The organism is Trabulsiella guamensis ATCC 49490 (assembly GCF_000734965.1).
Taxonomy (GTDB): Bacteria; Pseudomonadota; Gammaproteobacteria; order Enterobacterales; family Enterobacteriaceae; genus Trabulsiella; species Trabulsiella guamensis.
This window is the reverse complement of the sequence record NZ_JMTB01000031.1, coordinates 1-40943: the sequence shown is the minus strand read 5'-3', so window position 1 is coordinate 40943 and position 40943 is coordinate 1. Positions and strand designations below refer to the sequence as shown.

The window sequence follows — 40943 nt, the reverse complement described above, 5'->3', positions numbered from 1 at the left end:
CCAATATTGTGGCGCGCTCCCTGCGTGCGGCGGGTGGCAGTGCAAAAGATAAAATTCATGTCGCCTATGGTTACGGCCTGTTTACCGGTGGTCTGGGGGCGCACTATGGTGCGGAACGCCTGGGCGCGACGGTGATCCCGATGTCCGGCGGCCAGACCGAGAAACAGGCGCAACTGATCCGTGATTTTCAGCCTGACATGATCATGGTGACGCCATCCTATTGCCTGAACCTGATTGAAGAGCTGGAGCGGCAGATGGGCGGTGACGCCAGCCAGTGCTCCCTGCGCGTTGGCGTGTTCGGTGCGGAACCGTGGACCTGCGCAATGCGTAGCGAAATTGAGCGCCGTCTCGGCATTACCGCGCTGGATATTTATGGCCTGTCGGAAGTCATGGGGCCGGGGGTGGCGATGGAGTGCATCGAAACCACGGATGGCCCGACTATCTGGGAAGATCATTTCTATCCGGAAATCGTTAACCCGGACGACGGTACGCCGCTGGATGATGGCGAGCAGGGCGAACTGCTGTTTACCACCCTCACTAAAGAAGCGCTGCCGGTGATTCGTTACCGAACCCGCGATCTCACCCGTCTGTTACCCGCCACCGCACGTTCAATGCGGCGTATGGACCGTATCAGCGGTCGCAGTGATGACATGCTGATCATTCGTGGAGTCAATGTCTTCCCGTCACAACTGGAAGAGGAGATCGTTAAGTTCGAGCATCTGTCGCCGCATTACCAGCTGGAGGTGCATCGTCGCGGGCATCTTGATTCACTTTCGGTGCGCGTGGAGCTAAAAGAGAGCAGCCTCAGCCTGTCGCATGAGCAGCGCTGCCAGGTGTGTCATAACTTACGTCATCGCATTAAGTCGATGGTGGGCATTTCGACCGACGTCACCATTGTCAATTGCGGCAGTATTCCGCGCTCTGAAGGCAAGGCCTGCCGGGTCTTCGACCTGCGTAAAGTTGCCGCTAACGGGTAATCACTGTTATGCCCCTCGCCTGACGGTGGGGGCAATATGCTATGATTCATCCAGGATAAAAAAGATAAAAGAATGAATCAGATGAGCAGACTTGACGTGTTTATTCAACAGGCAGTCTCTTCCGTACCCATCAGTGGGACGTCGCTAATTTCGTCGCTGTATGGTGATGCGCTGTCGCACCGCGGCGGCGAAATCTGGCTTGGCAGCCTGGCCGCATTACTGGAAGGGCTTGGTTTTGGCGAGCGCTTCGTGCGCACCGCGCTGTTTCGCCTTAACAAAGAAGGCTGGCTGGATGTCGATCGCGTCGGGCGTCGCAGCTACTACCGGCTGAGCGATAAAGGCTTGCGTCTGACGCGCCGCGCGGAGGGTAAAATTTACCGTGCGGAACAACCGGCCTGGGACGGCACATGGCTGTTGCTGCTGTCAGAAGGGCTGGATAAATCCACGCTCGCGGATGTAAAAAAACAATTGATCTGGCAGGTTTTCGGCACGCTGGCGCCGAGCCTGATGGCGTCGCCATCGCAAAAACTGGCCGATGTGCAGGCGCTGTTGCACGAGGCGGGCGTAGCGGAAAACGTGATCTGTTTTGAGGCGCACTCGCCGCTGGCGATGTCGGTGGCGGCCCTGCGCGCGCGGGTGGAAGAGTGCTGGCAACTCAGCGAACAGAACATCATGTACAATGCGTTTATCGACTCTTTCCGGCCACTGTTGCCGCTGTTGCGGGAGGCTGCGCCAGGCGAGCTTACCCCTGAGCGTTGTTTCCATATCCAGTTACTGCTGATCCATTTTTACCGCCGCGTGGTGCTGAAAGACCCGCTGCTGCCCGAGGTGCTGCTACCCGCGCACTGGACCGGGCAGGCGGCGCGGCAGTTGTGTATTAATATCTATCAACGTGTCGCCGCTGGCGCGCTGGCCTGGGTGAGCGAAAAAGCGGAAACCTCGGTTGGTGAATTACCGCAACCGGGCAGTCTGTTTTATCAGCGCTTTGGTGGCCTGCATTTCAATTAAGGAGGCGTGATGCCTGTCTATCAAATCGATGGTCTGACGCCAGTGGTGCCTGAGGAAAGCTATGTGCATCCCACGGCGGTGCTGATTGGCGATGTGATCTTAGGTAAAGGTGTCTATGTTGGACCGAACGCCAGTCTGCGCGGCGATTTTGGTCGCATCGTGGTAAAAGACGGTGCCAATATTCAGGATAATTGTGTAATGCATGGCTTTCCGGAGCAGGACACAATAGTTGAGGAAGACGGGCATATCGGCCACAGCGCAATCCTGCATGGGTGTATTATCCGCCGTAACGCGCTGGTGGGTATGAACGCGGTCGTGATGGACGGGGCGGTCATCGGCGAGAACAGCATTGTCGGTGCTGCAGCGTTTGTGAAAGCAAAGGCCGAAATGCCGGCCGACCATTTGATTATCGGTAGTCCAGCTAAAGCTACCCGCGCGCTGAGCGAGCAGGAGATAGCCTGGAAAAAGCAGGGCACACGCGAATATCAGGTACTGGTGGAACGTTGCAAGTTAACCCTGCATCAGGTGGAACCGCTGCGCGAAGTCGAAGCTGGTCGTCAGAGACTGGTATTTGATGAGAATTTGCGGCCGAAGTCAGCCTCTTGAATGCGGCGGCTTAATGGTAACGCGGAAACATTGGGGAAATAAAACCCCTCCCACCGGGCGGTGAGAGGGGGAGATCTTAAGCAGCGACGAAGCTGTCAATAGCCAGTTTTGCGTCAGACTGCGCTTTCGCTGCCACTTCCGGACCGTACGCCACGCCTTCGGCGAACACGAAGTTCAGGTCAGTAATACCAATGAAACCAAGGAACAGTTTCAGGTACGGAGCGACCAGGTCGGTCGGGGTATCTTTATGGATCCCGCCACGGCTGGAAAGCACGACAGCGCGTTTACCCGTCACCAGACCTTCCGGACCGTTTTCGGTGTAGCGGAAGGTCACACCGGCGCGGGCAACCAGGTCGAAATAGTTTTTCAGCTGCGTCGGAATATTGAAGTTGTACATCGGTGCGGCGATCACGATAACATCATGCGCTTTCAGTTCAGCAATCAGCTCGTCAGAGAGCGCCAGTGCTTCCTGTTGACGCGGGGTCAGCGGCGCATCGCCCGGACGCATAGCACCCACCAGTTCACCATCCAGAACGGGAATCGGATTGGCAGCCAGGTCGCGAACGGTGATGTGGTCAGCCGGATGCTGCTCACGCCATTGTTCAACAAAATAGTCGGTCAGCTGACCAGATTGTGAGTACCCTGCCAGAATACTGGATTTGAGAACTAATACTTTGCTCATGGGTGATTCCTTAATTATCAGATTGACGGGCCCGTGCCCTGTTGCTTGATGACACTTTATTCACAATCCTGCCACATGGATAGCGCAATATATCGAAGTCATTGTTCGAAATTATTGAACAAGAGACGAAAAGCGCGAATGTGGTACTCTATAACGAACAATGACGTAAGCCTTTTTCCGGCAGTGCGCTGCCCGATAACACTATGACAGAACAGAATAAACTCACCGTCGCTTCCCTCCACCACCAGCTTGATGGTCTGATGCTGCGCGATAAACAGCGCTTTGCCCGCCGTCTGCAGGGCGCGAAGAAGGTTAAAAATCCTGAAGCGCAACAGGCCATTTTCCAGGCGTTGGCCAAAGAGATTGAACAGGCAGCCGGTAAGGTCCTGCTGCGTACCGCCGCGCGTCCGGATATTACGTATCCGGACAACTTGCCGGTCAGCCAGAAGAAAGAAGACATCCTCAGGGCTATTCGCGACCACCAGGTGGTGATTGTGGCAGGGGAGACCGGCTCCGGTAAAACCACACAGCTACCAAAAATCTGCATGGAGCTGGGGCGCGGCATTAAAGGTTTGATTGGTCATACTCAGCCGCGTCGTCTGGCAGCGCGGACGGTGGCTAACCGTATTGCCGAAGAGCTGCAGAGCGAGCCGGGCGAGTGCATCGGCTACAAAGTCCGTTTCAGCGATCGCCTCAGCGATAACACCATGGTCAAGCTGATGACCGACGGTATTCTGCTGGCGGAAATCCAGCAGGATCGGCTGTTGATGCAGTACGACACCATTATTATTGATGAAGCGCACGAGCGCAGCCTGAACATCGATTTTCTGCTTGGCTACCTGAAAGAACTCCTGCCGCGTCGCCCGGATCTGAAAGTAATCATCACCTCCGCGACTATTGATCCGGAGCGTTTCTCACGTCACTTTGACCATGCGCCAGTGATTGAAGTCTCCGGGCGCACCTATCCGGTGGAAGTGCGCTATCGGCCTATCGTGGAAGAGGCGGACGACACCGAGCGGGATCAGTTACAGGCAATTTTTGACGCAGTGGACGAACTGAGTCACGAAAGCGCTGGCGACATTCTGATTTTCATGAGCGGCGAGCGTGAAATTCGTGACACCGCGGATGCCCTGGCTAAGCTGGAACTGCGCCATACGGAGATCCTGCCGTTGTACGCACGGCTGTCGAACAGTGAGCAAAACCGCGTGTTCCAGCCCCACAGCGGGCGGCGGATCGTACTGGCGACCAACGTTGCTGAAGCGTCGCTGACGGTCCCGGGCATTAAATATGTGATCGATCCCGGAACGGCGCGCATCAGTCGCTACAGTTACCGTACCAAAGTTCAGCGGCTGCCGATCGAGCCGGTCTCTCAGGCATCGGCAAACCAGCGTAAGGGCCGCTGCGGACGTGTTTCGGAAGGGATCTGTATTCGTCTCTATTCGGAAGACGATTTCCTGTCACGCCCGGAATTTACCGATCCGGAGATCCTGCGTACCAACCTTGCATCCGTCATTCTGCAAATGACAGCATTGGGTCTGGGTGATATCGCGGCATTCCCCTTTGTCGAGGCGCCGGACAACCGCAACATTCAGGATGGCGTACGGTTGCTGGAAGAGCTGGGGGCGATCACCACGGATGAACAGCAAACGGCGTATAAACTGACTGCCATGGGGCGTCAGCTCAGCCAGTTGCCGGTGGACCCGCGTCTGGCGCGCATGGTGCTGGAGGCGCAAAAGCATGGATGTGTGCGTGAGGCGATGATCATCACCGCGGCGCTATCGATTCAGGATCCGCGCGAGCGCCCGATGGATAAACAGCAGGCTTCTGATGAAAAACATCGTCGTTTTCACGATAAAGAGTCCGATTTTCTGGCCTTCGTCAATCTATGGAACTACCTCGGCGAACAGCAGAAAGCGCTGTCGTCGAATCAGTTCCGCCGCCTGTGCCGCACCGATTTTCTCAACTATCTGCGTGTACGCGAATGGCAGGATGTTTATACCCAGCTGCGGCAGGTGGTGAAAGAGCTGGGCATTCCGGTGAATAGTGAACCCGCAGAATACCGCGAGATCCACCTGGCGCTGTTAACCGGCTTGCTGTCGCACATCGGCATGAAAGATGCCGACAAGCAGGAATTTACCGGCGCGCGCAACGCCCGCTTCGCCATCTTCCCAGGTTCCGGTTTATTCAAAAAGCCGCCGAAATGGACGATGGTCGCCGAGCTGGTGGAAACCAGCCGTTTGTGGGGCCGCGTGGCTGCGCGGATTGAGCCGGAATGGGTTGAGCCACTGGCGCAGCACCTCATCAAGCGCTCCTGGAGCGAAGCGCACTGGGAGCGGGCGCAAGGGGCGGTGATGGCGACAGAAAAAGTCACCCTGTACGGTTTGCCGATCGTCGCGGCGCGTAAAGTGAATTACAGCCGGATCGATCCCGCGCTGTGCCGCGAGTTATTCATCCGCCATGCACTAGTGGAAGGCGACTGGCAGACCCGCCACGCCTTCTTCCGCGACAATCTGAAACTGCGTGCGGAGGTCGAAGAACTGGAGCATAAGTCACGCCGTCGCGACATTCTGGTGGATGACGAGTCGTTATTTGAGTTTTACGACCAGCGTATCAGCCACGACGTCATCACCGCGCGCCACTTTGACAGCTGGTGGAAAAAGGTCAGCCGCGAAACGCCCGATCTGCTCAATTTTGAGAAGAGCATGCTGATCAAAGAGGGCGCGGAAAAGGTCAGCAAGCTGGATTACCCCAATTTCTGGCATCAGGGCAATCTGAAGCTGCGTCTGAGCTACCAGTTTGAACCCGGTACTGACGCTGACGGCGTTACGGTACATATCCCGCTGCCGCTGCTCAATCAGGTCGAGGAAGGCGGTTTTGAGTGGCAGATCCCGGGACTGCGTCGGGAGCTTATCATCGCATTGATTAAATCATTGCCGAAACCGGTACGCCGCAATTTTGTTCCGGCACCGAACTACGCAGAGGCATTTTTAGGCCGTGTTACGCCGCTGGAGCTGCCATTACTGGATGCGCTGGAGCGTGAACTACGCCGCATGACAGGGGTTACTGTTGACCGGGAGGACTGGCACTGGGAGCAGGTGCCCGATCATCTGAAAATGACTTTCCGCGTGGTGGATGAGAACAATAAGAAACTTCAGGAAGGCAGTAGCCTGACGACGCTGAAAGACGAGTTAAAAGGGAAAGTTCAGGAAACCCTGTCTGCGGTAGCGGATGACGGTATAGAACAAAGCGGGCTGCACATCTGGAGTTTCGGCACGCTCGCAGAAAGTTTCGAGCAAAAACGGGGCAATTATAAGGTCAAAGCCTGGCCTGCGCTGGTTGATGAACGCGACAGCGTGGCGATTAAGCTGTTCGATAACCCCCAGGAACAGCAGCAGGCAATGTGGCGTGGTTTACGCCGTTTATTGCTGCTGAACATCCCGTCACCAATCAAGTATCTGCACGAAAAATTGCCCAATAAAGCCAAGCTGGGGCTCTATTTCAACCCTTATGGTAAAGTGCTGGATCTGATTGATGACTGTATCTCCTGTGGCGTTGATAAGCTCATTGAGCGAGCAGGCGGCCCTGTCTGGACGGAAGAGGGCTTTACCGCGCTGCATGAGAAAGTTCGCGCCGAGCTGAACGACACAGTTGTGGAGATTGCTAAGCAGGTGGAGCAGATCCTCACCACGGTCTTCAACATTAACAAACGACTGAAAGGGCGCGTGGACATGACTATGGCGCTCGGAATGTCGGATATCAAAGCGCAGATGGGCGGTCTGGTTTACCGCGGGTTTGTTACCGGCAACGGTTTCAAAAAACTGGGTGATACATTGCGTTATTTGCAGGCGATTGAGCGTCGTCTGGAAAAACTGGCGATTGATCCGCACCGTGATCGCGCGCAAATGCTGAAAGTGGAAAGCGTACAGCAGGCCTGGCAGCAGTGGCTTAACAAACTGCCGCCAGCGCGCCGTGATGATGACGACGTGAAAGAGATCCGCTGGATGATTGAAGAGCTGCGCGTCAGCTATTTTGCGCAGCAACTGGGTACGCCGTACCCGATTTCCGACAAGCGTATTCTGCAGGCGATGGAGCAGATAAGTTAAGTATCCGGGCGCGGTTGTGGCTTTCGGAGTGATCCCCTGTGCTGAGAGGATGCATGCGTTACCCTGTGGTTTCAATGTGGGAAGAAGGAAAAATTATGTTGACGAACTTTCCGGAATTACCCGAATCAACGCTGAATGCTGCGAATACCGTTGGCGCGTGGCTGGCGCAGAATGACTATCATCCTCGTCCGCGACCGGGCGAGGCGGATCTGGTGGTGCTGAACGGCAACGCGGTGATCCCAACGATTGATGCCGCCTGTCAGTTGGTTGCCAGTGGCGAACAAACGCTGCTGATAAGCGGCGGTATTGGTCATTCGACGACATTTTTGTATGCAGCGATAGCCCGCCACCCGCGTTACAACAGCATCCGCACGACCGGGCGCACGGAAGCAGCGATCCTTGCCGATATTGCTCATCAGTTCTGGAACATTCCCCGCGAACGTATGCTGGTGGAAAGTAAATCGACGAACTGCGGGGAAAACGCGAAATTCACCCGCGCGATGATGGAAGAGACCGGTATTCATTGTCAGGAAGGCATCGTGGTGCAGGATCCGACCATGCAGCGGCGTACGATGGCGACTTTTGCCCGTGTCTGGCACGACAGCGCCAGTGCGCCGGTGTGGAAAAGCTATCCGGGCCTGACACCGGTATTGCGCAATAGCGAGCAGGGAGTGTGTTTCAGCGGCGACAGCACCGGGTTATGGCCGGTAGAACGCTTTCTGTCGCTGATCCTCGGTGAACTCCCCCGTCTGCGTGACAATGCACAAGGGTATGGCCCACGCGGCAAAGGGTTTATCAGCCATGTGGATATTCCTGCTGAAGTGGAGGACGCCTGGCAGCGTTTGCATCATGATGCATTGCTGGTGGAGGCATTGAAAAGCCGTGCGCTGATGTGATCCTGCGGAAAAAATGCGGATGGCGCAGGCCATCCGCAGGGGGCTTACAGTTTCGCGAATTTATCCAGCACGCGAATCAGTTGTGTCACAAAGCCATATTCGTTGTCGTACCAGGAGACCGTTTTCACCAGTTGCAAATCACCGGCCTCGGTGATCTCGGTTTGTGTGGCATCGAAGATCGAACCGAAATGTGAGCCAATCACATCAGAGGAGACGATCTCTTCCTCGGTATAACCGAACGATTCGTTATTTTCCGTCGCTTTTTTCAACGCCTGGTGGATCTCATCTACGGTTACTTTTTTATCCAGAATAGACACCAGTTCGGTGACAGACCCTGTTTTCACCGGAACGCGTTGCGCATGGCCTTTCAGTTTGCCACTCAGTGCCGGGATCACCAGACCAATGGCTTTCGCTGCGCCAGTGGTGTGTGGAATGACGTTTTCTGCTGCCGCGCGCGAGGCCCGGAGATCTTTACCACGCGGGCCATCAACCAGTGCCTGGGTGCCGGTATACGCGTGAATGGTGGTCATGGTACCGATTTTAATACCAAACGCATCGTGCAGGGCTTTCGCCATCGGCGCCAGGCAGTTAGTGGTACAGGACGCAACCGAGATAATCGTGTCGCTGGCGTCCAGAGTATCGTCGTTAACGTTGTAGACGATGGTTTTCATTTCACCCGCCGGGGCGGAAATCAGTACTTTTTTCGCGCCTGCATCAAGGTGTGCTTTGGCTTTGTCTGCTGAGGTGTAGAAGCCGGTACATTCGACGATAATCTCAGCGCCCACCGCTTTCCACGGAATGTTTTTCGCCTCTTTTTCGGCATAGACGGTGATTTTTTTTCCATCGACAATCAGCGCATCTTCAGTGAAATCGACGCTCCACGGGAAGGGGCCGTAGTTGCTGTCGTGTTTGAGCAGATAGGCTAACACTTTCGGGGAGGTTAAATCGTTGATGGCAACGATGTCCGCCGTGCTTTTGACTTCAAGAATACGGCGCAGGACCAGACGTCCAATGCGACCAAAACCGTTAATACCAATTTTACTCATGGATCTTCTCCTTCATAACTCAACGAGTCGATAATAGTGCACTTCACCAGGCTTAGTTCACGAAATGGAAATGAGCAACCAGTAAGTGGCAACAGACTGAAACTGTTTGAAAATTGGTACAGAAAAGTTAATGAATTATTAAGAAAAGGCCGTTATGTTAGTCCGGCAACTTCATTCAGCGAGATAACGTTATGCGTGACAAATATTCAGGCTTACAGATTGGCCTTCACTGGGTAGTTTTTTTACTGGTCATCGTGACTTATTGCGCGATGGAACTGAGGGGATTTTTCCCACGCGAGTATCGGCCGGCGTTTAATATGGTTCATGTTTCCGGCGGAATTTCAATTCTCGTGTTGACGGTAGCGCGTCTGTTGATACGCCTTAAGCGTCCGGCGCCGCCGATTGTGCCAAAACCCAAACCGATGATGACCGGGCTGGCGCATCTCGGGCATCTGGTGATTTATCTGCTGTTCCTCGTGCTGCCGGTGATTGGCTTCGTAATGATGTACAACCGCGGTAATCCTTGGATCGCCTTCGGTATTTCGATGCCCCACGCCGCAGCGTCGAACTTTGACCTTGCCGATACGCTGAAGGAGTATCACGAATTTCTGGCGAACCTCGGCTACTGGGTGATCGGCCTGCACGCCGTGGCGGCACTGGCGCACCACTACTACTGGCGTGATAACACGCTGCTGCGAATGATGCCGCGCAAGCGTTCGTGAATGTTTTAATGAGGGGGCGGATATTTAACTTTCTCCGAACCCTCATATCCATTCAACATATCTAATAAAAACTTATCGTTCCGAAAACGCAACGCTGCGTCCTCCATTTACGGTCTACCGATTTCCGGCAACTCAACTATGATTTTAATGACTCCAGCAGAACCGCGCAGAATTATGTGCATTGCTGGCAGAAATAACACCGTAATTTTGAAGAGGAAAGGATAATGTCTTCTAAACCGTATGTTCGCCTGGATAAAAACGACGTCGCCGTATTGTTAGTGGATCACCAGGCGGGATTGCTTTCCCTGGTTCGTGATATTGATCCTGACAAATTTAAAAATAACGTACTGGCACTGGCAGATATGGCGAAGTATTTCAATTTGCCGACCATTCTGACCACCAGTTTTGAAACCGGTCCAAATGGTCCGTTGGTACCGGAATTAAAAGAGATGTTTCCAGACGCGCCGTTTATTGCGCGCCCGGGCAACATTAATGCCTGGGATAATGAAGATTTTGTCAAAGCAGTCAAAGCAACCGGTAAAAAACAGTTGCTGATTGCCGGCGTAGTGACCGAAGTGTGCGTGGCTTTCCCGGCGCTGTCAGCGATTGAAGAAGGGTTCGACGTATTCGTGGTAACCGACGCGTCAGGCACCTTTAACGAAATTACTCGTCATTCCGCATGGGATCGTATGTCGCAGGCTGGCGTTCAGTTAATGACCTGGTTTGGCGCGGCATGCGAACTGCATCGCGACTGGCGTAATGATATTGAAGGTCTGGCAACGCTGTTCTCAAATCATATTCCTGATTATCGTAACCTGATGACCAGCTATGATAAACTTGCCAACAAATAACCCATGAATTAATCAGGCTTTCCGCTCAATGGCGGGGAGCCTGTCTTCTTTTTATTCCTCCGCTCTTCCTTAAACCTCAATTATTTAATAAATTCTTACATACAGGCAGAATCCGCCTAAACTGAACAAAAGAATCATTTCACTCAGTGACAAGTACTGGCGATGTCGGCATTCCGAAGCGAGAGAGACCCTCTGCTTCAGATAACGCTGTCCGGGGAGTGGTAAAACATTTAATACCCTGCGGGGGAGAAAGTGATGAGATCCTTCAGTCTGCGCTACACAGGCGACAACATTCTTTTTCCTGCACTGGAACAAAGTATGATGGCTGTGGTGCTGATTAATGAAAAGGATGAGGTTCTTTTTTTTAATCGGTCGGCGGAAAAACTATGGGGATATCAACGCCAGGAGGTACTTGGAAAAGATGTCTCCGGGCTGGTGCCGTCTTATTTAAAAGGGATCCATTCCGGTTTTATTAGCCACAACCGCGAGGGGGGCGAAGCGCGGGTCGAAGGCATGAGTCGCGAACTGCTGCTGGAACGTAAGGACGGCAGCACCGTCTGGACGCGTTTTTCGCTGTCGAAAGTGGATGTTGGTGGCCGTCTGCATTATCTGGCACTGGTTCGGGATGCCAGTATTGATATGGAACGTCAGGAACAACAGCGCCTGCTGATCCTGGCGGTAGACCACGTTGACAGGCCAGTCATTGTGCTGGATACCGGACGGCGCATCGTGCAGATGAATCGCGCTTTTACCGATATGTTCGGTTATAGCATGAAAGAAGCCGCCTCCCAGACCCTGGATAGCCTGCTCAGGCTGGATGAACTTTCATCGACCGATAACCGCGAGCGTTTTCATCGTCTTATCTGGCAGGATTCTCACGATTATGACGAAATCCTGCTGTCAGGCAAAAACGATCAGCAAATCTGGATCAAAGCCTCCACCAGTCCGGTTTACGGGGCGGACAAGCAACTGCAAAACATCGTAATGACCTTTTCGGACATTACAGAGGATTTACGCTTGCGAGAGCTGGAAAAGGACACGCTGGCGGCGATGAGCGGCCATCAATCCTTCCAGGAGACTGGTGAGATAATCTGCCATCACATTGAAAGTATTTTGCCGGGAACGGAAGTCTCCCTGCAGTATCTGCACAATGGCGTCATGTCTCCCTGGGCCTCGTCTCCGACGCTCGATCCGACAACGGAAAACCTTGCCGAGCGCCAGATGTCTATTCGTCGACGTGACGGCATGACCACCGGTTTACTGACGTTCCGATCTCACGGCAGGAAAGAAACGCTCGATTTTATCGACCGTGTTGCTGACATCAGTATTCATCTCTGTGCGCTGGCTATCGAGCAAGAGTACAACCGACTGCAGATAGAACAGCTGGTGCAATTTGATTCACTGACCGGACTTCCTAACCGCAACTACCTGAATCAGCATATCGACGCCATTTTTGATGATCGCGAAGAGCATCGCCCGGCAGTGTTCGCTATCTCCGTGGACAACATTCGCGACGTTATTGATGCGACAGGCTATTCAGCTACCGAACAGGTGGTGATTTTTTTTAGCCAATCGCCTGCTGACGCTTATCGGCACCGAAGCGTTTCTCAGCCGGATAGAAGGGACGCAATTCGTCATTGTTTATACAGACATGGAAATTAGCAACATCACCTGGCTTGCCGAGAAGCTAAAAACCATTGTCGCTGAGCCGGTAGTGATTAACGATCACGCGTTTCATCTGACGCTCAGTATTGGCATTAGCCACGAGCAGACCCGCGATCGCGACTACCTGATTTCCACAGCGCTCAGCGCAATGGATTCCCGTAGTGACGCCGGTGGCACGGGCTGGCGTTTTTTCAATGTCGAAATGAACAAAGTGATCCGCGAACGGGTGCTGATGGGGGCGTCGCTGAAGCATGCCATCGCCGACGGCACGCTGCGGCTGGTCTATCAACCACAGATCTTCGCGGTAACCGGCGAACTGTATGGTTTCGAAGCGCTGGCGCGCTGGCGCGACCCGACCTTTGGCGATGTACCGCCTGACCGTTTTATCGCGCTGGCGGAAGAAAACGGTGAAATCGAAAACATCGGCAACTGGGTGTTGCGCGAAGCCTGTCGGCAGATTGCGCAGTGGCGGGATTTGCAACTCAATGTGCCGACCATCTCCGTCAACCTGTCGGCGCTGCAACTGCGTAACCGTCAACTGGTGGACGTTATCCGTGAAGCGCTCGAAACCTGGTCGGTGCCTGGTGACATGCTGACGATTGAAATCACCGAAAGTGGGATGATGGAGCTGGATAAAGAGATGCTATTGCAGATCCATGAGATCAGAAAAATGGGGGTCGGTCTCTCCATTGATGATTTCGGGACAGGCTTCTCCGGTCTGTCCCGTCTTGCCAGCATGCCGGTCTCAGAAATCAAAATTGATAAAAGTTTTATTGCCAAATGCCTCACCGAAAAACGTCAGAAAGCGCTGCTGGAGGCCATGACCGGAATAGGCAACAGCCTTGATCTCACTGTAGTGGCGGAAGGAGTGGAAAACCACGAACAACTCTCTTTTATGCGCTCCATTCATTGCCCGGTCATTCAGGGGTACTATTTTTCCCGACCACTCCCCGCAGACAGCATTCCCCTGTGGATGCAGGAATCGCTGCCGGAAATCAAAAATAAGCTTTAACGCATTGCCCTACCGAAATGACAGACGGGCATTGCGGTTTGCATGCCCTGGCTGTTCACACTACCATACCCCCGGCACCCTCCAACACTCTATACAGAAAGGGAAGAGACAATATGAAATCACGTGCAGCCGTCGCTTTTGGCCCGGGCCAGCCACTTAAAATCGTTGAAATAGATGTTGCGCCGCCAAAGAAAGGTGAAGTGCTGGTGAAAATTACCCACACCGGCGTTTGCCATACCGATGCGTTCACCCTGTCGGGCGATGATCCGGAAGGCGTATTCCCGGCAGTGCTGGGACATGAAGGCGGCGGAATTGTGGTGGAAGTCGGTGAAGGTGTGACCAGCCTGAAGCCAGGTGACCACGTAATCCCGCTGTACACCGCAGAATGTGGTGAATGCAAATTCTGTAAATCTGGAAAAACCAACCTCTGTCAGGCGGTTCGCGCCACGCAGGGCAAAGGCTTAATGCCAGATGGCACCACGCGTTTTTCCTATAACGGTGAGCCGGTTTATCATTACATGGGCACCAGCACCTTCAGTGAATATACGGTGTGCGCAGAAATTTCGCTGGCGAAAGTGAACCCGCAGGCACCGCTGGATAAAGTCTGTCTGCTGGGCTGCGGTGTGACCACCGGCATTGGCGCGGTACACAACACAGCAAAAGTGAAAGCCGGTGATACCGTGGCGGTGTTTGGTCTTGGAGGCATTGGTCTTGCTGTGATTCAGGGGGCAGTGCAGGCGAAAGCCGGTCGCATCATCGCGGTAGATACCAATCCGGAGAAATTTGTCCTCGCCAAAGAAATGGGCGCCACTGATTTTATCAACCCGAAAGATCATGAAAAGCCGATTCAGGATGTGATTGTTGAACTCACTGACGGCGGCGTCGACTTCAGCTTTGAATGCATCGGTAACGTGAACGTCATGCGCGCGGCCCTTGAATGCTGCCACAAAGGCTGGGGCGAAAGCATCATTATTGGGGTGGCAGGCGCGGGTCAGGAGATCCGTACCCGTCCGTTCCAGCTGGTGACCGGCCGCGTCTGGCGTGGCTCAGCGTTTGGCGGGGTGAAAGGGCGCACACAACTGCCGGGCATGGTGGAAGAGGCAATGGCGGGCAAGATTCGTCTCGACCCGTTCATTACGCATCGACTGCCGCTCGACCAGATCAACGAAGCCTTTGATTTGATGCATGAAGGTAAGTCTATCCGCACGGTTATCCATTTCGGCGATAACTGATTTATCGCGCCAGCGGAGCAATTCCGTTGGCGTTTCGTAAATTAAATGTTGAAGTGTGACCTGTGTAGCGATTTTAGCGGTAATCAAACCCGCTAAACAGCCGATGACAATCTTACGGGCGTGTTTGTGCGCATTTTACTATAAGAGAGTCAAGGTCATGGACAAAACAGCAGCGCAGCTCCAGTCGCAAAAGCTGAGTTTTTTGCATAACATTCGGTTAGTTCCGCTTTTCTCCTCCATTCTGGGCGGCATTCTGCTGCTCTTTGCGCTCAGTTCCGGACTTGCAGGTTACTTCCTGCTACAGGCCGACAGCGATCAGCGTGATGTTACCGAAGAAATCCAGGTGCGAATGGGGTTATCCAACAGCTCCAACCATCTGCGGACAGCCCGTATCAACATGATCCATGCCGGGGCGGCCAGCCGCATCGCCGAAATGGAAGACATGAAGCGCAACATCGCACAGGCGGAAACGCGCATCAAACAGTCTCAGGCAGCGTTTAAAGAGTATACGGCGCGGCGGGTGAAAACCGATGCCGACGTCGCGCTCGAGGCCGAGTTGACGAAACGTTATGAAGCTTACATCGCCGGCTTACAACCGATGCTGAAATATGCCAAAAACGGCATGTTTGAAGCGATCATCAACAGCGAAAACGAGCAGGCGCGTCCGCTGGACGATGCCTACAACGAATTGCTACTGAAATCCATCTCTATCCGTACTGATCGCGCAAAGGCGCTGACAGCGCAGGCGCATTCACGTACCACGCTGGGGTTGATTTTCATGGTCGGGGCGTTTGGTCTGGCGCTGGTACTGACAGTGATGACCTTTATGGTGCTGCGCCGTACGGTGATCCGTCCGTTGCAACGTGCCGCGTATCGTATTGAGCATATTGCGCAAGGCGATCTGACGATGGCCGATGAAGCCACCGGCCGTAGTGAAATTGGCAAACTCAGCAGCGACCTGCAGGAAATGCAACGTTCACTGGTGAAAACCGTGGGTACGGTACGGCAGGGAGCGGAGGAGATCTATCGTGGTACCAGTGAAATCTCTGCGGGCAACACTGATCTGTCGTCACGCACCGAACAACAGGCCGCCGCCATCGAAGAAACGGCAGCCAGTATGGAGCAACTGACGGCGACTGTGAAGCAAAACGCCGATAACGCGCATCATGCCAGCAAGCTGGCGGAAGACGCGTCCGGGAAGGCGTCGCGCGGCGGGCAGATCGTCAACGGCGTGGTTAACACGATGGGCAGTATCTCTGCCAGTTCGCGGAAAATCTCTGAAATCACTGCGGTTATCAATAGCATCGCGTTCCAGACCAACATCCTGGCGCTCAACGCGGCGGTGGAAGCGGCACGTGCCGGGGAACAAGGGCGCGGATTTGCGGTCGTCGCCAGCGAAGTCCGTACGCTTGCCAGCCGCAGTGCGCAGGCGGCGAAAGAGATCGAAGGCTTAATCAGCGAGTCGGTCACGCTGATTGAACGTGGCTCCAGCGAAGTCGTGGCGGCGGGCACCACCATGGGCGATATCGTCGATGCGGTGAAACGCGTGACCGACATTATGCTGGAAATCGCGGCAGCGTCCGATGAGCAGAGCCGCGGCATTACGCAGGTCAGCCAGGCGATCACCGAAATGGATAACGTCACGCAGCAAAACGCCTCTCTGGTAGAAGAAGCCTCTGCGGCCGCGGCATCGCTGGAAGAGCAGGCGGCGAGACTGACGGAAGCCGTTGGCGCGTTTCGTCTGCAGGCCACCAGCGCTGTGCGCAACAGCAACACGACACCATCTGCGGTAAAACCGCTGACGCCGGCAGTGGCAAACGGAGATAACTGGGAAACGTTTTAAGCATGATGCCGGGCTTACCGCCGTAAGCCCGGCAAACGCGTTTTTTCAGACCGGCATGGATTTGCGGATGGCGCTGAGCAGCGTCTGCGCCCCCGACGACAGCGTGGTATCGACGCGGGTCAGAATGCCAATCGGTTCGCCAACGCCGTAGGGGGGTACCGGCAGGGCGGTCAGCGTTCCCTGGCGCAGATCGTCTTTTACCGCGCCGGAAGGGACAAACCACACGTAGTCAAATTCCACTGTCAGCTGACGCGACAACGATGCTGACAGGGTCTCGATACATCCTGACGGGATTTTGCAGCCCTGGCTTTGCAGCATCGCTTCGGCATTCTGCCGTGGGGTGGTGCCTTTCGGCGACACGACCACCGGCCATTCCAGCACGCGGCTGAGGGTGACGTTCTCCTGCAGTAGCGGGTGATGCGGACGCACAACCAGCTTTAGCGATTCGAGAAACAACAGTTCGTAATTTAGCCCGACCATTAACTCCGGATCGGACATTCGTCCGATCCCCAGATCAAGTTCACCGGATTTCAGCCCCGCCAGCAACATGGTGTTATTCATGGTGGCGACCTGAATAGTGATGTCTTTTTGCTGCTTATGAAACTGACCGATTACTGGCGGAAGAATGCCCAGCGCTGCCGTCGGTAGTGCGCCGATGCGCACGACATCGCTGCTCGCGCCATCTTTATTGTTAAGCGATTGTCCGGCCGTATTCAGTGCATCAAGGACTTTGACGGCATGGGTAAGAAATTGTTCGCCAACCAGCGTTAGCTGTGCGCCGAGACGCCCACGCTCGAACAGACGCGTGCCGGTAAGCTGCTCCAGTTCATTTAAGGTTTTCGACAGCGCCGGTTGACTAAGGTTAAGGGTTTCAGCCGCGCGCCCCAGTGTTCCCTGTTGAGCGACGGCGACGAAAGTATGCAAATGGCGCAAACGGATGCGCTGACTAAAGAGACCTTTTTTTTCCATAACAGAATGTTAAGAACAGAGCGATGACAGAAACAAGTAAAGTTGTTTAATTTTGATAACCTGCTAGCAAAATATTATTAACATTCGATATATTTGACTTACAAGTAAATTTTTCCAGTCACGTTATCCGCGATCACAATTTACACATTCTTCTCAACGTAATACGGCGGCCTTCTCTACACTCCAGGTAATATTCACTGGAGAAATGACATCATGGCGAACACCATCACGGCAGATGAGATTCGGGAATACTTTTCGCAGGCAATGTCAGAGATGTACCAGCAGGAAGTTCCGCAGTACGGTACGTTGCTGGAACTGGTGGCAGACGTTAATCTGGCGGTACTTGAGAACAACCCCCAACTGCATGAAAAACTGGTTAATGCTGACGAACTGGCGCGACTCAATGTAGAGCGCCACGGCGCGATCCGCGTAGGAACAAAAGATGAGCTGGCCACGCTGCGCCGTATGTTTGCCATTATGGGGATGTTCCCGGTCAGCTACTACGATCTGTCACAGGCCGGCGTACCGGTGCATTCCACGGCATTTCGTCCCGTAGACGACGCGTCGCTTGCCCGTAATCCGTTTCGTGTGTTTACTTCGCTGCTGCGCCTTGAGCTGATCGAAAACGCCGCGTTGCGTCAGCGCGCTGCTGATATTCTGGCGAAGCGCGATATCTTTACACCGCGCTGTCGTGAACTGATGACACAGCATGAAGCGCAGGGTGGATTTTCCGCCTCAGAGGCGCAGGCGTTTGTACAGGAGGCGCTGGAAACGTTCCGCTGGCACCGCCATGCGACGGTTGATCAACAAACTTATCAGGCCCTGCACGACGAACACCGGCTGATCGCTGACGTGGTTTGCTTCCCCGGTTGTCATATCAACCATCTCACGCCACGTACGCTGGATATCGATCGCGTGCAGGCGTTAATGCCGAAATACGGCATCGAACCGAAAATCCTTATTGAAGGACCGCCGCGCCGCGAAGTACCGGTGCTGCTGCGGCAGACTAGTTTTAAAGCGCTGGAAGAGCCGGTGCTGTTTTCTGGTGAACATCTGGGGACGCATACCGCCCGCTTTGGTGAGATTGAACAGCGCGGCGTGGCGCTGACGCCAAAAGGGCGGGCGCTGTACGATAAACTTCTTGGAGAAGCCGGCACGGCGAAAGATAACCTGTCGCACCAGCTTCATCTGCAGGAGGTGTTTAAAGACTTTCCCGACAGTGAAATGCTGATGCGTCGTCAGGCCCTGGCCTATTTTCGCTATCGTCTGACACCGGCAGGCGAAGCGCACCGGCAGGCGATCCATGTAGGTGACGATCCGCAGCCGCTGATTGAGCGCGGCTGGGTGGTCGCGCAACCCATCACTTATGAAGATTTTCTTCCGGTCAGCGCAGCGGGCATTTTCCAGTCAAATCTCGGCAATGAAACGCAGGCCCGCAGCCACGGCAATGCCAGCCGAATCGCCTTTGAAGAGGCACTGGGCGCGCCAGTGCTGGATGAATTCACGTTCTATCAGGAGGCGGAAGACCGCAGCAAACGACGTTGCGGTCTGCTCTGAAACAGGTAATCTGCTGAGGTGTTCAGTGAAAGGAAGACAGCATGCAGTATCCATCCACACCTCTGGCAGAGACCGCTCAGGGCCCCGTTCTGGGATTGACCGATGAAAATATTCATGTCTGGCGCGGAATTCCCTACGCCGCGCCGCCGGTCGGCCCGTTACGCTGGCGTTCCCCGCAACCGGTCGAGCCCTGGCAGACGGTGCGTGACGCCACTCAGTTTTCTGCCTCGAGCTGGCAAAATCTCGATTACTGCGTGGAACTGGGCGGCGGCGATCCGGGGTCTTTTTCTGAGGATTGCCTCTATCTCAACGTCTGGTCGCTTGCCGCGCGCCATGCGCCATTGCCGGTGATGGTCTGGCTGCACGGCGGCGGTTATACCCTCGGTGCAGGCTCGCTACCGCCTTATGACGGTAAAGCACTGGCCTCGCGTCAGGTGGTCATTGTCACGCTAAATTACCGTCTTGGCCATCTCGGTTTTTTTGCCCATCCGGCTCTGGAGGGAGAAGAGCCAGAGCGGGTGTATAATTTTGCGCTGCTCGATCAGATTGCGGCCCTGAAATGGGTACAGGAAAATATCCATGCCTTTGGTGGCGACGCCAGTAACATCACGCTGTTTGGCGAATCTGCCGGCGCCCGTAGCGTGCTGTCGTTGATGGCTTCGCCAAAAGCAGTGGGTTTATTCCATAAAGCGATTATTCAAAGCGGCTATACGCTGGCGGACACGCCGCGGGAGAAGGCGCTGGAAAAGGGTGAGCAGATCGCCGCGCATTTTGGTCTGCAAAACGCCACTGCTGACGAATTGCGTCGGATCCCTGCTGACGTGTTCTGGCCGCTGGCCGCGCCACTCAATATCGGCCCGGCGCCCATCGTCGGGGATGCGGTACTGCCGCAGCCAATGCTGGAGGTGTTCTTCGCCGGAAAGCAGCACCCGATGCCGGTGATTGTCGGTTCAAACAGCGATGAAGCCAGCGTGATGGAGGTGTTTGGCGTCGATCTCGCGGAGCAGATCCAGAAATTGCGGCGTGAGCGTCGTCTGGGGCTTGGGCTAATTAAGCTTCTTTACCCTGGCGTGAAAGGGGACGTTGAGCTGGGGCGGCAGGTGTGTCGCGATATGGCGTTCACCACGCTCGGCTATGTGGTGATGCAGGCGCAGCAGCGCGTCGGGCAACCCTGCTGGCGTTACTGGTTTGATTATGTCGCGCAGAACGAGCACCAGACCTACCTGAATGGCGCGTGGCACGGCAATGAAGTGCCGTATGTGTTTGGCACGCTGCGGCTGGCGGAACCGTCACGCCATTACGTTAACGATCATGATGTGGCATTTTCTGAACACATTGCGGATTTCTGGGTCAATTTTGCCCGTACCGCCAGCAAAACCAGCGACACGTTAAATGGCGTCATCCGCTGGCCCGCGAGCATAAGAAGGCGTGACCGCCTGCTGCGTATCGGGCTGAATAAACATGCCGGGTTTAAAGTGGAAAACCGCTTTATGCGCGCCCGCCTGGCGCTGTTCAAACGAGTGATGAAACATCACGTCACGCTGGATTAAGCAACTCATCACGAAACCGCGCCAGCCCTGCCGCCTTGTTTTGCGAATCACGGATCACCAGTCGATAGCTGGCGCCGGTTTTCACACTCAGTGCATAAGGACGCACTAAGCGCCCGCTGCGAATATCTTCCGCCACCAGCGTTTCATCGGCGATAGCCACACCAAAACCCTGTATTGCAGCGGAGATCGCCAGATCCATGGTGTCGAAGTGTTGATTTTTTTGCATAACCACTTGCGCTGACTGCGGAAAAGCAGACAGCCACAGCGACCAGTCGGTTTTATCCCGCGTCGGGTGCAGAAAGGTGACGCCGTGTAACGCCGTGTCACCAATGACGGCCTGACTTTGTACTGGTGTTAACGCTTCCTCAAACAGCAAATCCCCCGCATTCAGATGCGGTCCGAACACAATAGCGGCATCAAACGGTTCGGTCTTGAAATTCACCTGATGTTCGGTGGTGGTGGTGAGCGCCACCTGCAATTCCGGGTAGCGCTGTTCAATGGCCACCAGACGCGGCACCAGCCAGCGCATGGCGCAGGTCGGCGCTTTCAGCCGCACCACGGTTTGCTGCTGACGAGCCTGATCGGCCACCGTCACCAGTTGCCCGAAAGCGGCAAGCAGATCCGGGTAGAGGGCGCTGCCCTGAGGGGAGAGATGTAAACCCCGCGCATGTCGTTCGAACAACGGAAAGCCAAACCAGTTTTCGAGGCTGGCGATTTTGCGGCTTACAGCACCCTGTGTCAGACACAATTCTTTCGCAGCGTGGGTCAGATTCAGATGACGGGCGGTCACAAGGAAGGTTTCAACAGCATTCAGCGGCAGATCAATACGCGACATCACTGACTCCAGCTATGCAAAATAATCATGGCTATTATGACAACAATTCGTTTGTCGCTTCAAGAGGCTTCGGTTTGAATAGTTATGCATATAAAACGAGAAAGGATTGAAGATGACTGTTCGTACTCCGGTGAAAACGCGCTCTAAATTGCCAGACGTTGGTACCACTATTTTTACTGTCATAGGGCAACTCTCCGCACAACATCAGGCGATCAACCTTTCTCAGGGGGCGCCGAATTTTTCCTGCGACGCCGGGTTAATGGCCGGCGTCTCGCGGGCAATGGAAGCCGGACACAATCAGTATGCCCCCATGACCGGACTGCGCGTGCTGAAAGAACGCATTGCCGAAAAAATCGCCACGCTCTATGGCACGCAGTACGATGTCGACAGTGAAGTATTGATCACCGCCAGCGCCAGCGAAGGGCTCTATTCCGCCATCAGCGGGCTGGTTCACCCTGGTGATGAAGTTATCTATTTCGAACCATCCTTCGACAGCTATGCGCCCATCGTGCGCCTGCAGGGCGCTACGCCGGTCGCCATCAAACTGACGGTACCTGATTTCACCATTAACTGGGATGAAGTACGCGCGGCGATTACGCCAAAAACGCGGATGATCATCATTAACACGCCACATAACCCGAGTGGGCAGGTGCTGACTCGCGACGATCTCACGCAGCTCGCGGCGGTCACCCGCAATACCGATATCATTATTTTGTCTGATGAAGTTTACGAGCATGTGGTATTTGATGAACAACAGCATCATGGCATGGCGACGCACCCGCAACTGGCCGAACGTAGCGTGATTGTCTCGTCGTTCGGCAAAACCTTTCACGTCACCGGCTGGCGTGTGGGGTATTGCGTGGCGCCCGTTGAGCTTATGGATGAGATCTGCAAGGTGCACCAGTTTCTGATGTTTTCTGCTGATACGCCCATGCAGTATGCGTTTGCCGAGCATATGAACGATCCGCAGACCTGGCTTTCGCTGGCAGCGTTTTATCAGCGTAAGCGCGACCTGTTGCAGACCCTGCTGGCGGATTCCCCGTTCCACCTGCTGCCGAGTGCGGGCTCGTTTTTTATACTGGCCGATTATCACCACTTCAGCGACGAGAGCGACAGCGATATGGTGAAACGACTGATTACCGAGTGTGGCGTTGCCACCATCCCACTGTCGGCGTTTTATACCGATGGTACGGATAACAAACTGATTCGCCTCTCTTTTGCTAAAGATGAGGCAACATTGCGGGCCGGTGCGCAGGCGCTGTGTCGCGTGAAGCCGCGTTAAGGAGCATAAGCCATGAAGATCAAAGCACTGTTACTTATTCTGGGGATGTTCAGCGTTTACTCATCATTTGCCGCCACTGAACTGCGCTATGGCGTGGAAGCCGAGTACCCGCCGTTTGAGAGTAAAAACGCGGCAGGGGAGCTGGAAGGGTTTGATATTGAGCTCGGCAAAGCGATTTGCCAGGCCGCTTCACTGAAATGCAGCTGGGTGGAATCGTCTTTTGATGCGTTGATCCCGGGGCTGGTGGCAAAGAAATTTGACGCCATTAACTCGGCGATGAACATCACCGAGCAGCGCCGCAAGAGCATCGATTTTACCCAGCCCATCTACCGTATTCCATCGCAACTGGTCGGTAAAGCCGGGGATGGTATGGAAGCGACGCCGGAAGGGCTGAAAGGTAAAACCATCGGCGTATTGCAGGGGTCGATTCAGGAAACCTATGCCAAAGAGCACTGGGAAGCCCACGGCGTCACGGTGGTGTCATACAAAGATCAGAACATGGCATGGGCAGATTTGCTGAACGGCAGGATTGATGCCTCGCTGGTGATGTCTGCCGCAGGACAGGCAGGATTCCTCAGCAAACCACAGGGGAAGGGATTCGGATTCATCGGCAAGCCGGTATCGGATGACACCATTCTTGGTAGCGGTATCGGTTTTGGCCTGCGTCAGGGTGACGACGCGACAAAAGCACAGCTCAACGCGGCAATCGATAAGGTGCGTGCTGACGGGACGATCACCACGCTGGCGGCTAAATACTTTCCGGGTATTGATGTCAGCGTAAAATAAAAATGCTGTGCCAGAACATTGACCCCTGCTGATGATGTCAGGCAGGGGTTTTTTTATACATAAATTTACCTCCGTTTCGGCTGATTCTGGTCGACAACAGTTTTTTCTGCCTTTGCGCGCTTTTTCTGCCGTCAACAATTGGATTATCAATCATTTTTGTCTAGAGTGAGCGACATTCACGACGCATCTGTTTGCCGCTGTTGCGCATCAATTGACATGATAAAAGGACGCTTTCTCAGGCATGAACCGCAGACGTTTTTTAAAATCTTCCATGGCTGTGGCCGCCGTTGCGGGCACCTCCGGAGTCGCATCGCTTTTCACTAACGCCGCCTGGGCTGAAGAGTCGGACATCGCCGACGGTCAGACGCGTCGTTTTGATTACAACGTGCTGCAATCCATGGCGCACGATCTGTCCCGCCAGCCATGGGGTGGTCCGCCGCGCGCCCTGCCTGAGACGCTGGCAACCATGACGCCGCAGGCTTATAACAGCATTCAGTATGACGCTGCGCAATCGCTGTGGAACAACGTTGAAGCCCGCAAGCTGGATGTCCAGTTCTTTCATGTCGGCATGGGGTTCCGTCGTCGTGTACGCATGTTTTCGCTGGATTCACAGACCCAGCAGGCACGGGAGATTCATTTCCGCCCTGAATTGTTCCAGTACAACGACGCGGGAGTTGATACGAAACAACTGGAAGGGCAGACCGACCTCGGTTTTGCCGGGTTCCGCGCCTTTAAGGCGCCGGAGCTGGCCCGCCGTGACATTGTCTCCTTCCTCGGCGCCAGTTATTTCCGCGCGGTCGACAGCACGTATCAGTATGGCTTGTCTGCCCGCGGTCTGGCGGTAGATACCTTTACCGACACGCCGGAAGAGTTCCCGGATTTCACTTCGTTCTGGTTTGAAACCGTCAAGCCAGGCGCAACGACCTTCACTGTCTACGCGCTGCTCGACAGCCCGAGCGTCACCGGGGCGTATAAGTTCGTGATCAACTGCGAAGAGAGTCAGGTGATCATGGACGTTGAAAACCACGTCTATGCGCGCAAAGACATCAAACAGCTCGGCATTGCACCGATGACCAGCATGTTCAGTTGCGGCAATAACGAACGCCGCACCTGCGATACCATCCACCCGCAAATCCACGATTCTGACCGCCTTGCGATGTGGCTCGGTAATGGCGAGTGGATCTGCCGCCCGCTGAATAACCCGCAAAAGCTGCAGTTCAATGCGTTTCAGGATAAAAACCCCAAAGGATTTGGCCTGTTGCAACTTGATCGCGACTTCAGCCATTATCAGGACGTGATGGGCTGGTACAATAAACGCCCGAGCCTGTGGGTTGAACCGCGTAACGCGTGGGGTAAAGGCGCCGTCGGGCTGATGGAGATCCCGACCACCGGCGAAACGCTTGATAACATTGTTTGCTTCTGGACACCGGAAAAACCTGTCAAAGCGGGCGACGAACTGGACTTTAAATATCGCCTTTACTGGAGCGCGATGCCGCCGGTACGTTCCCCGCTGGCGCGCGTGCTGGCGACCCGCACCGGCATGGGCGGCTTCCCGGAAGGCTGGGCGCCGGGCGAACATTTCCCGGATAAATGGGCGCGTCGCTTTGCCATTGACTTCGTCGGCGGTGATCTTAACGCCTCTGCGCCGAAAGGCATTGAGCCTGTGATCACGCTCTCCAGTGGTGAAGCGAAGCAGGTCGAAATTCTTTATGTACAACCGTTCGACGGGTATCGCATCTTGTTTGACTGGTATCCGACCTCCGATTCCACCGAACCCGTGGAAATGCGTATGTTCCTGCGTTGTCAGGGCGAGGCGATCAGCGAAACCTGGCTGTATCAGTATTTCCCGCCTGCGCCGGACAAGCGAAACTATGTTGATGATCGCGTGATGCGGTAATCCACCCACGCCCCGCCAGACGCACTGGTGGGGCGCCCATGATTGCAAAGGGAGTGGCGATGGCGACAACCCCCGATGTTTTTATTCCCGTCAATGACCGACTGTCGCTGCGTGCGATCGACGAGCGTTTCGTACCGGAACTGCATCAGCTGGTACTGAAAAATCAGGCGTGGCTGCAACACTCCCTGAACTGGGTTAAAGACGTAACCGATGAAAACGCCACGCGCCAGCATGCGCAGGGAAACGTCATGCTACATCAGCGCGGCTACGCCAAAATGTTTCTGATCTTTGACGGTGAAGAAATGGTGGGGGTGTTGTCCTTCAATCAGATTGAGCCGCTGAACAAAACAGGTTATATCGGCTACTGGATTGACGAGGCGCATCAGGGGCAGGGCATCCTGTCGCAGGCATTACAGGCGTTTATTCATTTCTACAGCCAGCGCGGCGATGTGCGGCGGTTTGTCATCAAATGCCGGGTGGCGAATGCGCCGAGCAACCGGGTGGCGCAACGCAACGGTTTCGTGCTGGAAGGCTGCCTGAGGCAGGCGGAATTCCTCAACGGTGAATATCACGATCAGAATATCTACGCACGCATTGTCGATCCCGCCTCAAAGTGATCCCAGCAGTGGCGTACGGGTAATGCGCTGGTCGCCACTGATCACCTTTTGCCCGCGCAGGTGAATCTGCTCGCCATCAAAAGTTTCGATAACCGCATCGCCGCTGATGTCGACCTCGTGCTCAATAATCACATCGCCGCGAATGCGTGCGCGCCCATGAATCATCACATTATCATCCAGCAGCAACGGGCCGCCCTGTAACCAGGCATGGCCGCCAATTCGCACGCGTTGTTTCAGCACGCAATTCCCTTCCACCACGGCGTCGTCGGTCACGACTGCGCCGTAACGCAGGGTGGGGATCGCATCCTCGCCGCGACCGGCGATGATCCGCGCATGACCCGAAACGCTGGCGCAGTCGCAGATCCAGACGTTATTTTCTTCATTACCTTCAATACGCGCGCTGCCAAATATCTCCGCCCGGTGTTCGACAAACGCCTGATTGACAAAAACGTCGCCATAAATTTGTGCCTGATGCACAATCCGCGACCGGCTGACGATGGCGCGCTCGTAGATTTGCAGTATTTTTTCCGCGTCCGGCGTCAGTCCTCTGGCGGCAATAATCTCGCAGTGTTGCAGTATGCAGGCGTCGCCGAACAGATGACATTTACCACGGATTTGCGACGCCTGAACGGTGACATTGTCACTTATTTGTGCCTGATGACTGACGGCACAGGTATCAAGCAGACGGGCGTTATCTTCAATCCGCGCCCCGGCGAAGACCACGCTGTCGCTATTGTAGATCCAGCAATGGCCCTGTTGGCTGAGGGCGGATTCGTCGTCTATCCAGCCGCCTGTTGTGCCAGCGGTGACGTCAGCAAAATCGCGCAGGGCGATGATCTGTCGTAGTGTTACGGTGCGGGTTTCCCCGTTTTCCGGGTAATGATGCTGGCGGGTTTCATCGCTGAGGCGGTATTTGTTCATCACGGTTGCTCGTCACTGTCGGTTAACATAAACGTAGCAAAGATCTCCGTAGCGTGTTTTTGAAGGTTTATTTAAAATGCATCTTAAACGAATTGAAAAATCAGAAGGGAAGGATTAACCATGACCTGCGACGAAAACTACTTTACCGACAAATATGGCCTGACGAAAACCCACTCAGAAGTGCTGCACGCCGCAACCATTGTGCCGCCGGGCAAAACGCTTGACCTGGGGTGCGGCAACGGGCGCAACAGTCTTTATCTGGCGGCCAACGGGTATGACGTCACCGCGTGGGACAAAAATCCGATGAGCATTAATAATCTGGAGACGATTCGTCAGGAAGAGGGGCTGGATAATCTGCTTACTGCGATTAAGGATCTTAATAGCCTTAACTTTGACGGGGAATATGATTTTATTCTTTCGACGGTAGTGCTGATGTTTCTGGAAGCAAACACCATTCCGGGTCTGATTAATAATATGCAGCGCTGTACCAGAGTCGGTGGATATAACCTGATTGTAGCGGCAATGGATACGGACGATTATCCCTGCACTGTCGGTTTCCCGTTCGCGTTTAAACCGCATGAGCTGAGTAATTATTATACTGGTTGGGAATTGCTCAAATACAACGAAGAGGTAGGAGAATTACACCGCACTGATGCTGAAGGCAATCGCATTAAGCTGCGCTTCGCCACCATGCTGGCGCGTAAAACCGCCTGACCCTGCATTCAGCCCATCTGACGATGGGCGTTATTTTTTTCATTATTTTGATCTTCCCCGTTTATTGCTACAACAAACCCCCCGGTCGTTTGCTATAACTACGTTGCACTCATGCATTTCAAGGGATTTCTACATGCGTACTAAAGCGTTATTAAGCGTAGCTGTTATTACAGCTATGATGGCGTTGACCGGTTGTGCGTCAAAAATTGCTCAGCCTGATAAGTATTCCGGTTTTCTGAAAGACTATTCCAATCTGAAGGAGACGACCTCCGCTTCCGGTAAACCGGAATTACGCTGGATCGATCCTGATTACAACCCGAATAATTACGATAACGTCGTCTTTAACCCGATCGTTTATTATCCGGTGCCAAAACCGAATACACAGATTGCTCAGAAAGCACTGGATCAAATCCGTAATTACACGAACACGCAACTGAAACAGGCGATCGCCGAGCGCAAACCGCTGGCAATAACCCCCGGACCGCGCAGTCTGATTTTCCGTGGCGCAATCACCGGGGTGGATTCCAGCAAAGAAGGGCTGCAATTCTATGAAGTCATCCCTGTCGCGATGGTGGTGGCGGGAACACAAATGGCGACCGGCCATCGGACCATGGACACTAACCTCTATTTTGAAGGGGAGTTGATCGACGCGAAAACCAATAAGCCGGTGATCAAAGTGGTGCGTAAAGGTGAAGGCAAAGAGCTGGCGAATGAAAACACGCCGTTGACTGTCGATACGCTGAAACAGGTGATCGATGATATGGCGATCGACGCAGTGAAATTTGACCCGAATAACAAATAATATGGCAAGCGCCATCTGCGGATGGCGCTGCATTCATCAGGCGGTTTTACCGTGTAACCCTCGCGGGCGAAACCAGGTTTCCGGTCGGGCAAACATCACCAGATTCCCCACCAGAATTAACGCCAGGCCAAAGACGGCGTTCAGATGCCAGACATATCCCTCATAAAAACGTCGAAATGGTCAGCGCCACCAGCGGGAACAGCAAAGTACTGTAGGCGGCATTGCTGGCACCGATACGCCCGACCAGAGTGAAATAGGCGCCGAAAGCCACCACCGATCCCAGCAACGCCAGATACAGCAACGCACCCATATAGCTGAACGTCCACTGCGGGGTGAAATCGTCACCGCGGATCAGGGCAATGGCTCCCATGACCAACGTGCCATACAGCATCGCCCAGCTGTTGGTGGTCAGGGTTTCCAGACCACGGCGCTGGTGGCGCAGGCTCAACATGTTGCCCAGCGAAAAGCCATAGGTTCCCAGCGCGCTCAATGCGATGCCGAACAGCAGCGAAGTATTAACGCCGCTGGCCAGCAGATCGTCCCAGAACAGCGTCACAATCCCGGTCAGCCCCAGCAGCGCCGCCAGATAAAAGCGCCGCGGCGGTTGCTGGCGAAAAAAAAGAAAACTGTTGATGGCGTTGAACAGCACCGCCATGGAGAAAATCACTGATTCCAGACCCGTGTTGATGTACGCCGCCGCAGTATAAAAACACCAGAAGTTAAAGCAAAACACGCAGCATCCTTGCAACAGGCAAAAAAGATGATCGCGAAAGCTCAGACGACGCAGGCGGCGCAGGGCGACCAACACCACCAGCATCGTGACGCTGGCGACCGCGAAGCGCCAGAAGATAGACACTGGCGCAGGCACCGGACCTTGCTGCAGAAAAATGGCAATCCATGTCGTTCCCCAGATAACGACGACCAGCGCATACAATAAGACATTCATGTTTTTTTCTCTCGTGTAACAACCTGCTGTCAGTCTGACGAAGAACACGCAAATGCGCTGTCATCCGTCTGCGTCTGACTTGCAAATTCTTGCGGTTTTTCTGCCGGGCGTCGCTCACAACACTGGCAACGGGCGCTGACTCTTCATAGACTGGAGGTCTGATCCATCGATTTAACGGTTGTTATGTCTCACGCTTACAGTACCTTTGAAACGCTATGTAAACAGAACGCCATCCTGCGGGACACGGTGTCGCTGAACTCTGGTATTCAACTGGCCTCCTGGTACAACAAGCATGACACCGTCACTGTCCAGAGCGATCACCACACCCTGAGCCTGTACGTAGCTGACGGCTACGAAAGCTATCAGAAAACGCCCGGCGGCTGGAAAAACGGCGGCGGCCCGGATCGTTTTTGCCTGATGCCGAAAGAGAGCGAAACGACGTGGGATATTCGTGATGATCTGTCGTTCGTGCATCTGTACTGTACAGATGCACACCTGCGCGATACCGCCGAGAAAATATGGGATCGCAGCCCGGCGGTGCTGACGCTGGATGAGAAAATTTTTGCCGATGACGCCAGAATCACTGCGGTCTATCGTCAGTTTCTGCTTGGTTGCGACTGGCAGCAGCAGGCTAATCAGCTGATGCTCAGCAGCGCCAGTACGCTGTTACTGACGCATCTCATCCAGCACTACTCCAGCGTGCAATGGCGGTTGCCGACAGTAACCGGCGGACTGGCACCGTTTGTGCTGCGCAATACGCTGGCCTATATCGAAGAGCATCTGTCACAACCGCTGACGCTGGCCGCGCTGGCGCAGGAAGCGGCGCTCAGCGAGTACCACTTCGCACGGATGTTCCGCCAGTCAATGCAGATGGCGCCGCACCAGTATGTGATGCAGCGGCGAATGGAAAAAGCGCAGGAACTGGTGCGCCATTCGACGATGACACTGACCGAAATCGCGCTGGCTTGCGGGTTCAGCTCTGCCAGTCACTTCAGCAACCGCTTTCGTAGCGTGACTGGCAAAACCCCGTCACAGTTACGCGCGGCGGCGCAATGACAGCACGGCGTAGCACAGTCCGCCGAGCAATAATCCCCAGAAAGGCGAACTAATCCCGACGAGTGTCATGCCGCTGGCGGTCACCAGAAAGGTGACAATCGCCGCGTCACGCTCATTCTCCTGCGCCAGAGCCTGCACCAGACTGCCGCTGAGCGTACTGAGCAGTGCCAGCCCGGCCAGCATCTGGATCCACGCCACCGGCAGCGCACCCATCAGCGCCGTAATCGAGCCGCCAAAGATCCCCGCCAGCAGATAAAACACACCTGCTGTCGCCGAGGCGCGCCAGCGTTGTTTGGGATCGGGATGGGCGTCCGGGCTCTGACAAATGGCAGCGGTGATGGCTGCGATACAAATGGAATAGACGCCAAACGGTGACAGCAGCAGCGCCAGACCTCCGGTAAAAATAATCAGCGGCGAAACTGGCACCGGATAACCGCCCGCCTGCAGTGTGGCAAATCCAGGCGCGTTTTGTGACGCCATCGTCACCAGAAAAAAGGGGATCCCGACGCTCAGCAACAGCGATGGCGTAAACTGCGGGGCAATAAATTCAGGCATTACCACGGCAAAAGAGAGCGGTGCGGAGGCGATTTTCCCTTGCAGCAACGCCACGGCACAGCCCGCGAGCAACGCGACGATCACCGCATAACGCGGGGCGAGCGCTTTCCCCACCAGCCACGCCAGTAACATACTGCCGCACAGCAGAAGATGTTGCTGCAGGCTGACAAACGCCTGCAGGCCGAAACGCAACAGGATCCCGGCGAGCATTGCGGTTGCCAGCGAATGGGGGATCACTTTCATCAGCCGCGCAAATAACCCCGTGACGCCGCACAATACGATCAGCGCATTGGCGAAGATAAATACCCCGACAGCCTCCGACAGCGTGACATTTTCCAGGCCGCTGACCAGCAGTGCAGCACCCGGTGTTGACCAGGCTGTCAGCACCGGCGTTTTGCGCCATAAGGTCAGCGCCAGCGTGCTGATCCCCATCGCCAGACCCAGAGCGGTCATCCAGCCTGCGATTTGCACTGGCGTGGCCTGGGCTGCAGCGGCAGCCTGCCAGATGATTGCCGCTGAACTGGCATAGCCCACCAGCACCGCGACAAAGCCGGACATGAGCGTGGGAAAGGGAAGTGCGCTACGCATAAAAACTCCTCGTGCGTTATAACGTCCGTTGCAATGTAACATTGTGCGTTATAACGCACAAGTGCTACACTGCCGCAAAAGGAGAGGCGATGGATCTAACACAGCACTTATCTGCGACCCTGAAATTGCTGCGCCAGCAGCGTGGCTGGAGCCTGTCGCGTCTGGCGGAGGAAACAGGCGTATCGAAGGCGATGCTCGGTCAGATCGAGCGTAACGAATCGAGCCCGACGGTGGCGACGCTGTGGAAAATCGCCACCGGGTTGAACGTGCCGTTTTCGGCTTTTATTACGCCGCCGCAGTCGGATGTTCCGCCGGTATTCGATCCACAGCAGCAGGCGATGGTCGTCACGCCGGTTTTCCCGTGGGATCCGGTGTTGTGTTTCGATCACTTCTCGATCACCCTCGCGCCCGGCGCGCTGAGCGAATCGACGCCGCATGAAGCGGGCGTTATTGAGCATGTGGTGGTGATTTCCGGCACGCTGGACATGTGTATAAACGGCGTCTGGCAGTCGCTCTCAGCAGGTGAAGGATTGCGCTTCGCCGGGGATACTCCGCATGCTTATCGCAATAGCACGGCCTCGACGACACATTTTCATTCGCTTATCCACTACCCAAAATCGTGCTGAGCGGGCGGAAAACGTTTTCGTCCGGGCGCGCTTCTGACTACAATAGCCGCCATTTCGACCTTAACGGATAACGACGATTACATGCGCCTGCAAACCTCCCATCTTGAACTGCTCAGCCCGGCCCGTGACGCGGCGATCGCCCGCGAAGCCATCCTTCATGGTGCCGATGCCGTTTATATCGGCGGACCGGGTTTTGGTGCCCGTCATAACGCCAGCAACAGCCTGCGCGATATCGCGGAGCTGGTGCCGTTTGCCCGGCGCTATGGCGCAAAAGTGTTCGTCACCCTGAACACCATCCTTCATGATGATGAACTGGAACCGGCTCAGCGGCTGATTACCGATCTCTATCAGACTGGCGTGGATGCGCTGATCGTGCAGGATATGGGGATCCTCGAACTCGATATTCCACCCATCGAACTGCATGCCAGCACCCAGTGTGATATCCGCAGTGTTGAAAAAGCGAAATTTCTCGCTGACGTTGGTTTCACGCAAATTGTGCTGGCGCGTGAGCTGAATCTTGAACAAATCCGTGCCATTCATGCCGCGACCGACGCTACCATTGAGTTCTTTATTCACGGCGCGCTGTGTGTGGCTTATTCCGGACAGTGCTACATTTCGCATGCCCAGACCGGGCGCAGCGCCAACCGTGGTGACTGTTCGCAGGCCTGCCGATTACCCTATACCTTAAAAGACGATCAGGGCCGCGTGGTGTCGTTCGAAAAACACCTCCTGTCGATGAAAGACAACGATCAGACCGCCAACCTTGGCGCGCTGATCGACGCCGGTGTGCGCTCGTTCAAAATTGAAGGGCGCTACAAAGACATGAGCTACGTGAAGAACATCACCGCGCACTATCGACAGATGCTGGACGCCATTATTGAAGATCGTGGCGATCTGGCGCGTGCCTCTGCCGGGCGTACAGAGCATTTCTTTGTTCCGTCGACCGACAAAACCTTCCATCGCGGCAGCACAGATTACTTCGTTAATGCCCGCAAAGGGGATATCGGCGCCTTTGATTCGCCGAAATTTATTGGCTTGCCAGTGGGCGAAGTGCTGAAGGTGGCGAAAGACTACCTCGACGTAGAAGTGACGGAACCACTGGCAAACGGCGACGGGCTCAATGTGATGATCAAACGTGAAGTCGTCGGTTTTCGCGCCAATACGGTAGAGAAAACCGGTGAAAATCGTTATCGCGTCTGGCCGAACGAAATGCCTGCCGATCTGCATAAAGCCCGTGCGCATCAGGCGCTGAACCGCAATCTTGACCACAACTGGCAGCAGGCGTTGCTGAAAACGTCCAGCGAGCGCCGTGTGGCGGTCGATATTGAACTGGGTGGCTGGCAGGAGCAGCTCATTCTGACGCTGACCAGTGAAGAGGGGGTCAGCGTCACCCATACCCTCGATGGCAATTTCGAGGAAGCTACCAACGCCGAAAAAGCGATGAACAGCCTGCATGATGGGGTCGCAAAACTGGGGCAGACTATCTACTACGCTCGCGACGTGAGTATTACCCTGCCAGGCGCACTGTTTGTACCGAACAGTCTGCTGAACCAGCTACGTCGCGAAACGGTAGAAAAACTCGACGAGGCGCGTCTGGCTAATTATCAACGCGGCAGCCGCAAGCCGGTCTCCGTGCCGCCGCCGGTATTCCCGGAAACCCATCTTAGTTTCCTCGCTAACGTCTACAACCACAAAGCGCGTGAGTTTTATCATCGCTACGGCGTGCAACTGATCGACGCGGCCTATGAAGCCCACGAGGAAAAGGGCGATGTGCCGGTGATGATCACCAAACACTGCCTGCGGTTTGCCTTTAATCTGTGTCCGAAGCAGGCGAAGGGGAACATCAAAAGCTGGCGTGCCACGCCGATGCAACTGGTGCACGGTGATGAAGTGCTGACGCTGCGCTTTGACTGCCGCCCCTGTGAAATGCATGTGGTGGGAAAAATCAAAAACCACATCCTGAAGCTGCCGCAGCCAGGCAGTATTGTGGCCTCCGTGAGCCCGGACGAACTGATGAAAACCCTGCCGAAGCGCAATCGCTAATGGGATACGCCAGGGGGAAATCTCCCCCTGGTTTTCAGGATTTAAACCCGGCCGCGTTCATCAACAGGCGAAAAACGCTCCCGGCGACAGCCAGTGTCAGCACGCCTGCGCCCCAGAAAACAACCAACCAGAACAGCCGTTTCAGTAACGATTGCTGCATCAGTGATACCCCTCGCCATGTTGTACTTTTCCGCGAAACACGTAGTAACTCCAGAAGGTGTAAACCAGAGTTATCGGGATGATCAGCAGCGCGCCGATCAGCATAAAACCCTGACTTTGCGGTGGGGCGGCGGCCTGCCAGAGTGTAATGTCCGGCGGGATCAGATGCGGCCAGATGCTGATGTCCAGCCCGCTAAAACCGAGGAAAATCAGCCCCAGCGTCAGTAAAAAAGGTGAGGTGTGATGCGCCGGGTTTGCCAGCACCCGCCACAGCCAGACGCTCAGGGCGACCACCAGTAAAGGCACGGGGGCGAGAAAGCACAGATTTGGCAGGCTGAACCAGCGTGCGGCGATCGCGTTATGCGCCAGTGGCGTCCAGAGGCTGATGATGACAATCACCGCCAGTAGCGCCAGCAGTAACTTTTTCGCCGCGATGCGCATCTTCGCCTGCAACGGGTTTTCGCTTTTCATCACCAGCCAGGTAGCGCCGAGCAGGGCATAGGCAACCACCAGACCCACGCCACAAAACAGTGTAAACGGTGTCAGCCAGTCAAACGGACCCCCGCTATAAGTGCGATCAGTCACCGGAAAGCCATTCAGCACTGCACCGACCACTACGCCCTGGCTGAAGGTGGCGAGCAGGGAGCCGCCAATAAACGCCTTATCCCAGAACGGGCGGTGTGACGGCGTGGCTTTGAAACGAAACTCAAAGGCGACGCCACGGAAGATAAGACCAATTAACATCAGCGTCAGTGGAATGGTCAGCGCGTCGACGATCACCGCGTAAGCCAGTGGAAATGCGCCAAACAACCCGGCGCCGCCGAGCACCAGCCAGGTTTCGTTGCCGTCCCATACGGGCGCTACGCTGTTGACCATCACATCGCGATCCGCCGGGTCCTGTGTCAATGGAAAAAGCACGCCGATACCGAGATCAAAGCCGTCCATGACGATGTACATCAGGGTGGCAAAAACGATGATCACAAACCAGATAACAGAGAGATCGATACCCATCAGCGGCGCTCCTCAGCAGGAAAAGATTCAACGACAGCAGAAAGCGGACGTGCCGGGGTACCCGAGGTGTCCGGGTCATCATCCTGTGGTCCTTTGCGGATCAGGCGGATCATGTAGCTGTAACCGACACCAAACACAGCACCGTAGACAACAAAGAAGGCGAGCAGGCTGATGCTCATATGCAGGTCGCCATGGGCAGAGACCGCATCGGCGGTGCGTTGCAGGCCGTATACCACCCATGGCTGACGACCCACTTCAGTGGTGACCCATCCGGCGAGGATCGCAATCAGACCCGACGGCCCCATCCACAGCGCAAAGCGCAGGAAAGGGCGCGAATCGTACAACCGCTGTTTTTTGCGCAGCCACAGCGCGGCAATACCGAGCAGGATCATTAACATGCCAAGCCCGGCCATGAGGCGGAACGACCAGAATACGATGGTGGAATTTGGCCGATCTTCTGCGGGAAATTCTTTCAGTGCCGGAACCTGCTTGTCCAGGCTGTGAGTGAGGATCAGGCTGCCGAGAGCGGGGATCTCCAGCCCGTAACGGGTACGCTCCTGAGCCATATCCGGCCAGCCGAACAGCAGCAGCGGCGTCGGCTCACCCGGCACGTTTTCCCAGTGGCCTTCGATAGCGGCGATTTTGGCTGGCTGATGTTCAAGCGTATTCAGACCATGCATATCGCCAATCAAGGCCTGCAATGGCGCGACAATCAGCGTCATCCACAGCGCCATGGAGAACATCGCGCGGATGGCGGGCGTATTGTTGTCGCGCAGCAGATGCCACGCTGCTGAGGCGGCAACAAACAGTGCGCTGCTCAGGAACGCCGCCGTGAACATATGCAACAGGCGGTACGGGAAAGACGGATTAAACACCACGGCAAACCAGTCGACCGGCACCACCTGACCATTGACGATCTCAAACCCTTGTGGCGTCTGCATCCAGCTGTTCGACGCGAGGATCCAGAAGGTGGAAATAATGGTGCCCAGCGCCACCATGCAGGTAGAGAGAAAGTGCAGACCGGGGCCGACCTTGTGCCAGCCGAACAGCATCACGCCGAGAAAACCGGCCTCGAGAAAAAACGCTGTCAGCACTTCATAGGTCAGTAGCGGGCCGGTAATGCTGCCGGCAAACTGTGAAAACCCACTCCAGTTGGTGCCGAACTGATAAGCCATTACCAGACCAGACACCACGCCCATGCCGAAGTTAACTGCAAAGATTTTCGACCAGAAATGGTACAGCGAACGCCATACCGGATTTTTAGTTTTCAGCCACAATCCCTCCAGCACCGCCAGATAGCTGGCAAGGCCGATGGTGATGGCGGGAAAGATAATGTGGAAGGAAACTGTGAACGCAAACTGGATCCTTGCCAGATGAAACGCATCAAGACCGAACATGCAGTACTCCGCAGTATAAATTGATTCAGCGCAATTTTAGGATTCTGTGAAAATGAGTTACAGAAACAGATCGGATTTATTAATACATAACAGTTATTGAAAACTTATCATTTATACGTTCTGATATAGGAAAATCTCCTTCACCTGGAACCCGTCATGAAAAAATACCAGCGTCTCGCGCAGCAAATCACCGAACAGATTGAGCTTGGCGTGTGGGAACCCGGTGACCGTTTACCGTCGCTGCGGGAGCAGGTGGTGAGCAGCGGGATGAGTTTTATGACCGTCGGGCATGCCTATCAGTTGCTGGAAAGCCAGGGGCGGATTATCGCCCGACCACAGTCAGGTTATTACGTTGCGCCGCGTCCTGTTCGCCAGCCGCTTTCCGCGCCACCGGAACAGGTGATGCGCGATGAGTCTGTCGACATCAACACCTACATTTTTGAAGTGCTGCAGGCGAGTCGCGATGCGTCCGTGCTGCCGTTTGCCTCGGCGTTTCCCGATCCGCGACTCTTTCCCTTACAGCAACTCAACCGATCACTGGCGCAAGTGAGCAAAACGGCGACGGCGATGAGCGTGATTGAAAACCTGCCGCCAGGCAATGCCGAGCTGCGTCATGCCATTGCCCGCCGGTATGCATTGCAGGGGATGAACATTTCGCCGGACGAGATTGTGATCACCGCCGGAGCGCTGGAAGCGCTTAATCTCAGTCTGCAGGCGGTGACTGAGCCGGGTGACTGGGTGATTGTCGAGAATCCGTGCTTCTATGGCGCATTACAGGCGCTGGAGCGTCTGAAGCTCAAGGCACTATCGGTGGCGTCTGATGTGAAAGACGGGATCGACATGGACGCGCTGGCCCAGGCGCTACGGGATTACCCGGTGAAAGCCTGCTGGCTGATGACCAACAGCCAGAACCCGCTCGGTTTCACGCTCCCGGCGGAGAAAAAAGCACAACTGATTGCGTTACTGACGGCGCATAACGTGATGCTGATTGAAGATGACGTCTACAGCGAATTGTATTTCGGTCGCGAGAAGCCGTTACCGGCAAAAGCCTGGGATCACAACGATATGACGCTGCACTGCAGCTCGTTTTCGAAATGTCTGGTGCCGGGGTTCCGCATTGGCTGGGTCGCCGCAGGCAGACACGCGCGTCGCATCCAGCATCTGCAACTGATGAGTACATTGTCGACCAGCTCGCCGATGCAACTGGCGTTGGTGGATTACTTAGCCACCAAACGCTATGACGCCCATCTGCGCCGTTTACGCCGACAGCTTGCCGAGCGAAAACAGCAGGCCTGGCAGTCGTTACTGCGGCATTTGCCCGCCGAAGTGAAAATCCACCATAACGACAGCGGTTACTTTCTCTGGCTGGAATTGCCCGCCGGGATCGACGCGGGTGAGCTGAGCGCGAAAGCGTTGGCGCAGCATATCAGTATCGCGCCGGGCAAAATGTTTTCCACGACTAACAGCTGGGCATCGTTTTTCCGTTTTAATACCGCCTGGGGCTGGGACGCGCGTGAGGAAAATGCGGTGAAGGTGCTGGGGACATTGATCCGCGAGCTTATCAAAAAATAGCGCCTGCGAAGGCAGGCGCTGGTAGGTTGCGATTACGCAGTAACAATCGGGGGTTCTTCAAACGCGGTCAGCTTCGGTGCTTCGCCTTTGTATTTTTCAGCGTAGACCAGCGAGGTGTTACCCGCGCAGCCGTTCGCCAGGCGTGACGTTGGAATATCCGCCGTCAGCACGTTAGCGCCACCGTTTTTACAGATCCCGTTTTCAATGTCCGGCCAGGCGCCTTCATGGATGCAGATCACGCCTTGCTTGATGCCATCGCTGACGCGGGCGCCGACCAGCACCTGTCCACGGGCGTTCCAGACACGGACCAGATCGCCGTCAGCGATGCCTCTGGCTTTCGCATCTTCTGGATGGATGGTGACCGGTTCACGGTTTGCTACCGCATACTCTTTACGCAGCGCGGCATAGTTCAGCTGGCTGTGCAGACGATGGGCCGGGTGGGCGGTCAACAGTTGCAGTTGATCTTTATCCGCAGTGCCTTTCCACTCATCAGGCGCAAGCCAGGTCGCGTGCGGCGGGCAGTCTTTGTAATTGAACCCCTCGATGGTTTTTGAGTAGATTTCAATCTTACCGCTTGGTGTACCAAGCGCGTTCATGACCGGATCACGGCGGAAATCAGCGTAGCGAACGTACTTCTCGTTTTTCTCATTCTTACGCATTTCGATCAGTTTGTTCTGTTGCCAGAAAGCGTTGAACTGCGGCATCGCCACACGTTGCGCACGGGCCGCTTTTTGCGCCTCATCATAGAACTGCTTCAGCCAGCCCATCTCGTCTTTGCCTTCGGTGTAAACCGCTTTACCGCCTGCCTTGAGCATTTCGGCCAGATCAGCAAACACGTCGAAGTCGTTACGGGATTCGAACTGCGGCGGTACGGCCTGTTTCATCGGCACCAGGTGCTGGTTACTGTAGTCACCGGTCATGGTCAGGTCGTTACGCTCGAACGAGGTGGTGATCGGCAGAACGATGTCCGCATGTTTGGCTGCCGCCGTCCAGTAGCTTTCGGAAATTACCACCAGTTCCGGTTTCTGCCAGGCTTTGATCAGACGGTTGGTATCCTGATGATGGGTAAAGTTGCCGCCGCCTGCCCACCAGATCATTTTGATATCCGGGAAGGTCTGCTCTTTACCGTTGTGTTGGTATTTGCCGCCCGGGTTTTCCAGCGCCTCGACGATACGCGCCACCGGAATACTGGTGACAGCGTCGGACACGGCCCAGTCGTTACCGGCAGAAGAACCGCCTGCGATTTGTGCGGAAATCGCGGGCAGTACGCCGCCAACGCGGGTCGGGTTACCGCCGTTGGAGTAGTGGTAGGTGAAGCCAAAACCACCGCCTTCTGTACCGATCTGACCGAGCATTGCCGCCAGGGTGACCAGCATCCAGTGACGCTGTTCGCCATATTGCTGGCGCTGAATGCCCCAGCCCGCCATCAGCATGGTTTTGTTGCCAGCGAAGATGTCTGCCAGTTTTTCAATTTGTTCAGCGGGTACGCCGCTGATGCTCGCCGCCCATTCGGCAGTTTTTTCTGTCTTGTCGGTTTTACCGAGCAGATACTCTTCAAACTGCGGATAACCGGTGGTGTACTTGTCGAGGAAGGCTTTGTCGTGCAGCCCCTTTTTCACCAGTGTATGGGCGATACCGAGCATCATGGCCACGTCGGTGCCCATGTTCGGCGCAATCCAGGTGGCGCTGTCACCAAAGAACTCGATGGTTTCGGAACGCATCGGGTCAATGGCGATGACACTCTTGCCCGATTTTTTCAGCAAATGGAAATATTCCAGCCCTTGTTCGTCGGTGCTGCTCCAGGCAATTTTCAGTGTGTTGAGTGGGTTCATGCCCCACAGCACCACGACCTGGCTGTGCTCAAGGATCATCGGCCACGTGGTCGGTTGTTCGTAGACTTCTACGGATCCCAGTACGTAGGGGAGGATCACCTGTGCAGCGCCAGTGGAGTAGTCGCCAGTGTGTCCGGCATAGCCGCCAGCCATACTCATATAGCGCTGCAACAGGGTCTGTGCTTTATGCAGCACGCCGCTGGAGCGCCAGCCGTAGGACCCGGCGAAAATAGAAGAGGGGCCATAGCTGCTGCGAATCCGGCTGTGTTGCTCGTGAATGAGTTTCAGCGCCTGATCCCAGCTGACGCGAACGAACGGATCGTTCCCGCGTTTACCATCGGCTTTTCCCGGGTTTTCCAGATAACTTTTGCGCACCATCGGATATTTAATACGCGCGGTAGTGTGTACCTGATCCGGGGCGGTCTGTTGCAGTGAGTTCGGAACGGTTTTCGGCAGTGCGCCTTTAGAGGAAACGATTTTTCCGTCCTTGACCTCGACATACATGGCACCCCAACGCCCTGCGGTCAGAATAGCGCCGCCTGCCGGACCTTCTGCCCAGGCTGGCATTGGAATGGCGGAGGTAAT

The 40943-nt window shown here is 55.1% G+C and carries 31 protein-coding genes and 2 pseudogenes; 22 read left to right on the top strand and 11 right to left on the bottom strand.

Features of this window, described 5'->3' with window-relative positions; genetic code table 11:
* From GTGU_RS03235 to paaY, 3 genes are all read left to right on the top strand, one after another.
* Positions 1 to 977: AMP-binding protein (locus GTGU_RS03235; protein WP_038154200.1), on the top strand; the 977-nt coding region annotated here is incomplete at its 5' end.
* Between the two features lie 72 nt (positions 978 to 1049).
* Positions 1050 to 1985 carry a phenylacetic acid degradation operon negative regulatory protein PaaX gene (paaX, locus tag GTGU_RS03230; RefSeq protein WP_038154197.1) on the top strand — a complete coding sequence of 312 codons (936 nt, stop codon included), beginning with the start codon at positions 1050 to 1052 and terminating at the stop codon, positions 1983 to 1985.
* 9 nt (positions 1986 to 1994) lie between these two features.
* Entirely contained in the window at positions 1995 to 2591 is a 597-nt protein-coding gene (gene paaY, locus GTGU_RS03225; RefSeq protein ID WP_038154196.1) for a phenylacetic acid degradation protein PaaY, read from the top strand.
* A gap of 76 nt (positions 2592 to 2667) precedes the next feature.
* Here paaY and azoR read toward each other — a convergent pair whose 3' ends face one another.
* A complete protein-coding gene (gene azoR, locus GTGU_RS03220; protein ID WP_038154195.1) occupies positions 2668 to 3273 on the bottom strand; it encodes an FMN-dependent NADH-azoreductase in 606 nt (201 codons plus the stop codon).
* Between the two features lie 203 nt (positions 3274 to 3476).
* Between azoR and hrpA the strand changes: the two genes are divergently transcribed.
* Both hrpA and GTGU_RS03210 read left to right on the top strand, forming a co-directional pair.
* Entirely contained in the window at positions 3477 to 7376 is a 3900-nt protein-coding gene (hrpA, locus tag GTGU_RS03215; RefSeq protein ID WP_038154193.1) for an ATP-dependent RNA helicase HrpA, read from the top strand.
* 95 nt (positions 7377 to 7471) lie between these two features.
* A complete protein-coding gene (locus GTGU_RS03210) occupies positions 7472 to 8272 on the top strand; it encodes a YdcF family protein (RefSeq protein WP_038154191.1) in 801 nt (266 codons plus the stop codon).
* A gap of 44 nt (positions 8273 to 8316) precedes the next feature.
* Here GTGU_RS03210 and gap read toward each other — a convergent pair whose 3' ends face one another.
* Positions 8317 to 9318, bottom strand: a complete 1002-nt coding sequence (gene gap, locus GTGU_RS03205) for a type I glyceraldehyde-3-phosphate dehydrogenase (RefSeq protein WP_038154190.1) — start codon at positions 9316 to 9318, stop codon at positions 8317 to 8319.
* Between the two features lie 191 nt (positions 9319 to 9509).
* Here gap and cybB point away from each other — a divergent pair, with 191 nt between their 5' ends.
* The 5 genes and pseudogenes from cybB to GTGU_RS03180 all read left to right on the top strand — a co-directional run bounded on the left by cybB (position 9510) and on the right by GTGU_RS03180 (position 16643).
* Positions 9510 to 10040, top strand: a complete 531-nt coding sequence (gene cybB / locus GTGU_RS03200) for a cytochrome b561 (protein ID WP_038154189.1) — start codon at positions 9510 to 9512, stop codon at positions 10038 to 10040.
* A 224-nt stretch (positions 10041 to 10264) separates the two neighbouring features.
* Entirely contained in the window at positions 10265 to 10891 is a 627-nt protein-coding gene (ycaC, locus tag GTGU_RS03195; RefSeq protein WP_038154187.1) for an isochorismate family cysteine hydrolase YcaC, read from the top strand.
* A gap of 255 nt (positions 10892 to 11146) precedes the next feature.
* Positions 11147 to 13568: pseudogene (dosP, locus tag GTGU_RS03190) on the top strand (oxygen-sensing cyclic-di-GMP phosphodiesterase DosP).
* A 113-nt stretch (positions 13569 to 13681) separates the two neighbouring features.
* On the top strand, positions 13682 to 14800 hold the full coding sequence (locus GTGU_RS03185) for an S-(hydroxymethyl)glutathione dehydrogenase/class III alcohol dehydrogenase (RefSeq protein ID WP_038154186.1): 1119 nt from the start codon (positions 13682 to 13684) through the stop codon (positions 14798 to 14800).
* A gap of 157 nt (positions 14801 to 14957) precedes the next feature.
* The gene (locus GTGU_RS03180) at positions 14958 to 16643 is read left to right on the top strand and encodes a methyl-accepting chemotaxis protein (RefSeq protein WP_038154185.1); all 1686 of its coding nucleotides are present in this window, start codon (positions 14958 to 14960) and stop codon (positions 16641 to 16643) included.
* 45 nt (positions 16644 to 16688) lie between these two features.
* Here GTGU_RS03180 and GTGU_RS03175 read toward each other — a convergent pair whose 3' ends face one another.
* Entirely contained in the window at positions 16689 to 17612 is a 924-nt protein-coding gene (locus GTGU_RS03175) for a LysR substrate-binding domain-containing protein (protein WP_038154184.1), read from the bottom strand.
* A 213-nt stretch (positions 17613 to 17825) separates the two neighbouring features.
* Here GTGU_RS03175 and hglS point away from each other — a divergent pair, with 213 nt between their 5' ends.
* Both hglS and GTGU_RS03165 read left to right on the top strand, forming a co-directional pair.
* Positions 17826 to 19169, top strand: a complete 1344-nt coding sequence (gene hglS / locus GTGU_RS03170) for a 2-oxoadipate dioxygenase/decarboxylase HglS (protein WP_038154182.1) — start codon at positions 17826 to 17828, stop codon at positions 19167 to 19169.
* Between the two features lie 41 nt (positions 19170 to 19210).
* Positions 19211 to 20719 carry a carboxylesterase/lipase family protein gene (locus tag GTGU_RS03165; RefSeq protein WP_038154181.1) on the top strand — a complete coding sequence of 503 codons (1509 nt, stop codon included), beginning with the start codon at positions 19211 to 19213 and terminating at the stop codon, positions 20717 to 20719.
* On the opposite strand, the gene GTGU_RS03160 is transcribed toward GTGU_RS03165, so the two are convergent.
* Positions 20706 to 21554 (bottom strand): LysR substrate-binding domain-containing protein, encoded by an 849-nt coding sequence (locus GTGU_RS03160; protein ID WP_038154180.1) that lies wholly within the window; start codon positions 21552 to 21554, stop codon positions 20706 to 20708. The genes GTGU_RS03165 and GTGU_RS03160 overlap by 14 nt on opposite strands.
* Before the next feature lie 112 nt (positions 21555 to 21666).
* Between GTGU_RS03160 and GTGU_RS03155 the strand changes: the two genes are divergently transcribed.
* The 4 genes from GTGU_RS03155 to rimL all read left to right on the top strand — a co-directional run bounded on the left by GTGU_RS03155 (position 21667) and on the right by rimL (position 26136).
* A complete protein-coding gene (locus GTGU_RS03155; protein WP_038154179.1) occupies positions 21667 to 22836 on the top strand; it encodes a pyridoxal phosphate-dependent aminotransferase in 1170 nt (389 codons plus the stop codon).
* Between the two features lie 12 nt (positions 22837 to 22848).
* Positions 22849 to 23622, top strand: a complete 774-nt coding sequence (locus tag GTGU_RS03150) for an ABC transporter substrate-binding protein (protein WP_038154178.1) — start codon at positions 22849 to 22851, stop codon at positions 23620 to 23622.
* A 241-nt stretch (positions 23623 to 23863) separates the two neighbouring features.
* Positions 23864 to 25519 (top strand): glucan biosynthesis protein D, encoded by a 1656-nt coding sequence (locus tag GTGU_RS03145; protein WP_038154177.1) that lies wholly within the window; start codon positions 23864 to 23866, stop codon positions 25517 to 25519.
* A gap of 38 nt (positions 25520 to 25557) precedes the next feature.
* A complete protein-coding gene (gene rimL / locus GTGU_RS03140; RefSeq protein ID WP_051857287.1) occupies positions 25558 to 26136 on the top strand; it encodes a 50S ribosomal protein L7/L12-serine acetyltransferase in 579 nt (192 codons plus the stop codon).
* Here rimL and ydcK read toward each other — a convergent pair.
* Entirely contained in the window at positions 26128 to 27057 is a 930-nt protein-coding gene (gene ydcK, locus GTGU_RS03135; protein WP_038154174.1) for a YdcK family protein, read from the bottom strand. The two genes, rimL and ydcK, sit on opposite strands and share 9 nt — an antisense overlap.
* 120 nt (positions 27058 to 27177) lie before the next feature.
* Between ydcK and tehB the strand changes: the two genes are divergently transcribed.
* Both tehB and GTGU_RS03125 read left to right on the top strand, forming a co-directional pair.
* Entirely contained in the window at positions 27178 to 27771 is a 594-nt protein-coding gene (tehB, locus tag GTGU_RS03130) for a tellurite resistance methyltransferase TehB (RefSeq protein WP_038154173.1), read from the top strand.
* A 133-nt stretch (positions 27772 to 27904) separates the two neighbouring features.
* Positions 27905 to 28573: a DUF3313 domain-containing protein gene (locus tag GTGU_RS03125; RefSeq protein ID WP_038154172.1), complete on the top strand. Its 669-nt coding sequence runs from the start codon at positions 27905 to 27907 to the stop codon at positions 28571 to 28573.
* Positions 28574 to 28609: 36 nt separating this feature from the next.
* On the opposite strand, the pseudogene GTGU_RS03120 reads toward GTGU_RS03125, so the two are convergent.
* Positions 28610 to 29519 (bottom strand): annotated as a pseudogene (locus tag GTGU_RS03120) (DMT family transporter).
* A gap of 183 nt (positions 29520 to 29702) precedes the next feature.
* Between GTGU_RS03120 and GTGU_RS03115 the strand changes: the two are divergent.
* Positions 29703 to 30575 (top strand): helix-turn-helix transcriptional regulator, encoded by an 873-nt coding sequence (locus tag GTGU_RS03115; RefSeq protein ID WP_038154171.1) that lies wholly within the window; start codon positions 29703 to 29705, stop codon positions 30573 to 30575.
* On the opposite strand, the gene GTGU_RS03110 is transcribed toward GTGU_RS03115, so the two are convergent.
* Complete coding sequence (locus GTGU_RS03110) at positions 30555 to 31718, bottom strand: benzoate/H(+) symporter BenE family transporter (RefSeq protein ID WP_038154169.1); 1164 nt, start codon at positions 31716 to 31718, stop codon at positions 30555 to 30557. The two genes, GTGU_RS03115 and GTGU_RS03110, sit on opposite strands and share 21 nt — an antisense overlap.
* 89 nt (positions 31719 to 31807) lie before the next feature.
* Here GTGU_RS03110 and GTGU_RS03105 point away from each other — a divergent pair, with 89 nt between their 5' ends.
* Both GTGU_RS03105 and GTGU_RS03100 read left to right on the top strand, forming a co-directional pair.
* Positions 31808 to 32344: a helix-turn-helix domain-containing protein gene (locus GTGU_RS03105; RefSeq protein WP_038154167.1), complete on the top strand. Its 537-nt coding sequence runs from the start codon at positions 31808 to 31810 to the stop codon at positions 32342 to 32344.
* Positions 32345 to 32425: 81 nt separating this feature from the next.
* Positions 32426 to 34387, top strand: coding sequence for a peptidase U32 family protein (locus GTGU_RS03100; protein ID WP_038154166.1), 1962 nt, complete (start codon positions 32426 to 32428; stop codon positions 34385 to 34387).
* Positions 34388 to 34421: 34 nt separating this feature from the next.
* Here the strand turns inward: GTGU_RS03100 and GTGU_RS24275 are convergent, their stop codons facing one another.
* From GTGU_RS24275 to GTGU_RS03090, 3 genes are read right to left on the bottom strand one after another with little or no spacing between them, the layout of a single operon-like run.
* On the bottom strand, positions 34422 to 34547 hold the full coding sequence (locus tag GTGU_RS24275) for a DUF2474 domain-containing protein (RefSeq protein WP_072011896.1): 126 nt from the start codon (positions 34545 to 34547) through the stop codon (positions 34422 to 34424).
* Positions 34547 to 35557 (bottom strand): cytochrome d ubiquinol oxidase subunit II, encoded by a 1011-nt coding sequence (gene cydB / locus GTGU_RS03095; RefSeq protein ID WP_038154165.1) that lies wholly within the window; start codon positions 35555 to 35557, stop codon positions 34547 to 34549. Before cydB ends, GTGU_RS24275 begins: the two co-directional genes overlap by 1 nt.
* Entirely contained in the window at positions 35557 to 36954 is a 1398-nt protein-coding gene (locus GTGU_RS03090) for a cytochrome ubiquinol oxidase subunit I (protein ID WP_038154164.1), read from the bottom strand. Before GTGU_RS03090 ends, cydB begins: the two co-directional genes overlap by 1 nt.
* 156 nt (positions 36955 to 37110) lie before the next feature.
* Here GTGU_RS03090 and GTGU_RS03085 point away from each other — a divergent pair, with 156 nt between their 5' ends.
* Positions 37111 to 38526: an aminotransferase-like domain-containing protein gene (locus GTGU_RS03085; protein WP_038154163.1), complete on the top strand. Its 1416-nt coding sequence runs from the start codon at positions 37111 to 37113 to the stop codon at positions 38524 to 38526.
* Between the two features lie 32 nt (positions 38527 to 38558).
* Here GTGU_RS03085 and GTGU_RS03080 read toward each other — a convergent pair.
* On the bottom strand, positions 38559 to 40943 hold a 2385-nt coding region (locus GTGU_RS03080), incomplete at its 5' end, for a molybdopterin guanine dinucleotide-containing S/N-oxide reductase (protein WP_051857286.1).

What these genes read in the sequence shown, in the direction of transcription:
- GTGU_RS03165 (WP_038154181.1), top strand. Translation starts at nt 19,211, where the DNA reads ATGCAGTATCCATCCACACCTCTGGCAGAGACCGCTCAGGGCCCCGTT.
- hrpA (WP_038154193.1), top strand. Translation starts at nt 3,477, where the DNA reads ATGACAGAACAGAATAAACTCACCGTCGCTTCCCTCCACCACCAGCTT.
- azoR (WP_038154195.1), bottom strand. Translation starts at nt 3,273, where the DNA reads ATGAGCAAAGTATTAGTTCTCAAATCCAGTATTCTGGCAGGGTACTCA.
- GTGU_RS03185 (WP_038154186.1), top strand. Translation starts at nt 13,682, where the DNA reads ATGAAATCACGTGCAGCCGTCGCTTTTGGCCCGGGCCAGCCACTTAAA.
- GTGU_RS03125 (WP_038154172.1), top strand. Translation starts at nt 27,905, where the DNA reads ATGCGTACTAAAGCGTTATTAAGCGTAGCTGTTATTACAGCTATGATG.
- GTGU_RS03155 (WP_038154179.1), top strand. Translation starts at nt 21,667, where the DNA reads ATGACTGTTCGTACTCCGGTGAAAACGCGCTCTAAATTGCCAGACGTT.
- ycaC (WP_038154187.1), top strand. Translation starts at nt 10,265, where the DNA reads ATGTCTTCTAAACCGTATGTTCGCCTGGATAAAAACGACGTCGCCGTA.
- tehB (WP_038154173.1), top strand. Translation starts at nt 27,178, where the DNA reads ATGACCTGCGACGAAAACTACTTTACCGACAAATATGGCCTGACGAAA.
- paaX (WP_038154197.1), top strand. Translation starts at nt 1,050, where the DNA reads ATGAATCAGATGAGCAGACTTGACGTGTTTATTCAACAGGCAGTCTCT.
- GTGU_RS03115 (WP_038154171.1), top strand. Translation starts at nt 29,703, where the DNA reads ATGTCTCACGCTTACAGTACCTTTGAAACGCTATGTAAACAGAACGCC.
- GTGU_RS24275 (WP_072011896.1), bottom strand. Translation starts at nt 34,547, where the DNA reads ATGCAGCAATCGTTACTGAAACGGCTGTTCTGGTTGGTTGTTTTCTGG.
- paaY (WP_038154196.1), top strand. Translation starts at nt 1,995, where the DNA reads ATGCCTGTCTATCAAATCGATGGTCTGACGCCAGTGGTGCCTGAGGAA.
- GTGU_RS03175 (WP_038154184.1), bottom strand. Translation starts at nt 17,612, where the DNA reads ATGGAAAAAAAAGGTCTCTTTAGTCAGCGCATCCGTTTGCGCCATTTG.
- GTGU_RS03110 (WP_038154169.1), bottom strand. Translation starts at nt 31,718, where the DNA reads ATGCGTAGCGCACTTCCCTTTCCCACGCTCATGTCCGGCTTTGTCGCG.
- GTGU_RS03145 (WP_038154177.1), top strand. Translation starts at nt 23,864, where the DNA reads ATGAACCGCAGACGTTTTTTAAAATCTTCCATGGCTGTGGCCGCCGTT.
- GTGU_RS03180 (WP_038154185.1), top strand. Translation starts at nt 14,958, where the DNA reads ATGGACAAAACAGCAGCGCAGCTCCAGTCGCAAAAGCTGAGTTTTTTG.
- GTGU_RS03090 (WP_038154164.1), bottom strand. Translation starts at nt 36,954, where the DNA reads ATGTTCGGTCTTGATGCGTTTCATCTGGCAAGGATCCAGTTTGCGTTC.
- cydB (WP_038154165.1), bottom strand. Translation starts at nt 35,557, where the DNA reads ATGGGTATCGATCTCTCTGTTATCTGGTTTGTGATCATCGTTTTTGCC.
- GTGU_RS03085 (WP_038154163.1), top strand. Translation starts at nt 37,111, where the DNA reads ATGAAAAAATACCAGCGTCTCGCGCAGCAAATCACCGAACAGATTGAG.
- gap (WP_038154190.1), bottom strand. Translation starts at nt 9,318, where the DNA reads ATGAGTAAAATTGGTATTAACGGTTTTGGTCGCATTGGACGTCTGGTC.
- GTGU_RS03210 (WP_038154191.1), top strand. Translation starts at nt 7,472, where the DNA reads ATGTTGACGAACTTTCCGGAATTACCCGAATCAACGCTGAATGCTGCG.
- hglS (WP_038154182.1), top strand. Translation starts at nt 17,826, where the DNA reads ATGGCGAACACCATCACGGCAGATGAGATTCGGGAATACTTTTCGCAG.
- GTGU_RS03105 (WP_038154167.1), top strand. Translation starts at nt 31,808, where the DNA reads ATGGATCTAACACAGCACTTATCTGCGACCCTGAAATTGCTGCGCCAG.
- ydcK (WP_038154174.1), bottom strand. Translation starts at nt 27,057, where the DNA reads ATGAACAAATACCGCCTCAGCGATGAAACCCGCCAGCATCATTACCCG.
- GTGU_RS03160 (WP_038154180.1), bottom strand. Translation starts at nt 21,554, where the DNA reads ATGTCGCGTATTGATCTGCCGCTGAATGCTGTTGAAACCTTCCTTGTG.
- GTGU_RS03150 (WP_038154178.1), top strand. Translation starts at nt 22,849, where the DNA reads ATGAAGATCAAAGCACTGTTACTTATTCTGGGGATGTTCAGCGTTTAC.
- rimL (WP_051857287.1), top strand. Translation starts at nt 25,558, where the DNA reads ATGATTGCAAAGGGAGTGGCGATGGCGACAACCCCCGATGTTTTTATT.
- GTGU_RS03100 (WP_038154166.1), top strand. Translation starts at nt 32,426, where the DNA reads ATGCGCCTGCAAACCTCCCATCTTGAACTGCTCAGCCCGGCCCGTGAC.
- cybB (WP_038154189.1), top strand. Translation starts at nt 9,510, where the DNA reads ATGCGTGACAAATATTCAGGCTTACAGATTGGCCTTCACTGGGTAGTT.